Below are 56,172 nucleotides of genomic sequence, written 5' to 3' on the forward strand. Positions count from 1 at the left end.
CGGGCGGCGGTCGCCGGCGGCTTCGCCATCGAGTGCGACGTTCAGCTCAGCCAGGACGGCGAGGCGATGGTGTTCCACGACGCCGCCCTCGGCCGGCTGACCGGGGCGAGCGAGGCGGTGGCGGAGCGCTCGGCCGTCGATCTCGGGACCCTGGCGATCGGCGGGACCGCGGAGACGATCCCGACCCTGCCGGCCTTTCTGGCCGCGGTGGCCGGGGCGGTGCCGGTGGTGATCGAGGTCAAGTCCCGCTACGACGGCGACCTGCGGCTGGCCACCCGCGCGGCCGAGGTGGCCAAAGCCTATATGGGGCCGGTGGCGCTCAAATCCTTCGACCCGCAGGTGGTCGCGGCCTTGCGCAGCCTCTGCCCGGACATCCCGCGGGGGATCGTGGCCGAGACGACCCAGGACGATCCGATCTATGCGGCGCTGCCGCCGAGCATGCGCCGAGCGTTGTCCGATCTCCTCCACTTCGATGAGACCCGGCCTGACTTCCTGTCCTGGCGGGTGGACGATCTGCCCTGCGCGCCGACCTATCTCTGTCGGCTGCTCGGGCGGATCCCGGTGATGGCCTGGACGGTGCGGACCGAAGATCAGCGTGCCCGCGCGGGCACGCATGCGAACCAGATGGTGTTCGAAGGCTTCGTTCCGTGAGGCGCGCCGCCGCATGTCTCGCCGTGCTGCTCTGTGCGGGGGCGGGGGCGCCGGCGCGATCGGCCGATCCGTGCGCTGGCACGACACAGATGGACCTGAACGCCTGCGCCGGGGCCACCTATGAGCGTGCGGATGCGGCGATGAACGTCGCCTACGCCAAGCTCATGAAGCAGATCGGTCCGAAGACGAGGGACGGTCTGCGGGCAGCTCAGAAAGCGTGGCTACCGTTCCGGGATGCGAGCTGCGCCCTCGAAGCCATGGGCGTCGAGGGTGGCTCGATGCAGCCGCAGGTTCACGCCGATTGCCTCGCCCGTGTGACGGCCGCTCGGACCAAGGTACTGACCGGCTACCTCACCTGCGAGGAAGGGGACGTCACCTGCGTCGGCCGGTTCGGGGAGTGATCGGTCTCAGCCGTCTCTGGTGTGAGGGGACGCGCCAAGAGTTTCGTCAGAGGCGTCATTGAAAGGCCGCCCACCCCGCCGCGCGCATCCGCCCGCTTGCCCCCGCCCGGGCAGGGATTAGACTCAAGGCATGAAGCAAGCACCCGGGCCGACGCCGGAAACCCCCACGCTCACCGTGCGGGCGCTTCCCGGACTCAAGGAGATCGGCGCGGCGGATTGGGATGCCTGCGCGTTCTCGTCCGAGACGCTGGCGGCGGGTGACGAGACCTACAACCCGTTCGTCTCCCACGCCTTCCTATCGGCGCTGGAGGATTCCGGCTGTGTCTCGCGCCGGACCGGCTGGCTGCCGCTCCACGTCTCCGTCGAGCGCGACGGCGAACGGCTCGGCGTGGTGCCCTGCTACCTGAAATCGCACAGCCAGGGCGAGTACGTCTTCGACCACGGCTGGGCCGACGCCTACGAGCGGGCCGGTGGCTCCTACTACCCGAAGCTCCAGGTCAGCATCCCGTTCACGCCCGTGACCGGCCCGCGCTTCCTGATCGCGCCGGGGGCCGATCCGGATGAGGCCACGGCCGGGCTGGTCGCCGGTCTGCGGGCGCTGCGGGGCGAGACCAAGGCCTCCTCGATCCACGTCACCTTCATGCGCGAGGCCGAGTGGGACCGGGCCGGCGCCGCGGGCTTCCTGCAGCGCACCGACCAGCAGTTCCACTGGGAGAATGACGGCTACGCCACGTTCGACGATTTCCTCGCCGCCCTCGCCTCGCGCAAGCGCAAGAACATCCGGAAAGAGCGCCGCGACGCGCTCGAGCCCGGCATCACCGTCGAGCACCTGACCGGCGCCGACATCACCGAGGCCCATTGGGACGCGTTCTACGCCTTCTACATGGACACCGGCTCGCGGAAATGGGGCCGGCCTTACCTCAACCGGAAGTTCTTCTCGCTCCTGTCGGAGCGCATGGCCGACCGGGTGCTGCTGGTGATGGCCAAGCGGGCCGGCGACTATATCGCGGGCGCGATCAACCTCATCGGCGATACGGCCCTCTACGGCCGAAACTGGGGCTGCATCGAGGATCACCCGTTCCTGCATTTCGAGGTCTGCTACTATCAGGCGATCGACTTCGCGATTGCCCGGGGCCTGAAGCGGGTCGAGGCCGGCGCGCAGGGGGAGCACAAGCTCGCCCGCGGCTACCGGCCGGTGCTGATGCATTCGGCCCACGACATCGCCGACCCGGCGCTCCGCCGCGCCGTGGCCGATTACTTGCAGCGCGAGCGCGCCCACGTCGCCGAGGCGGTGGACGTCCTCGACACCCTGACGCCGTTCCGGCGCACGGACGGGGGCGATTCCTGCGACGGCGCGGAGCCCTCCACGACATCCCCGCCTGAGAGTTCCAAACCATGAGTCCGATCGACCACATCAAGGCCTATGCCGACGAGCTGACGGCTTTGCGCCGCGACCTCCACGCCCATCCCGAACTCGGCTTCGAGGAGGTTCGCACGTCCGGCATCGTCGCCGACATGCTGGAGAAGCTCGGCTGCGAGGTGCATCGCGGGATCGGCGGCACCGGCGTGGTGGGTCTGCTCAAGGGCCGCACCGACAACGGCCGCCGGATCGGCCTGCGCGCCGACATGGACGCCCTGCCGATCGAGGAGGAGACCAACCTCCCCTATCGCTCGACCTATGCGGGCAAGATGCACGCCTGCGGCCATGACGGTCACACCACGATGCTGCTCGGCGCCGCGCGCTACCTCGCGGAGACGCGCAATTTCGACGGCACGGCGGTCTTCGTGTTCCAGCCCGCCGAGGAGGGCCGCGGCGGCGCCCGGGCCATGCTGAAGGACGGGCTCTTCGAAAAGTTCCCCTGCGACGAGATCTACGGCCTGCACAACCAGCCGGGCGGCGGCGCCGGCACGATCAAGCTGCGGCCCGGCCCGATCATGGCGGCGGCCGACTTCTTCGACATCCATATCCGCGGCAAGGGCATCCATGCGGCCCAGCCGCATCGGGGGACCGACCCGATCATCATCGCCACCGGGCTCGCCCAGGCGCTGCAATCGATCGTCTCGCGCAACGCCGACCCGCTGAAGTCGATCGTGCTGTCGATCACCCGGATCGAGGCCGGCTCCGCCTACAACGTGATCCCGGAGACGGCGCACCTCGCCGGCACGATCCGCACCTTCGACAAGGAGATCCGGGCGCTCGCCGGCACCCGCATGCGCGAGCTGGCGGCGGGCTTCGCCACGGCCTACGGCGCCGAGGTGACGGTCGATCTGCAGGACGTGTTCTCCGTGCTGGAGAACGCTCCGGAGCAGGCCGCCGCCGCAACGGAAATCGCGACCGAACTGCTCGGGGCCGACATGGTCGAGACCAACGTCACGCCCAAGATGGGCAGCGAGGATTTCGCCGACATGACCATGGCGGTGCCCGGCGCCTATGTCTGGCTCGGCGCCAACCCCGGCCCCGGCCTGCACAATGCCGGGTACAACTTCGACGACTCGATCATCCCGGTCGGCAGCGCGTTCCTGGCCCGGATGGTCGAGCGCCGCACGGCCGCCTGAAGCCCTCAACCGGCCGCCATGGCGGTCCTGCTTCTCAGGGCTGCCATGGTGCGGGTGAACAAGGTGGGCTCCCCGAGGGCTCGCGACAGGACGATCGCACCCTGGATCTGCGCGACCGCTTCTTCGGCCAGCGCCGTGCCGGCGGCCGGATCGTGACCCGCCCGCCGCAGGGCGGACGCGAGCGCCGCGACCCAGCGGGCGAAGTAGTCCCGCACGGCGTCGGCAAACCGATCGCGACCGCTGCCGAGGGCCAGCACGCCGACGAGGCACACCCGTTGTCCCGACTGGAAATAGCGCTCCACGGCGTCGAACATCGCCGGGACCGCCTCCGGCCCGCCGTCCCGGAGCGGTGAAAAGATGTTGGTCTCGAACCAAGCATCGATCTCGGCGAGCACGCAGGCGGCCATCTCGGTCTTCCCGCCCGGGAACAGGTGGTACAGGCTGCCCTTCCCCAGGCCCGTCGCCCGGCTGATCAGCGCAAGGCTGGCGCCCTCGTAGCCGTACGCACGAAACACCTCCGCGAGCGCCGACAGCGTTTCGGCCCGTCCGGTCACTGCCGTCAGAGGCCGAGGTCGGTGAGCCCCGGATGATCGTCGGGGCGCTGACCCAGCGGCCAGTGGAACTTCCGGTCGGCGGGTGCGATCGCGAGGTCGTTGATGCTGGCGATCCGGCGGCGCATCAGGCCGTGGGCGTCGAACTCCCAGTTCTCGTTGCCGTAGGACCGGAACCACTGCCCGTCGGAATCGTGCCATTCATAGGCGAAGCGAACCGCGATCCGATCTCCGCCGAAGGTCCAGACTTCCTTGATCAGCCGGTACTCGAGTTCCTGCGCCCACTTGCGCTGGAGAAAGGCCACGATCGCCGCGCGCCCGGAGAGGAACTCGCTGCGGTTCCGCCAGACGCTGTCGACCGTGTAGGCGAGCGAGACGCGCTCGGGATCGCGGCCGTTCCACGCATTCTCGGCCATGCGGGCCTTCTGGGCGGCGGTGTCAGCTGTGAAGGGCGGAAGGGGCGGACGGTCTGACACGCGCGGATCCTCGAGGGGTTGTACCGATCGGTACAAACAGACCACGCGTTGGTTTCAGGGTCAACCGGCCCTGCGGCGATCGATATTGGCGGATATGACGGCTGGCGCTTTCGGGCCTTCATACGAAGGTTGAAACCGTCGTCGGCCTGCCGCCATTCCATCGACTCCAGTCGACAGACAGCCACAACGGTGCGTATTTCGACGCCTGGTGTTTCGCAGGCGAACGAAAACCGGGATCGGGAGGGGCCATGTCACCGGAACTGCGCGAATCGCGAACGGCCCTCATCCTGTTGGCCGCCGCGGTGGGGTCGGTCCTGATCTTCGGTGCGTTCACGCTGCTCACGCAACTCGGCTGACGCCGATCCCCGGACGCCGCGGCTCACTGCACGAGCACGGCTTGGTTGCAGAGCGTTCCATCGACGTCGACGTCGGCGTAGCCGAGGCGGATCCCCAGGCTGCGCAAGGTCGTGTCGAGCAGGAGATCGAGTCCGGGCGTGAGGGCGGCGAAGGTTGCCATCAGGGAGGTCTGGAGCAGCGGGCTCACGCCGATGCCGTTGATGTTCAGGGCGATCCCGCGCAGCAGGCTCCCGGTCAGCGATTGGGTCAGGGCGGTCGACGTGACCGTCTTGACCGTGCGGTTGGCGATGTCCGCATCCGAGAAGACGAGGGTCTGCGCGCCTGAACCGACCGTAGCCTGCGCCCGCCCGGAGACCGTCACCAGCGGAAGGGCGATCAGGGCCGCGGGCTGCGACAGGTCCGGCGCAGCGGTGCCGCTGTTGATCGCGGCGCGCGGGATCGCCGCGACCGCGAGGGTCGCGAGCCCGGTCTGGGCATCGATCGCGACTTGGCGGCCGCTGGCGCCGAAGCAGCTGAGGGCGCGCAGGGTCGCCTGGGCGGGCGCCACCTCGGCGTAGAGCGGCAGGGCGAGTGTGCCCAGGCCAAGCGGGGCCGCAACCGTGGTCTCGATCAGCAGGCGTGTCTGCGCGGTCCTGACGGTGGCGTTCGAACTCCCGGGACGGACCCAGCCGGAACTGCGCCGCCGTTCGCCGATCGCCACGGTCAGGCGGGCCGAGAGCAGGCCCGGCACGGTGGCGCCGAGATCGACGAACGCTTGGTTCTGGCCATTCGCCAGCGCCGCGGTGGCGCCCAGGATATTCAGCAGCTCGACGGACGGCCCGGCCAGGCCGCGCTGCGGCGCCAGCCCCGCCGCGTCACCCAGCGGATCAACCTGGCCGATGGAGATGAGGTTGCCGGCATTCGGCAGCGCGTTGAGGATGCTCGACAGGGCATTGACCGCGGCGCTGTTGCCCTGCGCGGCGACCCGCATGGCCATCAGCATCTGCCCGACGCTGGCATTGGCCTGCACGATATCGGTGTAGCTCGCCGCCCCCAGGTTCAGGCTCGTCGCCAGCGCATCGAGGACCCGCAGCCCGTCGACCCGAGTGTCGAGCAGGGCATTGTAGTCGCTCAGGCTGAGCGACAGCCGGGTGCCGAGCAGCGCGCCCAGCAGGCCGTTGGCGATGCCGTTGTCGAGCCGCAGGGTGCCCGCCCCGATGCTGAAGGCCGCAAACTGCGCGCTGGCGGCCGTCCCGGTCACCCGCAGCGGAACCGAGGCGGCAAGCCCGATCGCCCGCGCGAAGGTGATCGGCACCGAGGTCGAGAGACCGACCCGCACCGCGTTCGCCGGGCTTCCCCCCACGGTGAAGCGGCTGCCCGGCGCAGTCGCCGAGACGCTCGCATCGTAGGTCCCGGTATTCACCGTGGCGGACGCCGCGGCGTAGCCGTTGTCGCTCAGCGAACGGCGCGCCATCGTGTCGGCCTGCGTCGGGTCGATGGCCGCGACCATCGCGGCGATGTCGGCGGCGCCCTGCGCCTTGCGTCGCGCCTGGAACACCATGCCGAGATCGATCCCGACGGCGCCGGCGGCCATCAGGATTGTGCTGCCGAGGGCCACCAGGATCGTGATATTGCCGCTGCGCGCCGCCCCGAAGCGTCGGGCCCGACCCGCGATCCGCCGGATCACAAGCCGCCTTTCCGGACGCTGACGGTGCTGCGCAGCAGCGTCGGCAGCAGCGGAAGCAGGCGCGAGAAGGCGTTGATGCCGAGGGCCGAGGTGTCGGCCGTGACCGTCACCGTGTAGATCATCGCGTCGTTCGGATCGGCTCCGACCTGAACGGCCAGGCTGCCCGGGCGGAACATGGCCCCGGTGCTCAGGCTGCGAGCGACGGTGTTCTGCGCCAGGGTCGCCCGTTCGCTGTCGGTGATGCCGGCCACGGAGGCGCGGGCCGCCTCGGCGGCGATCTGGCGTAGGTTGTGGGCCGCTCCGAGGCAGATGCCAAACATCGCGATCCCGGCGAAGAGCAGCAGGAGCAAAGGTGCAACAAGGGCGAACTCGACCGCGGAGCTGCCGCGGCGGCAGGCCCATCCGGTCATTGCCAAGCGCGCGAGCGGGGATCGGATGCCCATCGAACTTGCCTCTCAGGGTTGTGTTTTGCGCTTCCCTTCAACCTATCGTGTCGCGCAAATCCTAACCAAGGGTTGTGTATTCATTATTAGACGCAGCTTAGGTGGGATTTGGGCGACCTCAGATCGCGACACAGGCGCGCATCTGCCCGATCCCGGCAGCATCGAAGGCGACGCTCTTGACGATGGCATGGACGGGTCGTCCGAGGTCGAGGTCGAGGTCGCGGACGGCAGCGGCGGTCACCCGCGCCACGATCTGTGCGCCGTTGCAGTCGATCTCCACGGCCATCTCGGAGCCCGACGGCACCATCCCGCAGATCCGTCCGGCTAGGACGTTGCGCGCGCTCAGCCCCTGCGGATGTATCGTGGCGATCAGCACGTCGCGGGCGGGGATCCGCACCCGCAGACGTGTGCCAACCGGGCGCGCGAGCCCCGGCACCAGCAGGCGACCCACAGCGCCGGATAGGCGCGTGAGGCCGCTCTCCGAATCCGTCGCCTCCACGACCATGTCCAGCAGTGCCCCGGCCTCGGCTGCGTGGATCGGCGCGAGATCCGTCCGGCGCAATACCGCCTCGGCCGGGCCGGCGGCGGCCACGCGACCGGACTCCAGCACGATCACCGTGTTGGCGAGCCGTGCCACCTCGGAGACCGCGTGGCTGACATAGACGATCGGCACGCCGGCCTCGTCGCGCAGGCGTTCGATCGCGGGCAGGATCTCGGCCTTGCGCGCCTCGTCCAGCGCCGCCAGGGGCTCATCCATCAACAGGAGGCGCGGCCGTGCCAGCAGCGCACGGCCGATCGCGACCCGCTGGCGCTCGCCCCCGGAGAGTCCGGCGGGGCGGCGGTCGAGCAGATGGCCGATGCCGAGCATCCCGGTCACCGCATCGACATGTGCGGGATCGGCCCGGTGCCGGGCGAAGACGCGGCCGTAGGCGAGGTTGGTCCGCACGCTGAGATGTGGGAACAGGCGCGCATCCTGGAACACCACGCCGACGCGCCGCCGATGGGGCTGGAGGAAGAGGCGGGCCTGCGTGTCGACCAGCGTGGTGCCGTCGGCGATGATTCGGCCCCGGTCCGGCCGGGCGAGACCGGCGATCAGGTCGATCAACGTGGTCTTCCCCGAACCCGAGCGCCCGAACAGGGCAGTGAGGCCGGGGCCGGCCGTGAAGGCCGCATCCAGGGTGAAGGCGCCCCGGCGGAGGGTGACGTCGACCTGGATGCTCACGAGCGGCAACTCGGATACCATGGGCGGCGGCGTCCGGCGCCGGCGGGGGCAGAGTCGCGATGATCGTGGTCCACCACCTTGAGAACAGCCGCTCGCAGCGCGTGCTCTGGCTCTTGGAGGAACTCGGTCTGGCCTACGCGGTGAAACGCTACGAACGCGATCCCCGGACGATGCGGGCGCCCCCGGAGCTGATGGCCATCCACCCGCTGGGCAAGTCCCCGGTCATCGCCGACGAAGGGGTCGTCGTCGCGGAGACCGGAGCGATCGTCGCCTATCTCACCGCCAAGGCCGGCGGTGCCCTGATGCCGGCTCCCGGGGCTGAGGCGCATGCACGCGCCATCTACTGGCTGCACTACGCCGAGGGATCCGCGATGCCGCCACTCCTGCTCAAGCTGATCTTCTCCCGGCTGGCCCCGGGCAGCCCGTGGCTCCTCCGCCCGCTGGTGCGCCGGATCGCCGACACCGTGCTGCGGGGCTTCGTCGATCCCGACCTGCGCCGGCATGCGGCCTTCTGGGAAGCGGAACTGACCGACAGACCGTATTTCTGCGGCGCGGATTTCACCGCCGCCGACATCATGATGAGCTTCCCCCTGGAAGCTTTCGCCGCACGCGGGACCGGGACAGGTCCGCAGGTCCGGGCATGGCTGGAACGCGTGCAGGCGCGCCCGGCCTATCGTCGGGCGCTGGAGGCGGGCGGTCCCTACGCATATGCCGGGGCCGCCTGACATCCCGGTTGCCGTCGCAGGGTGTGGAGCCGGTGCCAACATTCAACCCGCGCCCAGCCGTCGCCCGACCCGGTTGGCCAGGAACTCGGAGACGAGCAATGCCGTCACCGAGATGGCGATCGACACCAGGGTGAGGCGCAGGGCCGGCCCCTCCCCGCCTGGAACCTGGGTCAGCGTGTAGATCGCGGAGGGCAGCGTCTGGGTCTCACCGGGGATATTCGACACGAAGGTGATGGTGGCGCCGAACTCGCCCATCGCCTTCGCGAAGGCCAGGACGGCGCCGGCGATGCAGCCCGGCAAGCTGAGCGGAAGCGTGACGGTGAGGAACACCGCGAGCGGGCTCGCACCCAGCGTTCCGGCGGCCTGCTCCAGGCGGCGGTCCACCGCCTCGATCGACAGCCGCATCGCCCGCACCATCAGGGGGAACCCCATCACCGCGCAGGCGAGCGCCGCGCCGGTCCAGCGGAACGCCAGGACGATCCCGACCTCCGCGAGGAGACCCCCGACCGGTCCCCGCCGCCCGAGAGCCAGCAGCAGCAGGTAACCGGTCACCACGGGCGGCAGGATCAGAGGCAGGTGGACCAGCCCATCGAGCAGCGCCCGGCCGGGGAACCGGCGCCGCGCCAGGACCCAGGCGATCGCGAGGCCGGGGCCCAGGCTCGCCAGCGTGGCGACCGTGGCCACCTTGAGGCTCAGGGCGACGGCGGTCCATTCCGCCGGGCTCAGGTTCAGCACGGGCGCCGCGGCGCCGCTAGCGGCCGGCGCCGGGCGGATCGATGAGGGTGAAGCCCTGCCGCGCGAAGGCACTCCCGGCCGTCGGTCCGCGCAAAAAGCTCAGCAACGCGGCCGCATCCGGATGCTGAGACTCGGCGGTGATAGCCGCCGGGTAGACGATCGGCGGGTGGCTGTCGGGCGGGAAGGTTGCCAGCACGTGCACGCTGGCATCCGCGGCGGCATCGGTGGCGTAGACGATGCCGAGCGGCGCCTCGCCGCGGGCGACGAGCAGCAGCGCGGCGCGCACGTTCTCGGCCTGGGCCACCTGCGTCTTCACGGACTCCCAGGCCCCCAGCTTCTCCAGGGCCGCCTTGCCGTACTTGCCGGCCGGGACGGCGTCGATCGTCGCCATGGCGAGCTTGCCGCCGCCGAGAAGCTTTTTCAACGTCGTGCCGAGATCGGGGGCCAGGGCGACCTCGGGATCGGAGCCGGACTTCTTCGGCCCCGGCGCAACCAGCACCAGCGCGTTGCGCAGGAGATCGATCCGCGAGCCCGGCTTCAGCAGGCCGGCGCGTTCGACGGAATCCATCCAGGCCTGGTCCGCCGAGATGAACAGGTCGGCCGGTGCCCCCGCCTCGATCTGCTTGGCCAGGGCGTTGGAGCCCGCATAGGAGATCCGCGCGGTTTTGCCGGTTTCCTTCGTCCAGGCCGCCGTCGCGTCGTCGAGGGCGTTCTTCAGGCTGGCCGCGGCGAACACCACGACCGGACCCTCGGCCCGCGCCGGACGGGAGTTTGCGGAGTGCGCCAGCAGGCCGAGCGCAAGAGCGGCCAGGATCCGTCGGGTCGGGCGCATGGATCAGATTCCCTGTCGCGGCCCGTTATATCCAGCCGGGTACGACGGGAGCATAGACGCCGTGCCCGACCCGGCCAAGGTAGGCCGGGCCGCACCGATCCTTCACAATCAGACCCGCCGGTCGAGACGCCCCGTGCGCAGTCAGCTGCGTGAGGTGTCCCGGGAATCCTTCGGCGCGGCTTCCGCACGGTGCAGGCGGCTGAGCAGGACGAGGAGGTGCCCCGGGAGCGGCCCATCGGGCGTCGGGCCGCCGAACAGCCGCTCGCGCGGTAGAACCGGCCCCGATGCCTCGTTGACGACCACAGGCCCACGGGGGCCGGAACGCCTAAACTTGGTCACGCGGTACGCACCCTGCCTAATCGGGATTCACGTCGAAAGCCGGCGAAAACGTCGCTCCCTGCAGCAGGTTCCAGCCGTTCCGCAGAGGCCTGTGGTTAACCCGTGCGCACCCTGCCGCATCCCCGTGCGGTCGCGCGCGAATCGCAGATACGCCGCCCTCACCATGTCCGGATGTCGCGCCGCTCCGTCGAACCCGCGCCCGGGATCCTGTCCAATCCCCCCGCGATCAGGATCCCCCACAGCCACGCCGCGCCTGTCGTGGCACAGGCGAGGACGGCGCTGATGAAAAGGGGCGAGGTCATGGATCGCGACTGCCTGTCAAAACTGGCGCGCCGACCCACGAAAGAGCGGCGCGCCCGAGTTGATGGTCCCGGCTTGGGGAAGCCGAGACTGTCTAAGCACATGTTGATGGCCTGAAAACTGATTTGAGATGGGATTGAAATGTGTATTGCCGCTTGTGTCTCTTCGGCCACAAGCCGCCCTGCGGCGCCCGCGCGCGCCGCCCGCCTCGGGGGCGAGGACAATTTTTTCGCCGCGTCGGCCCTTGCCCCCTGTGATGTCGCGGGCCCGGGCGTTACAGCCCGACACCATGCTGGAAGGTCTGCCGCCTCACCGTCCGTCCCACGTCCTGTGCCTGCTGACCGACGAGCGGTCGGCAAGGGCCATGACCGACCTGCTGGGCGAGATGTTCGATCCCACCGAGACCGCCGTGGCGGCCTTCGAGGATGCGGACGGGCGCACGTGGCGGCTCGAAGCCTACTTCGCCGACGCGCCCGACGAGGATTATGTCCGCGCCCTCATCCGGCCGGTGATCGGCGACGCGGCCGACGCGGCTGAATTCCGCACCATCGACCAGCAGGATTGGGTGCGCGCCTCCCTGGAGGGGCTGAAGCCCGTCCGTGCGGGCCGCTTCCTGATTCACGGTTCGCACGACCGGGACGCGGTGCGCGCCAACGACCTGCCGATCGAGATCGAGGCGGCGCTGGCGTTCGGCACCGGGCATCACGGCACGACGTTGGGCTGCCTGCGGGCCCTGGTCCAGGTGCTGAAGCGGCGCCGGCCCGTCCATGTGCTGGATGTCGGGACGGGGACCGGGATCCTCGCCTTCGCGGCCGCCAAGGCTTTGCGGCAACCGGTCGTGGCCGGTGACCTCGACGCGGAGGCGGTTCATACCGCCCGGGAGAATGCCCGGGCCAACGGCCTCGGCCCCTATCTCAAGCTCTATCACGGCCCCGGCGTGCGCCACCGCCTCGCCGGTCGCACGCGCCACTTCGATCTGGTCTTCGCCAACATCCTGGCACGGCCGCTCCGGCTCCTGGCGCCCTCGCTGGCGGGGGTGGTCGCGCCGGGCGGCGTGCTGGTCCTGTCCGGCCTGATCGAGCGCGACGTTCCCGGTGTGCTCTCGGCCTACCGGCATCAGGGCTTCGCGCTCGTGCGCCGCGGGTTGATCGAGGGTTGGGTCGCCCTGGTGCTGATGCGCGGCGGTGCGGCCGCACGGCCCCGGCGCTGAACCGCGTAGGCACGTGCGCGTTGTTTGGCCATGAGCCAGACGTCGCTCCACACTTCACCCACGGATCCCATCCAGGAGGGCGCCCGCGCCCGGGCGCAGGGCCGTCCCAAGGATGCCTGTCCCTATCCGGCGAAGTCCGGGGCCCGGACCGCGTGGCTCGAAGGCTACGACGGTGTGCCGGCCGAGCATGCGGCCGACCGTTCTCATCCGCAAAGTTGATCCACGATCGCGGCCGGACTTGCGGAGCCGCGTCACGAGGGCGGTCGGGGCTTGGCGAACCGGAGGCGCTAGCGTCTCATGCGCAGGCCGCCCGGCAGACAGAGATAATCCGACCGGATCTCCGCCCGGTCTGGCCCCTTGTCCGATTCGGCCTGCGCCAGCGGCGCTCCGAGCGCCGCCATGAGGTCGCGCAGGCCCTCGATCCAATCCTCCACCTCGGCGAGCGACACGAATCCCTCGCGCCGGACCACGGTATCGGGTTCGATCGTCACCACGGCGTCGAAGCAGCCATCCGGTCTGTCGCTGATCCGGTAGTAAACACGGCGTGCCATCGGTCCGAGATAGGCTAAAATCAACGGCGTGATAAGGTTGTTCGCGATTTTTTCACGCCGAATTAGTCGTGTGCCACAGCCATTGCTGGATTGACGCGATTTGCGCCCGGCGGCTTGGGGGGCTCGGCGAGCGCCGTTCGGCATCTCGGGAGCGATCGGAGCCCGGACCGGTTGCCACCCCGGCCGCGCGCACTCTACGCTCGGCCCATGATCGAACCGCCTCCGTCCCAACCGCGCCAGCGCTTCCAGACCTTCGACGATCTGGGTCATCGCAAGGGACCCGAGCGGATCGAGGCCCTCCGCTCGGCCCTGCGCGAGGTGGGCATCGACGGCTTCGTCGTACCGCGGGCCGATGAGCACCAGTCGGAATACGTGCCCGCCGACGCGGAGCGCCTCGCGTGGCTCACCGGCTTCACCGGATCCGCCGGGACGGCCGTGATCCTCACCGAATCCGCCGCCCTCGTGGTGGATGGCCGCTACACCCTACAGGCCCCCGAACAGGTCGATACCGGCATCCTCACGATCGTACCGCTGGCCGAGACGACGGCCGAAGCCTGGATCGGTGCCAACCTCAAGCGCGATCAGGTTCTTGGCTACGACCCGTGGCTGCACACGCCCGACGGGCTCGCGCGTCTGGAGCGGGCCGCCGCCAAGGCGGGCGGCACCCTGCGGCCCGTGCCGAATCTCGTGGATGCCGTCTGGGCCGGCCGGCCGAAGCCGCCCGCGGGGCCGGTCGACCGCCATCCGGACGTGCTGGCGGGCGAACGGGTCGCGGACAAGCTCGCCCGGGTACGGGGGAACCTGGCGGAAGCCGGATGCGACGCCCTGGTGATCTCCGATCCCCACAACCTCGCCTGGGCCTTCAACCTGCGGGGAGCCGATATCGGGCACACGCCGCTGGCCCTCGGCTACGCGATCCTCCCCCGCGAGGGGGTGGCGCGCCTCTTCCTGGTCTCGCCCAAGGTCGATCCGGCCCTGCGGGCGGCCCTCGATCCTGCCGCCGAGATCCTCCCTCGGTCGGAGCTGGAGGACGGGCTCGCCTCCTTGAGCGGCGCCCGGGTCCGGCTCGATGCCGCGACGGGGGCGGTCGCCCTGCGGGAGCGGATCGAGGCGGCCGGCGGCGTCGTCGATGTCGGGAAGGATCCGATTACCGGGATGAAGGCGGTCAAGAATGCCGCCGAGATCGCCGGTGCCCGCGCCGCCCATCGGCGCGACGGGGCGAGTGTCGTGCGCTTCCTCGCCTGGCTCGACACCGCGGCCGCGTCCGGCGGTCTCACCGAGATCGCGGCCGTCGAGGCGTTGGAGGACTTCCGGGCCGCGGGTGGCGACCTGCGCGACGTCTCGTTCCCGACGATCTCGGGATCGGGGCCGAACGGGGCAATCGTCCACTATCGGGTCACCCGCGCCACCGACCGGGCGGTGCGGCCGGGCGAGCTGTTCCTGATCGATTCCGGGGCGCAATACCCGGACGGCACAACCGACATCACCCGCACCGTTGCGGTGGGCGAGCCGGGTGCGGCGATGCGCGACCGATTCACCCGGGTGCTGAAGGGCCACATCGCCATCGCCCGGGCGGTCTTCCCGAAGGGTACGACCGGCGCCCAGATCGACGCCTTCGCCCGGGCGCCCCTCTGGCAGGCGGGGCTCGATTTCGACCATGGCACCGGGCACGGCGTCGGCGCCTTCCTGTCGGTGCACGAGGGGCCGCAGCGGATCGCCAAGACGGGCACGGTGGCGCTGGAGCCCGGCATGATCCTGTCGAACGAGCCGGGCTACTATGCGGCGGGCGCCTACGGCATCCGGATCGAGAACCTGATCCTGGTCGAGGGCCGCCTTATCGACGACGGCGAGCGCCCGATGCTCGGTTTCGAGACGCTGACCCTCGCACCCTACGACCGACGCTTGATCCAAGTCGATCTCCTCGACCCGGGCGAACGGGCCTGGATCGACGCCTACCACGCCCGGGTCAGGGAGGCCCTGTCGCCGGACCTCGATCCGGTCGCGCGCGACTGGCTGACGCGCGCGACGGCGCCGCTGGCAGGCTGAGGGGGCGGCGCGCGACCGCCCTCGCGGTCCGTGGTAAGCGGTCCGTCATGGAAAAGCCCGCGCCGGGCATGAGAACGCCGCGCCTGAAACCGTGGCCGCCCGGCGCGCGAAGGGACAGCATGATCCGCCGCCTCGTCTTCCCGCTCCTGTTCCTCGCCGCGAGCGTATCGGCAGCCTTGGCGCAGGGCCTGCGCACGCCACCGGACCTCGTGCGCGCGAGCCTCGCCGCCGAGCCAGCCGCCGTGGCGGGGGCGCAGCCTTTCACCCTGGCCGTGCGGATGCAGGTCAAGCCCGGCTGGCATGTCTACTGGCGCAACCCGGGGGATTCTGGTCTGCCGCCCGAGGTGACCTGGACCCTCCCGGCCGGCTTCAATGCCGGGGCGCTCCGCTGGCCGGCGCCGGAGCGTATCCCGATCGCCACCTTGATGAACTACGGCTACGAGGGCGAGGTCACCCTGCTCGTCCCCGTGACGCCGCCGCCGAGCCTCGATCCGGCCAATCCGGTGGAGATCCAGGCCAAGCTCACCTACCTCGTCTGCGAGACGGAGTGCGTGCCCGGCTCCGCGGATCTCGCCCTGTCTCTGCCGGTGGGCGCACCGCAGCCCGACCCGAACAACGCCGCCCTGTTCGCCCGCGCCCGGGCCGCCCTCCCCGCCCCCGCCCTCTGGCCGCTCCAGCTGTCGAGTCAGGGCGACACCCTGCAGCTCGACTTCGCGGCCACCGGCCTCAAGCCCGAATCGATCCGGAACGCAGCCTACTTTCCCTATGCGGAGACCGCGATCGACAACGCCGCCGCACAGGTGATGACGGTCGACGGGTCCGGCCTGCATCTCACCCTCGCCCGCAGCAGCCCGACCGATCCGGCCCCTGCTGCCCTGCCCGGCGTGCTGACCCTGGACGAGGTGACCGGATCCGGCACCCAGCGCCTCGCCTTCGCGTATGGCGACGAGCCGCCCGCCCCACCCGTCACCGCTCCGGTAACGGCCGAGGCGCCGGTTACAAGCCGGGCGACCGCGCCCGACACGGATGCGCTGACGCTCGCGACCGCCGCCCTATTCGCCTTCCTCGGCGGCCTGATCCTCAACCTGATGCCGTGCGTCTTTCCCGTCCTGTCGATCAAGGTGCTGAGCCTCGTGCAGCATGCCGGCGCGGGACCGGCCCGCCTGCGCCGGCACGGCCTCGCCTACACGGCCGGCGTGCTGGGGAGTTTTTTGGGGTTGGCCGCGGTGCTGATCGCGCTGAAGGGCGGCGGGGCGGCGATCGGCTGGGGGTTCCAGCTGCAATCGCCCCTCGTGGTGGCGGGGCTCGCCTACCTGCTCTTCGCGATGGGCTTGAGCCTGTCCGGTGTGGTCCAGATCGGCGGCGGGCTCGTGGGTCTCGGCGACGGCCTCGCCCGGCGCGACGGGCTGACGGGGTCATTCTTTACGGGCGTGCTGGCCACGCTGGTGGCGACGCCCTGCACGGCGCCGTTCATGGGCTCGGCGGTGGGCTTCGCGCTGACGCAGAGCGCCTGGGTGGCGCTCACCGTCTTCGCGAGCCTCGGGCTGGGCCTCGCTCTGCCGTTCCTGGCGTTGACCGTCTGGCCGCCGGCCCTGCGGGCGCTGCCCCGGCCCGGGGCCTGGATGGAGGTTCTCAAGCAGGTGCTGGCCTTCCCGGTCTACGCCACGGTGGCTTGGCTGGTCTGGGTCCTGGCGCAGCAGGTCGATCCGCGGGGCCTGCTGACGGTTCTGATCGGCCTCGTTCTGGTTGGCTTTTCCGCCTGGGCCTGGGAGCGCGGCCGCGCCACCGCCCCCGGGGCCGCCCGGCTCGCGCAGCTCTGCGCGGTCCTGGCGCTGATCGCCGTCGCGGCCCTGGCGCTCACCCTCCCGCAGGATCGCGCCGGCCCGTCCGCGCAGGCCGCTTCCGGCGGTAGCGAGCCGTTCACGCAGGCCCGCCTCGACGCGCTGATCGGGGCGCACAAGCCGGCCTTCATCAACCTGACCGCCGCGTGGTGCATCACCTGCGCGGTCAACGAGACGACCTCGCTGTCCACCAAGGCCGTGCGGGCCGCCATGGCCCAGCGGGGCGTGACCTATCTGAAGGGCGATTGGACCAACCAGGACCCCGAGATCACGCGCCTTCTCGAGAAGCACGGCCGAAGCGGTGTGCCGCTCTACCTGCTCTATAGCGGTGCCGGCGAGCCCCAGGTGCTCCCGCAGATCCTCACCGAGGGAACGGTGCTGCAAGCCCTGGCCTCGGTGCCCGCTGCTGCCGACAGGAGCGCGGCTTTGACCCGCTGATCGGGGTTTCCAAAGGGCTTCAGCCCTCTGGCGGGGTTTCGGGCGGTGCCCCGACCAGGGCTCTGCCCTGGACCCGCACAAGGTCTCGACCTTTTGAAACCAGGCTTTGGTGTCTCAGGCTTCGAGCGAGAAGGTTTCGTCGAAGGCGTAGCCGGAGCCGCGCACCGTGCGGATCGGATCGGGCTGGCGCGGGCCGTTCAACGCCTTGCGCAGGCGCCCGACATGCACGTCTACGGTCCGCTCGTCGATATAGACGTCGTGGCCCCAGACCCCGTCGAGGAGCTGTTCCCGGGAGAAGACGCGGCCCGGGGCCAGCATCAGGAATTCCAGCAGCCGGAATTCGGTGGGGCCGAGATGCAGCTCCTCGCCCGCGCGGCGCACCCGGTGGCCGGTGCGGTCGAGTTCGAGGTCGCCCGCCGCCAGACGGTCCGAGACATGGGCGGGCTTGGCCCGGCGCAGGAGCGCACGGATCCGAGCCAGTAGTTCCGGGACCGAGAACGGCTTGACGATGTAGTCGTCCGCCCCCGTGCCGAGGCCACGGACCCGGTCGCCCTCCTCGCCCCGGGCGGTGAGCATGATCACCGGCAGCCGTTCCGTTTCCCGACGGGCGCGGATGCGGCGACAGAGCTCGATCCCGGAAAGGCCCGGCAGCATCCAGTCGAGCAGGACCAGATCGGGCATGCGCTCGGCCAGGAGAAGTTCCGCATCGTCACCGCGGGCGGCCGAATCCACCTGGAAGCCCTCGGCTTCCAGGTTGTAGCGCAGCAGCGTGGTCAGCGCCTCCTCGTCCTCGACGATCAGGACCTGCATGCTCACGTTCGATGACCTGTTCTAGCGCATCATCCCGGAAAGGCGGCTCCGGTTATCGGAACAGACGATGCAAAACCACGGATTGAAAGTATCGCTCCGGCCCTGGTCTCCGGGACGATGCGCGACAGGCGGATCCGCCGATGGTGCCCAAGGTCCGGCCCGGGCTCAACCGGAACTGAGCGTTTCTGCGGCAAGATCCGGGGATCGCGGGCGCGCCGCTACGGGGCCTGCGCGCCATCCACCGTCGCGTAGTTCGACGCGTCGTTCTTGGGCCGGTCGCCCAGGAGCGTCTCGCCGGTGACGAGGTAATGGATCGTCTCGGCGATGTTGGTCGTGTGGTCGCCGATGCGCTCGACGTTCTTGGCGCAGAACAACAGGTGCGTGCAGAACGAGATGTTGCGCGGATCCTCCATCATGTAGGTCAGGAGTTCGCGGAACAGGGAGTTGTAGAGGGCGTCGATCTCGCCGTCGCGCTCCCACACGTCGTGGGCGGCCTGGAGGTCACGGCTCGCATAGGCGTCCAGCACGTCCTTGAGCTGACCCTCCGCGAGGTCGCTCATGTGCCGCACGCCCAGCACGATCTTCTGCGCCGGCGCCTGATCGGAGATCGCCACAACGCGCTTGGCCACGTTCTTGGCGAGGTCGCCGATCCGCTCGAGGTCACCCGAGACGCGGATCGCCGATATGGTTTCGCGCAGGTCGATCGCCATGGGCTGGCGCCGGGCGATCAGCAGCACCGAGCGCTCCTCGATATCCTTCTGCAGGGCGTCGAGGCGCTTGTCGGCGAGGATCACCGCCTGGGCGAGCGTGTCGTCACGACGCACGAGGGCGTCGGTCGCCTCCGCGGTCATCTTCTCGGCTACGCCGCCCATCTCCGAGATCGAGCGACGCAGGTTCTCCAGGTCGGTGTCATAGGAGCTGACGATATGGCCGGGCATAGTGATTCCTTCGGTTTAGGCCCACGCACGGCAATACCGGGCGCCGGCGGGCCGGTTTGATTATCCGAACCGTCCGGTGATGTAGTCCTGGGTGCGCTGCTCGGCCGGGTTCATGAACATCCGGTTGGTCGGCCCGAACTCGATGAGCTGGCCGAGATACATGAAGGCCGTGAACTGCGAGATGCGCGCCGCCTGCTGCATGTTGTGCGTGACGATCACGATGGTGAACTCGTCGCGGAGCTGCTCGATCAGCTCTTCGATGCGGCCGGTGGAGATCGGATCGAGGGCCGAGGTCGGCTCGTCGAACAGGATCACCTCCGGCTTCTGCGCCACGGTGCGGGCGATGCACAGGCGCTGCTGCTGGCCGCCCGAGAGGCCGGTCCCCGCCTGCCGAAGCTTGTCCTTCACCTCGTCCCACAGGGCCGCCTTGCGCAGCGATTCCTCGACGCGGACGTCCAGCTCGGCTTTCGGCAGCTTCTCGTAGAGGCGCAGGCCGAAGGCGACGTTGTCGTAGATCGACATCGGGAAGGGCGTCGGCTTCTGGAAGACCATGCCGATCCGCGAGCGCAGCTCGTTCAGGTCGATCGACGGATCGAGGATGTTCTCGCCGTCGAGCAGGATCTCACCCTCGGCCCGTTGTTCCGGGTAGAGGCTGTAGATCCGATTGAAGCAGCGCAGCAGGGTGGACTTGCCGCAGCCCGAGGGCCCGATCAGCGCCGTGACCTGCCGGTCGTGGAAGTTGAGGTTGACGTCCTTCAACCCGTGGAAGCTGCCGTAGTAGAAGTTCAACCCCTTGACGGCGATGCGCACGGGACCGTCCTCGTCGGCACGGTTGCGGGTCAGCTCGACCGAGGGGAGCGCGGAGGCGGCGTTCATCGTCGTATCCTCGAGAAGGGTCTCAGTACGCACGGGCTCAGCGCGACGTATGCGGCTTGATGACGAGGCGCGCGATGATCGACAGGACAAGGATCGTCGCGGTGATCAGGAGGGCGCCCGCCCAGGCCAGGCCCTGCCAGTTCGGGTAGGGCGAGAGGGCGAACTGGTAGATCATCACCGGCAGGTTCGCCACGCCGCCCATCAGGTCGGGGGAGAACCAGGAATTGTTGTTGAGTGCCGTGAACAGGAGCGGCGCGGTCTCGCCGGCGATCCGGGCCAGCGCCAGGATGATCCCGGTCACGATGCCCGCCGAGGCGGCCCGCCAGGTGACGCTGACGATCACCGTCGAGGGCGGCGCCCCGAGGGCCGCCCCAGCCTCCCGCAGGGTGCTCGGCACGAGGCTCATCATGTCTTCCGTGGTGCGCACGATCACCGGCACCGCGATGATGGCCAGAGCGACGCCGCCGGCCCAGCCGGAATAGGTGCCCATCGGCCGGACCATCAGGGTGTAGACGAACAGGCCGATCAGGATCGACGGTGCCGAGAGCAGGATGTCGTTGAGGAAACGGATCAGCGCTGCCAGCTTCGAGCCCCGGCCGTACTCGGCCAGATAGGTGCCGGCCATGACGCCGACGGGCGTGGCGATCGTGATGCCGATCCCGGTGAGCACGAGGCTGCCCAGGATGGCGTTGGCGATGCCGCCGCCCTCGGAACCGGGCCCGGGGGTTGGGTGCGTGAACAGGGCCGGCGTGAAGCCCTGAATGCCCCGGATGATCAGCATGATCAGGATCGAGCCCAGCACGAGGCCGCCGACCGCCGTCGCGACGGTGCAGGAGACGCGCAGGAGCCGGTCGGCGACGCGGCGGCCCTGGCGGACCCGGCCCGGACGGTGCCGATCGGTCTGGGCGATCGTGGTGGGGGCGTTCATCGCGCTCTCCTCAGGCGGCCTTCACACGGCGCGTCAGCAGCCGGGCGATGATGAGCACCACGAAGGTGATCACGAACAGGATGCAGCCCAGAGCCATCAGCGCGTTGAGCTGGAGGCCGTCCGCCTCGTTGAACTCGTTGGCGATGCGCGAGGCGATGGTCGAACTCGGGTCGAAGATCGAGGCCGAGAGCCGGTTGGCGTTGCCGACCACGAAGGTCACCGCCATCGTCTCGCCGAGCGCCCGGCCGAGACCGAGCATGATCGCCCCGATGATCGAGACGGCCGCCTGCGGCACGAGCACGTGGCGCACCACCTCCCAGGTGGTGCAGCCGATGCCGTAGGCGCTCTCGCGCAGGACGGTGGGGATCTGGTCCAGCATGTCGCGGGCGATCGAGGCGATGAACGGCACGATCATGATCGCCAGGATGATGCCGGCCGTGAGGACGCCGACCCCCGAGGGAACGCGGGCGTAGAGGAGCGTCCCGACGATCGGCAGGCCCTCGACGACGTTCGAGACCGGGATCTCGATGAAGCGCGCGAAGAGCGGTGCGAACACGAACAGGCCCCACATGCCGTAGATGATGCTCGGTACGGCCGCGAGCAGCTCGATCGTCATCGCGACCGGCTTGCGCGCCCAGCCTGGGCAGAGCTGCGTCAGGAAAACCGCAATACCCAGGGAAACGGGGACGCCGATCAGGAGCGCCAGGAAAGCCGAGGCCACGGTGCCGATCACGGCGACGAGGGCGCCGTACTGCTCGGTGCCGACGTTCCAGGCGCTGGAGGTCAGGAACCCGAAGCCGAACTCCCGGAAGGCCGGCCAGCCGCCGTACAGGATCGAGCCGAGGATGCCGGCGAGGACGAGCAGCACCAGCAGAGCCGCACCGTAGGAGAATGTCCGGAACAGCGTATCGAGCGACCGGCTCGGCGCCTTCCGCACGGTCCGTGTGCGGGAGCGATCCAGGGCAATCGTTTCTGTCAAAGCGGACATCCGCGGTTCTCTGCGAAAGATGACGTGGTAGCGCGATGTGCTCCCGGAAGCGAGGGAGGAGGTCGAAACCTCCTCCCCGCCGTACTCACATATTGTAGACCGGCTTGCCGTCCTTGCCCTTCACGGTCTTCCACTCTTCGTGGATCAGGCCAACGACGTTGTCGGGCAGCGGAACATAGTCGAGATCGGACGCGAGCTTGTCCCCGTTCTTGTAGGCCCAGTCGAAGAACTTGAGGACATCGGCGGCCTTGGTCGGATCCGCCGGATCCTTGTGGATCAGGATGAAGGTCGCCGCCGTGATCGGCCACGCGTCGTCGCCCGGCTGGTTGGTGAGCGCGATGCCGAAGCCCGGGGCCGCCTTCCAGTCGGCGCTGGCGGCCGCCGCCTGGAACGCCTTGTCGTCCGGCTGCGGGAACTTGCCGGCCTTGTTCTGCAGCAGCGCGTAGGCGAGCTTGTTCTGCTTGGCGTAAGCCGACTCGACGTAGCCGATGCTGTTGGGCACCTGCTTCACCGTGGCGGTCACGCCCTCGTTGCCCTTGCCGCCCTGACCCACCGGCCAAGAGATCGTGGTGGCCGCGCCGTACTCCTTCTTCCAGGGCTCGGAGACCTGGGACAGGTAGGTCGTGAAGATGTTGGTCGTGCCGGAGGCGTCGGACCGGTAGACCGGAGTGATGTTGGTGTCGGGCAGCTTCAGCCCGTCATTGAGCTTCGCGATCCGCGGATCGGTCCACTTCGCGATCTTGCCGGCATAGATGTCGGCGAGCACGTCGCCCGTCAGCTTGAGCTTGCCCGGCTCGACGCCCGCGATGTTCACCACCGGAACGACGCCGCCCATGACGGTCGGGAACTGGACGAGGCCGTCCTTGGTAAGCTGTTCGCCCTTCAGCGGCGCGTCGGTGGCGCCGAAATCGACGGTCTTGGCCTGGATCTGCTTGATCCCACCGCCGGAGCCGATCGACTGGTAATTCAGGCCCGAGCCTGTCTCCTTGCGGTAAGCCTCGGCCCACTTCGAATAAACCGGGAAGGGGAACGTCGCCCCTGCCCCGGTGATGTCGCCGGCGAGCGCCGCGGACGCCAGCTGGACCGTCGCGAGGCCGACGGCGAGCGCGTAAGCGAAGGGTTTCATGGAATCTCCGTTGCCGTCGGGCGATGGCCTGCACTGCCCCGCCGGCACGCTCATGCCCGCGGCAGAGCCTTGCGGCCGGTCTTTGACAAGACCCAGCGCCGGCCGCCCGATGGGTGCGCGGTTACGACAGGTAGATGACACCGGCATGACATCGCGCCGCAGTCCCCGTGGCACGGTTCACCGGTCTCGTGCGTTCCTACCGGTAACGGCACGGAAAGGACGTTGGAACCGTGGAGGGCGAAGGGGCCGATTCAGCGATCGAGGCGGATCCGGGCTGGCTGGCGCTGCATGCCGAGCGGGAAGCCGTGGAGCGTGCCCTGGCCCTGGCTCAGGCGCGTCAGAAGTTCAGCAGCGATCCCGCGGCGAGCGCGGCGGCGCGGCGCGAAGAAGCCGAGCTGCTCGTCAATCTCGACCGGGTTCTGACCTTGATCCGGGCCGCGGAATATCGCCGGAGGCCGGGGGCGCGCCGCTGGTGAGTCGCCGCGCGGCCGTGTCGACTCAGTTGGCCCGGCGGAGCTCCCGCTCCTTCTGGCGCAGGCGCAGGAGCAGTTCCACGTGGATGTCGGTGATCGGCTGCGTATCGACGCTGCCCTCGTAGACCGTACGGAGGGAAAGGCCGAGCTGGCGCGTGTCGATCGCGCGCTTCAGCGGTTCGCCCGCACCCAAAAGCGCCTCGGACTCGACGTCTGACCGCTTCATGGCTCCCTCCCGCCCATCGACCGCCCTGAACCCGCTGCGGTGCCGGGATGTCGATACTCTCGCCAGGAATGGTTAATAAAACGTTACCGTCAACCCACGGTTAAGGTTACCTGTCACCTTACGCGAGCGCCTAGCTGTCGGCGCCCTGGAGTAGACGCGCCGCCGCCGCGCGGGCTTCATCGGTCACGGTGGCGCCAGCGAGCATCCGTGCGATCTCCTCCCGGCGCTCCGCCACGGGAAGGCTCGCGACGCGTGTCGCGACCCGGCCCGCCCCCTTCACCGGCGCCTTCGCGATGAGGAAATGGGTCTCGGCGCGGGCGGCGACCTGCGGTGCATGGGTGACGGCCACAACTTGTACGGTCGCGGCCAGCCGGGCCAGGCGCAGGCCGATGGCGTCGGCCACCGCGCCGCCGACACCCGTATCGATCTCGTCGAAGATCAGGGTCGGGGCGGAGCCCTTGTCGGCCAGCACCACCTTGAGCGCGAGCATGAACCGTGACAACTCGCCGCCGGAGGCGACCTTCATCATCGGGCCGGGTTTCGTGCCGGGATTGGTCTGCGCCCAGAACTCAACCCGGTCGGTGCCGGCCGGATCGCGCGACTCGGGGTCGGTGACGATCTCGGTGATGAACCGGGCGCGCTCCAGCTTCAGAGGCGGCAATTCAGCCTTCACGGCGGCATCGAGCTGCTTGGCGGCCCGGCGGCGGCCGGCACTGAGCTTCTCGGCCGCCTCGGCGTAATTGGCTTCCGCTGCGGCGAGGGCCTGTTCCAGGCCCGCCAGGGCTGCTTCGCCGGCATCGATCGCCGCCACGTCGCCGGCATAGCGCTCGGCGAGCGCGGCCAGTTCGTCGGCCGGGATGTCGTATTTGCGCGAGGCCGCCCGCAACGCGAAGAGCCGCTCCTCCACCCGCTCCAGGTCCCGCGGGTCGAACTCGGTCTCCGCCACCGCCGCGTCGAGGACGGCGCGGGCCTCCTCGAGGGCCACGATCGCGGCGTCGAGGGCGTTGACGCAGGGATCAACGAGGGCGGGGAGCTGCGACGCGCGACGCTCCAGCTTGCGCAGGGCGGCGGAGATATGGGGCATCCCGGAATGGGGGCCGCCCACCGCCTCCAGCGCCTCGTTGAGCTCGCGCGCCACCTTCTCCGACTGCTGCATGATGCTGCGGCGCTCGGCGAGCTGCGCTTCTTCGCCGGGCTGGGGGGCGAGCTGCGCCAACTCCTCAACGGCATGGCGCAGGAAGTCGGCCTCCTTGCGGGCCGCCTCCACGCGTGCGCGCCGCTCGGCCAGGTCGGAGCGCGCGGTGCGGACCGCGCGGGACGCCGCCGCGACCTTGGCGAGCTGGCCCTGAAGACCCCCGAAGGCATCGAGGATCGCCCGGTGCGAGGCCGGGTCGGCGAGCGCCCGGTCGTCGTGCTGTCCGTGAATCTCCACCAGGGCGGCGCCGATCGCCCGCAGGACCTGGACGCCCACCGGCTGGTCGTTGACGAAGGCGCGGGTCCGGCCATCCGCCATCTGGGTCCGCCGCAGGATCAGGTCGCCCTCGGTGTCGATCTCGGCTTCGGTGGCGATCCGGCGGGCCGGATGGTCCAGGGGCAGATCGAACACCGCCGTGACGACGCCCTGCGTCTCGCCATGCCGGACGAGGCGGCCGTCGCCGCGTCCACCCAGCGCCAGGGCGAAGGCGTCGAGCAGGATCGATTTGCCCGCGCCCGTCTCCCCGGTCAGGACGCTGAGCCCGGATCGGAAGTTCAGTTCGAGGCGGTCGATCAGAACGATGTCGCGGATCGCGAGCTGCGCCAGCATGCGGCGGGGGCATTCCTCAGGAAGGGACCGCAGACATAAGGCCGTCGCGGCGGCGATTCACCCCAAAAATGCGCCGCACAACGGGAAAGGCCCGGAGCGGGCGCTCCGGGCCTCAATGTGTCTGCGGCAGCCGACCGATCAAGTCAGGGTTTCGAAAGGGCAAGACCTTTCGCAGGTCGAGGGCAAAGCCCTCGTCAAGATCTCAGGGCTCTGCCCTGAGCACCCGCCCGAGGGCCGTAGCCCTTGGGAAACCCGGAATCGCAAGCCCGGCGCAAACTTACTCGGCCGAGGCGGTCTTGCCTGCGACCGTGCGGTAGATCTTCGACAGGAACGAGCTCTTCTCCTCGCGCGGCTCAAGGCCGTTCTGGGCGAGCAGCGCGTGCGCATCCTTGTACCAGGGGCTCTCCGGGAAGTTGTGGCCGAGCACCGCCGCGGAGTTCTGCGCCTCCTGGGTGATGCCGAGCGCCCAGTAGGCCTCCGTCAGGCGCTCCAGCGCCTCCTCGGCGTGGCGGGTGGTCTGATACTTGGAGACCACATCGCGGAAGCGGTTGATCGCGGCCGGGAAGTTCCGCCGTTCCAGGTAGAAGCGCCCGACCTCCATCTCCTTGCCGGCGAGCTGGTCGCGGGTGATCTGGATCTTCGCCTTGGCGTCGGCGGCATATTCCGAGGTCGGATACTTCTGGACCAGTTCCTGAAGGGCGACCAGCGCCTTCTCGGAGCGCTCCTGATCGCGGGTCACGTCCGGGATCTGCTTATAGTTCGACATCGCCATCAGGTACTGCGCGTAGGCCGCGTCCTTGCTGGCCGGGTGCCGCTGCAGGTAGCGCTTCGAGGCGCTGATCGCGTCGTCGTACTTCTGGCCCTCGTAATTGGCGTAGGCTGTCATCAGCAGCGCCTTCCGGGACCACTCGGAATATTGGTACTGCTTGTCGAGGCTGTCGAACTTCTTGACGGCGCCCTCGTAGTCGCTGTCCTCGAGCTTGGCCAAGCCATCGCTGTAGAGCTTGTCGGCCGGGATGTCCGGGACGACCTCGGGCTTGTACTTCTCGGCGAAGAGATTGGTCGGATCGAAGTCGCAGCCGCCGAGGCCCAGGCCGAGGACGGCCACGAGGGGTGCCGCGAAGGCGACCGCCCGGCGATGACGAATGGTGACAGGCATCTGGCGCTCTTTCCCGGAAGCGGCGCCATCCCGCGCCGTCATGCCATCGCGTGCGTGGATCCGGCCCGCCGGGCCGTGCCCGCCGTTCACGGACCGTTAAACCGTGACCTTTGATTCGGGCACGAAAGCGGCAAGGCTGCGGCGGCCGGGATCGGTTGACGAGTGTGGCTCGCAGACCACAGGTTGATCGTCAGAGGTCGCCCGCGAAGGCGGCGAGTCCCAACCCGACGCCGAGTTCCGAGAGGACGGTCTCGCGCCGCGAGCCCTGCGCTTCGACGACGGCGTAGTTGGACCGGTCGGCCAGGAGCGCGGAGAGGATGCCGACATTCATTCGATGGCCGCCGCAATAGGACCGGTAGGCCCCCTGGATCGGCAGGCCGGCCAGGGCGAGGTCGCCGATCGCGTCGAGGATCTTGTGGCGGACGAACTCGTCCGGGAAGCGCAGCCCCTCGGGATTGACCACCGCGCTTTCGCCAACCGCCACCGTGTTCTCCAGGGAGGCGCCGAGGGCGAAGCCCGCTTTCCAGTAGCGCTCCACGTCGCGCATCATCCCGAAGGTGCGGGCGCCGGCGATCTCGCGGCGATAAGCGGCGGGGGACAGGTCCATCGCCTTGCGCGAGCGGCCGATCACCGGGCTCTCGAAGTCGATCTCGACATCGAGACGGAAGCCCCGGTCGATCGGCCGGAGTTCCGCGAAGGCGCTGCCTGTCTCGATGCGGACGTGGCGCAGAACCTTCAGCCAGCGCCGGGGCGTATCGCAGGTGGCGATCCCGACCTGGTCGATCGCCTGTACGAAGGGGAGCGCGGAGCCGTCGAGGATGGGCATCTCGGGCCCGTCGATCTCGATCAGCGCGTTGTCGACGCCCAGGCCGAAGAGGGCGGACATCAGATGTTCGACGGTGGCCACCGCGCCGGTCTCGACATCCCCCAGGACGGTGCAGAGCTCGGTGGCGGAGACGAGGGCATGATGCGCCTTGATCAGGCGGTCGTTGCCGAGGGGAGTGCCGGTGCGGAGGAAAGCGATGCCGTGATTGGCGGGTGCGGGCCGGAGGGTGATCTCGGCAGGGTTCCCGGAATGGACTCCGATGCCCGAAAGAGTCGCCGGCCCTTTGAGGGTCGTCTGTTTCAGCGTTCGCATTCCTTAGCCCCCGGCCGCGATCAGGTTCCGCCATTCCGACCGGGAATGGCAAAAACTGACTGATCCGTCCGCTGCTTGATGCCCCTGCTCACGCGATCAGGTTGTATCCCGATGCATGTCTCGTCGGTCTCGGTGCTTCTATAGCTGCACCGCACAGGGCAGCCAAATCACGGATTCTTACGCTCTGTTACAGACACGCTTCTGGTCTGGCAGACGCAAAATGCTGTGTGATCAATGACTTAAAAAGTGGTTAACGCGCGACTAAGCGGCGGCTAATCTGTGTCGCAGATGCACCACGCATCCCCACTTCACACACCCAACGCAGGTGAGACAGCGACCGCGCCAGATTCGGGGTTGAACCTGAAGTTGCAAACAACGACGCGAAGGGCCGGCGGTCGCCCGCCGGCCCTGGCCCCCTTCACCGAGGTGCGCGGTTCTTCAGTTCGCCTGGCGACGGAGGAAAGCCGGGATTTCCAGCTGGTCGTCATCCATCATGCGTGGCTGGGGCGCCATCCGACCCTGGGGGTCGAGATGACCCTGCGCCGGGCGATATTGCGGGACCGCGGGGGCCGCCGGGGCGCGCGGGGCCGGGGGAATGTGCGACTGCGCCATCTGGGGCTGCGGCGCCGCGGACCTGACCGCGGGGGCAGCGCCCTCGACCTCGTCGCGACGACCGCCGAAGCCGACCGTGGCAAGCCGCCGCAGCAGCGAAGTCCGCTTGGATTCCGGAGCGGCCTCCTCGGCGGCGCGGTTCGCCAGGATCTGGTTCTGGGCGATCGGCGGCAGCTCGTGGATCTGCGGCATCCGCGGGGCCCGGGCGAGCGGCGTGCCGCCCGGGGCTGCCGGACGCGGCGGCACGAACGGGCCGGCCTGAAGCTGCGGCGCGGGCTCGGCCGGCAGCGGCGCGGGCGGCGGGACGAACGGGGCGGCAGCCCGGGGCTGGACCGGGGCGAGCACGACATCGTCGCGGCTCACCGGAGCGGCGGGCTCCCGGCTGACCGGCATCTCGGGGCGCATCTCGGGGGCCGGCTGCGGCGCGGCGGGGGCCGGAGCGGGCGCCGGGGCGACCGACTCGGTGCGGATGCTCGGCACCGGCGAGGCGGCGCGCGAGCGCGCCTCGGCGCGCAGGCGCTCGGCAACCTCGGCGATGCGCTGCTCGGTCTCGGCCATCGCCGGGTTGTTGGGCGAATTCGCCGCGATCAGGGCCGGCTCGATGCCGGTGGCGACCACAGACACGCGGATGATGCCGTCCAGGCTCTCGTCGAAGGTGGCGCCCAGGATGATGTTGGCGTCCTGATCGACCTCCTCGCGGATGCGAGTGGCGGCCTCGTCGAGCTCGTACAGGGTCAGGTCCGAGCCGCCGGTGATCGAGATCAGCAAGCCGCGGGCGCCCTTCATCGACACGTCGTCGAGGAGCGGGTTGGCGATGGCGGCTTCCGCGGCGCGGTTGGCGCGCTTCTCGCCCGAGGCCTCGCCGGTGCCCATCATGGCCTTGCCCATGCCGCGCATGATCGCCCGCACGTCGGCGAAGTCGAGGTTGATGAGACCCTCCTTCACCATCAGGTCGGTGATGCAGGCGACGCCCGAGTACAGCACCTGGTCGGCCATCGCGAAGGCATCCGCGAAGGTGGTCTTCTCGTTGGCGACCCGGAACAGGTTCTGGTTCGGGATCACGATCAGGGTGTCGACCGCGGCCTGCAACTCCTGGATGCCGGACTCGGCGGTGCGCATCCGGCGGACGCCCTCGAACTGGAACGGCTTGGTCACGACGCCGACCGTCAGGATGCCCATGTCGCGGGCCGCCCGGGCGATGACCGGCGCGGCGCCGGTGCCGGTGCCGCCGCCCATGCCGGCGGTGATGAAGCACATGTGGGCACCCGAGAGCTGGTCGCGGATCTCGTCGATCACCTCGTCGGCGGCGGCCGAGCCGACCTCCGGGTGCGAGCCGGCGCCGAGGCCCTGGGTGACGCCCAGGCCCATCTGGATCACCCGCTCGGCCTTCGAGGAGGTGAGCGCCTGCGCGTCGGTGTTGGCGACGACGAACTCGCAGCCCAGCAGGCCCGACTCGATCATGTTGTTGACGGCGTTGCCGCCGGCGCCGCCCACGCCGAAGACGGTGATGCGGGGCTTCAGTTCCCGGATGTCCGGCGCCTGGAGGGTGATGGCCATGGTGTCGAGCCTCTCGCTAACTGTGCTGTCCGTGCGACGCCGGGGCGCCGGATTCTCTTCAATCCGCCCGTGGGGCGGGGCGAAACCTAGAAGCTGTCCCGGAGCCAGCGGCCGACCCGGTTCAGGTAGTTGTCGGTTCCCGTAGCCGCGAAGGCGCCGTGCCCCCGCGGCTCGAAATGCTCGGCATGAGCCACCTGCGGGTAGACCAGCAGGCCGACCGCCGCCGAGAAGGCCGGACCCTTGGCGGCTTCCGGCAGGCCCCGGATCCCGAGGGGGCGGCCGATCCGCACCTGGCCCTGGAGGACGCGCCGGGCGACCTCCGGCAGGCCGACGAGCTGGCTGGCGCCGCCGGTGAGCACCACCCGCCGGCCGGCCTGCGCGGCGAAGCCCGCCTCGCGCAGCCGATCGCGCACCAGCTCGATCACCTCCTCGACCCGGGGCTTGATGATCCGCACGAGCTGCGAGCGCGGGATGTGGGCTGGGGCCTCGCCCTCGTCCTCGCCCACCCCATGGACCGCGATCATGTCCCGCTCGTCGGAGGGCGTGGACAGGGCCGAGCCGTAGAGGGTCTTCAGCCGTTCGGCCGCCGCCATGCGGGTGGAGAGGCCGCGGGCGATATCCATGGTGACGTGATGGCCGCCGACCGCGACCGCATCCACATGGACGAGGTGGCCGCCGGAGAACACGCCGACGCTCGTCGTGCCGCCGCCCATGTCGACGACGCAGACGCCCATCTCGGCCTCGTCATCGACGAGTGCGGACAGCCCTGCCGCGTAGGGCGTGGCGATCACCGCCTCGACCCCGAGGTGGCAATGCTCGACCGCCAGCATGACGTTGCGGGCGGCCGCCAGCTCGCTGGTGACCACGTGCAGATCGACGCTCAGCGCCTCGCCGATCATGCCCGACGGGTCGATGACGGCGCCCTGCCCGTCGAGGGCGTAACCGGTCGGCAGGGCGTGCAGCACGGCGCGGCCGGGGCTGACGCCGTGGGCGCTCGCGGTCTCCAGCACCCGCTCGACATCGCTGCCCGTGACGGTGCCGGAGCGGACGTTCACCCGCGCCTGGAAATGCTGTGAGGCGAGCCGGCCGCCCGACATGTTGACGATGACCGACTGGACCTCGACCTTCGCCATCCGCTCGGCGGCGTGGACCGCCTGACGGATCGCCCCCTCGGCGGCGGCGAGATCCACGATGGCGCCGCCCTTCAGCCCGAGGGAGCGCTGATGGCCGATGCCGATGATGCGCGCGAGGTGCGTGCGGCCCCGCAGCGTGGTCAGCGCCTCGGCGGGCTGCAGCTCTGCGATGAGGCAGACGACCTTGCTGGTGCCGATGTCGAGCACCGAGAGGGTGGTCGAGCGTCGGGCCGAGAGCGGCTTCAGGCGCGGCGTGAGGCCGTGGTGGCTGTGCATTGACGCTACCGGACGCGGAGAGCGGGACGGGCGGAGGTCTTGGTCGAGGTCATCAGCTGGCCGCGCCCTTCTTCTTCGCCTTCTGGGCCTCCGCACGGGCGGCGGCCGCCTCCTCGGTCAGGCGCACCACGAGGCGGTCCGGCATGCGCAGGTCCACCGCGATGATGTCCTTCTCCAGGAGGCCGGCCTCGCGCTCGAACCGGACGAGGCGGGCGAGCGCGGCGGCCGGATCGACCTCGGGCAGGCGCACGTCGACGCCGTCGAGCTTGAGGGTCCAGCGCCGGCCGGAAACGTAGGTGCCGGCCTTGATTCGGTCGGCCAGCGGGCCGGCGGCGGCGATCAGGGCGAGGTATTCGGGCAGCTTGGTGTTGGCGTCCTCGCCGACCACCAGGGGCAGGCTGGCGTAGCGGTCGTCCCGCATGGCGTCGATGACGGTGCCGTCGGCCGCGATGACGCTGAGCTCGCCGTTCTTCTGCCAGAGGGCGGCGGGCTCGCGCTCCACCTGGGTGATGGCGATCTCGTTCGGGTAGATCTTGCGCACCGAGGCCTGGGCGATCAGCGGCACGCGCAGCAGCTTCTCGCGCACGGCGTTAACGTCGAGGAACGGCACCGAGGAGCGCCAGTCGATGCCGGCGGCGGCCAGGACCTCGCGCTCATACATTCGGGAGATGCCCGAGATGGTCACGCGCTCGACGCCGAAGCCGAGAACCCGCGCGGCGATGTCGAGGGGGCGACCCTGCTCGGCCACGAAGGCGTCGTAACGCCCGCTCGCCACGAAGCCGGCCAGCGCAAAGGCGGCAAAGGTCATGGAGACGGCAACCGTTCCGGTGCCGCGGGACAAGCGTGCGCCCAGGCGCTGGCCGGAGCGCGTGCGGCGAACCGAGAGCGATCGGGACGGAAGCCGAGCCATCACGGCCCCGGCGAGACGCGCGGGACCGCTCCGGCCGGCGGCGTCGCCGCTCAGCGATTCAGGGAAGCGTCCTCCACCATCCATCGGACGAGCTCACCGAAACTCAGGCCCGCATGGGCCGCCATATCCGGCACAAGGCTCGTCTGGGTCATGCCGGGTTGCGTGTTGACCTCGAGGACCACGAGCCGCCCGGTTCCACCTGGCGTATCGTCGAATCGAAGGTCGGCACGGCTGACGCCCCGGCAGCCCAGTGCTTGATGCGCCGTTAACGCCAGTTCTTGGACACGCTGGTAAACATTTGGTTTAAGTTCGGCCGGCAGCACGTGCAGCGAGCCGCCGGGGGCGTACTTCGCGTCGTAGTCGTACCACTCGCCCGTCGTGGCCTTCACCTCGATGACCCCGAGGGCCTTGTCGCCCATCACGCCGCAGGTGAGTTCGCGGCCAGCTATGTAAGGTTCGACAAGGACTTGCTCGCCGTAGGCCCAGTCCTCCGTGCCGAGGATCTGGGGCGGGTGCGAGCGGCCGTCGCGCACGATGATCACCCCCATCGATGAGCCCTCCGCGTTGGGTTTCACCACGTAGGGTGGCGGCAGGGCGTGTGTCCTGGCGGCCTCACGACGGTTAACGATCCGGCCCTCCGGCACGTCGATGCCAGCGGCGCGCATCACCATCTTGGCCTTGTCCTTGTTCATCGCGAGCGCCGAGGCGAGGACGCCGGAATGGCTGTAGGGGATCTTCAGGATCTCCAGCAGGCCCTGAATCGTGCCGTCCTCTCCGTCCGGGCCATGGAGCGCATTGAAGGCCACGTCCGGTCGGAGCGCACTCAGCACGGAGGCGATGTCGGGCCCGACATCGACGCGGGTGACCCGGTAACCCTCCCCTTCCAGGGCGTCCGCGCAGGCCTTGCCCGAGTTGAGCGAGACCTCGCGCTCGGCGGAGGTGCCGCCCAGGAGGACGGCGATGTGCTTGGACATGGTGGACTCCGGGGCGGGACGGTGGCTGGACGATCGGCTCAGGCCGGGCCGATCAGGCTTTGGATCGTGGCGTAAACCTGCGCGGCCGTGTCGGTTGGCAGCGTCCCAATGCGGCGCAGGATCCGGGTTGGCTCAATGCAGGCGATCTTGAGCGGGCGGACGACGGAGGCGACACCGAGGCCGGCGGATCGGAAATCCTCGATCGGCACATCGCCCCCGACCCGCGCATTGCGGGCACTCGTGATCATCGCGATCCATACGTAGCCGACCGCGGCGACGGCCGCGCCCGACACCACGACAGCGGGTCTCCGCTTCTCGGCAAGACGGTCCGAATACGGGAAGGGCACGACCACGACCGCCCCGGCCGGCAGATCCGGCGGCTCAGAGGTCGGCATAGTCTTCATCGTCGATTGGGCCGGCCCATTCCGTGAAGGCCACGAACGGGTCCTCGCCCTCCGGCGGCGCCTTGTCGATCCGGATGCCGTCCGGCGTGATCCGGTAGCGAAGACGATCACCGGGCCGAATGGACAGGTGCTCGCGCACCTCCGGCGGCAGGACCGTCTGGCTTTTGACCGAGACTTTTGAATAGGCGGTCGTGGAAGCCCGATCTGGCATGCACCAGAGCCCTCTCGATTGGCTTACATCTTACTGGCTTACGGGCAGCGAGCCAACTCCGATCCTGCGGATCTCCCAACGCAGCTCGACGCCACTGGTCTCCCGCACTCGGCGGCGGACTTCCTCGCCGAGACCTTCGATATCGGCCGCGGTGGCGGTGCCGGTGTTGATCAGGAAGTTGCAGTGCATCGCGCTGACCTGCGCCCCGCCGCGCGTCAGCCCACGGCAGCCGGCGGCGTCGATGAGCTGCCACGCCTTGCCGCCCTCCGGGTTGGCGAAGGTCGATCCGCCGGTGCGCTCGCGGATCGGCTGGGCCGCCTCTCGGGCGGCGGTGACCCGCTCCATCTCGGCCTCGATGGCGGCACGATCGCCGGGCTTCCCGCGGAACAGGGCGCGGGTGAAGATCACATCCTCCGGCGCGCCCGAATGGCGGTAGGAGAAGCCCATCTCGGCGTGGCTGAAGGTGCGCCGCGCGCCCCGGCGATCGATGCCGCTTGCCTCGATCAGCACGTCGGTGGTCTCGCCGCCATGGGCACCCGCATTCATGCGCAGCGCGCCGCCGATGGATCCCGGGATGCCGCGGTAGAAGGCGAGCCCGTCGAGCCCGGCCTCGGCGGCGGCCTTGGCGAGGCGCATGTCGGGCACGGCGGTGCCGACCGCCAGGGTCTCACCATCGACCGCAATGCTGCCGAAAGCTTTTCCGCCCAGGCGGATCACAACGCCCGGCACGCCGCCGTCGCGGACGATCAGGTTGGAGCCAAGCCCGATCACCGTCACCGGCACGTCCGGTTCGAGGGCGGCGAGGAGGCGGGCGAGATCCTCGTCGTCGGCCGGGGTGAACAGCACCTCGGCTGGGCCGCCGACGCGGAACCACGTGAGGTCGGCGAGCGGCTGGTCGGCGAGCAGGCGCCCGCGGAGGTCTGGCGCCGCGGCGCGGATGCGGTCGTGGAGGGATGCGGTCATAGGTGTTTCTCCCCTCGCCCCGCTTGCGGGGAGAGGGCTCCGGCGACCTTGTCGTCGCCGGAGCGAGGCGGCAGCCGAGGGTGAGGGGGCGGCTCCGGATATGCCTCGACCGGAGCCGCCCCCTCACCTTCGCCCTTCGGGCTCGCCGCGCCGACGACAGGGTCGTCGCGGCCCTCTCCCCGCGTGCGGGGAGAGGGAGGAAGCACGGCCAGGATAGTGTCCATCACACCGACGATGTTGTCCGCGACCTCGGCGTTCCAGAAGCGCAGGATGCGATAGCCCTGCACGGCCAGCCACGCGTCGCGAACGCGATCGTGTTCGCTCTCGGCGTGCTGGCCGCCATCCAGCTCGATGATGAGGCGGCCCTCCCGGCAGCAGAAATCCGCGACGTAGCGGCCGATCGACTCCTGACGGACGAACTTGAACCCGGCCAGACGCCGGTCGCGCACACGATACCAGAGACGGCGTTCCGCTTCGGTCTGTGACTCGCGCAGGCCCCGCCGGAAACGACTCCGTTCCGTATCGGCCTCGCGCATCCCCTCACCGTCCCCGCGCGGCGAGCTCATCCGGCAGTGCGTAGGCCCATTGGGTGATCGTGCCGGCGCCGAGGCACACCACGTAATCCCCTGGCTTCGCCAGCTCCCCGATGATGCCGGCCAGCTCCTCCGGTCGCTCCAGCGCCCGGGCGTCCCGGTGGCCGCGGGAGCGCAGGCCCGCCACGAGGCTGTCGCGGTCGAACCCCTCGATCGGCTGCTCGCCGGCCGCGTAGACCGGGGCGACGATCACCGTGTCGGCGTCGTTGAAGCAGGTGCAGAAATCGTCGAACAGCGATTGCAGCCGCGTGTAGCGGTGCGGCTGCACCACCGCGATCACCCCGTGCTCGGTCGAAGCGCGGGCGGCCTTGAGCACCGCCTTGATCTCCACCGGATGGTGCCCGTAATCGTCGAAGATCGTCGCGCCGTTCCATTCGCCGGTGCGGGTGAAGCGCCGCTTCACGCCGCCGAAGCCCGCCAGCGCATTGCGGATCGCCTCCGGCTTCACGCCGAGTTCGTGCGCCACCGCCAGCGCCGCCGTGGCGTTGAGGGCGTTGTGCTTGCCCGGCATGGGCAGGACGAGATCCTCCATCTCCATCCGGTAGCCGGGGCGACGGTCGCGGATCATCACCCGGAAGCGGCTCTGGCCCCCGCGGAGATCCACGTCGATCAGGCGCACGTCGGCCTGCGGGTTCTCGCCGTAGGTGATGATCCGCCGGTCCTCGATATGGCCGACGAGGTCCTGCACGACCGGGTGATCGGTGCACATCACGGCAAACCCGTAGAACGGGATGTTGTCGATGAAGCGCCGGAACGCGTCCTTGACCGCCTCGAACGAGCCGAAATGGTCGAGATGCTCGGGATCGATATTGGTGACGATCGCTACGTCGGCGGGCAGCTTGAGGAAGGTGCCGTCGGACTCGTCGGCCTCCACCACCATCCAGTCGCCCTCGCCCATCCGGGCGTTTGTGCCGTAGGCATTGATGATGCCGCCGTTGATCACCGTCGGATCGAGGTTGCCGGCATCGAGGAGTGTGGCGACCAGGGAGGTGGTCGTGGTCTTGCCGTGCGTGCCCGCGATGGCGACGCAGGACTTGAACCGCATCAACTCGGCCAGCATCTCGGCCCGGCGGACCACGGGGAGGCGGCGCTCCCGGGCTGCCTGCAACTCGGGATTGTCGCGCCGGATCGCCGTGGAAACGACCACGAGGGCCGCCTCCGCGACGTTGTCGGCGTTGTGGCCCACGAAGGTGCGCATGCCCTTCTCGGCAAGCCGCCGGACGTTGGCGTTGTCGGAGGCGTCCGAGCCCTGCACCGTGTAGCCGAGATTGTGCATCACCTCGGCGATCCCGGACATGCCGATGCCGCCGATGCCGATGAAGTGGATGGGGCCGAGCTTGTCGGGCAGCTTCATGGGTCGAACCGTCTGGTGGCGGGATCGCCGGTTTCGGAATCCCTCAAGAATTCAGGTGCGGGCGGCCGTCTCGATGACGACATCGGCCAGCCTTTCGGCGGCGTCATGGATGCCCGCGCTTCTGGCTGCATCGGCCGCCGCGGTCAATTTTGCCGGCGTCGCGAAGCAGGCGGTAAGCTCCGCGGCGAGGCGATCCGGGGTGAAGTCCGATTGCTTGATCGCCAGAGCCGCGCCGATCGCGTCGAGGGTCGCGGCGTTGGCGGCCTGGTCCTGATCGAGGGAGCCCGGCAGCGGCACGAGGATCGCCGGTCGGCCGATCGCCGCCAGTTCCGAGACCGTCGAGGCGCCCGAGCGGCCGATCACGAGGTGGCTCGCGGCCATCCGAGCGGGCAGATCCTTGAAGAACGGCGCCGCCTCCAGCCCGGCAAGCCCCATCGCGAGGTAGCGGTTCTGTACCGCCGTCAGGTCCTCGGATCGGACCTGCTGGACGAGGTGCAGCCGGGCGCGCAGGGCATCGGGTAGGCGGGCGATCGCCTCCGGCACGACCTCGCCCATCACCCGGGCACCCTGGCTGCCGCCGAACACCAGCAGCCGCAGGGCATCACCGTCGCCGAAGGGCGGGAACGGGATCTTCGCCGCCTCGATGACGGCCGGGCGCAGCGGGTTGCCAGTATGGATGCGCGGGGCTTTTGCCTTGTCGGGCACGCCGCGCACCACCTTGAAGCCGGTGGCGATCGTGCGGGCGCCGCGGGCCAGGAAGGCGTTGGCCCGGCCCATCACGGCGTTCTGCTCGTGGAGGATCGTGGGCACGCGCAGGATCTGGCCGGCCAGGACCGGAGGCACGGTCGGGTAACCGCCGAAACCCACGATGGCGGCCGGGTTGATCCGCCGGATCTCCTTCGCGGCGACCCCGAAGCCGCGGCCCAGCGTCAGCACGGCGCCGGCCCGCTTCAACGGTGAGCGGCCCGACGGCGTCGCCGACGCGATGGTGATCACCTCGGAGGCCGGGAACTCGGAGGCGATCGCGTCGACGCGGGCGTCGGTGGCGAGCGCCACCCGGATACCCCGGGCCCGCAGCGCGTGGGCGAGGCTCTCGGCCGGGAACAGGTGGCCGCCGGTGCCGCCCGCGCTGAGCAGGATCGTGGGGGTGAAGACGGTCACTGCATCATCCCGGCGACAGTGGCGGGCGCGGTTCCGGGGGGCTTCTGGCTGAGCAGCACGCTGCGCGGTCGCTTGCGGGTCAGGGCGACGAGGAAGCCCGTGCCGAGCGCCAGCGAGATCATCGACGAACCGCCGAAGGAGATGAACGGCAGGGTCATGCCCTTGGCCGGCATGAGCTGGGTGTTCACCGCCATGTTGATGCAGGCCTGCAATCCGAAGAGCGTGGTCAGGCCGGTGATCGCCAGCCGCGAGAAGGTGTCGTCGGTGCGCCGGGCGAGCTTGAGTCCACGCAGCACGATGAAGGCGAACAGGGCCACGAGGCACAGGCACACGATGACGCCGAATTCCTCGCCGGTGACCGAGAAGATGAAGTCGGTATGTGCATCCGGCAGGTGGCGCTTGGCTACCCCCTCCCCCGGTCCGGTGCCGAACCAGCCCCCCGAGCGGAACGATTCCCGGGACCAGAAGTCCTGGAACCCGCCGCCGGAATCCCGGTCGAGGAATTTGTTGAAGCGCTCGCGGACGTGGTGGAAGAACAGGTAGGCCGCGAACACGCCGCCAAGCCCGAGCACGCCGAGCAGAGCCACCCAGATCAGGTGCAGGCCGGCGACGAAGAACAGCGCGCACCACACCATGGTGATCAGCATGGTCTGGCCGAAATCGGGCTGGAGCAGAAGCGGCACGATGGTGATCGGCAGCAGCAGCAGCGCCAGAATGCCGCCCGGCATGTCGCGGCGTTGCGCGCCCTCCGAGAAGGCCCAGGCGGCCACCACCACGAAGGCCGGCTTCACGAATTCGGAGGGCTGAAGGCCGATCGGTCCGAACTGGATCCAGCGATGCGCGCCCTTGATCTCCGGGCCGAACTTGCCGGCGAGGAGGCAGAGCGCGACGCCGCAGATCCAGGTGACCAGCGCCAGCCGCCGGACCCCGCGCAGGGACAGGAACGACACCGCGCAGATCAGCAGGATGGTCGGCGCGAGGTACATCGCCTGCCGGTTCAGGAAGTAGAAGGTCGGCAGGCCGATCCGCTCGGCGACCGGGGGGCCGCCGCCCATCAGGAAGACGAGGCCCGCGACCATCAACGCGAACAGGGCCGCGAGCAGGCCGCGGTCCACGGTCCACCACCAATCGGTCAGCGGGGTGCGTTCGGCGCGTGACATCATGCCGGGCAACGACTCCAGGCCGCGCGGATTCCGGTCCGCGCGGGTCGGGCCGGATCCTGTGCAGGAATGGTAAACGGAGGCTTATGGCGCCGGCCATCTGCTGCGGCCCGGCAGCTGACGGATATACGGTCATCAATCCTCCAATACTTATATGAGGATACGCTATGTTAATTTCAGTGTTGCAACCTCCGGATGCATCGATCCGGCGGCTCGACGCGCGACGCTGCCGATCCGTCAAGCGGAAGCCGACACGCCATGTTCGCCAGACAGAATAGCCGTGAAGCCCAGGCCAAGCTCGCAGCCCTCGACCGCGTCCAGGGTGTGATCGAGTTCGATCTTACCGGGCGGATCCTCTCGGCGAACCAGAATTTCCTCGATGTCGTCGGCTATACGCTGCCCGAGATCGTCGGCCAGCACCACAGCCTGTTCATGGATTCGGCGCAACGCGATTCGGAGCCGTATCGCGCATTCTGGGAGCGCCTGCGCACCGGCGCCTTCGAGTCCGGCCAGTTCCAGCGGGTGGGCCGCGGCGGCCGCCCGATCTGGATTCAGGCCTCCTACAACCCGATGCTCGATACCCGCGGACGGCCCTACAAGGTGGTGAAGTTCGCCACCGATATCACGCGGCAGCGGACCGAGGAGGCCGACCGCGCCGGCCAGATCGCCGCCATCGACAAGGTTCAGGCGGTGATCGCCTTCGACCTCGACGGCACGGTGCTTGAGGCGAACGACAACTTCCTTCTCGCGATGGGCTACGCCCGCGAGGAGATCGTCGGGCGGCATCACAGCCTGTTCGTCGAACCCGCCACCCGCGACAGCGAGGCCTATCGCGCGTTTTGGGCGGCCCTGCGCGGCGGCACATACCAAGCGGCGCAGTTCCGGCGGATCGGCAAGGGCGGCCGCGAGGTCTGGATCCAGGCCTCCTACAACCCGATCCTGGATGCCGGCGGGCGGCCCTACAAGGTGATTAAGTTCGCCACCGACATCAGCGATCAGGTCCATCTGCTCGCCAACCTGCGCACGCTCATCGACCAGAACTTCGGCGAGATCGAGCAGGCGGTGTCACACTCGACGAAGGCGGCCGCGCTGGCTTCCTCGGCGGCGGATTCGACCGCCGGCAACGTCCAGACCGTGGCAGCGGCCGCCGAGGAGCTGGCGGCGTCCGTGGCCGAGATGTCCCAGAGCATCGTGCGCTCCCAGGGCGCCACCGACACCGCCTATGCCTGCGTCCAGGATGCGGATGCCCACACCAAACGGCTCGCCGACACCGCGACCGCGATGACCAGCATCGTCGGCCTGATCCAGAACATCGCCGGCCAGATCAACCTCCTGGCACTCAACGCCACGATCGAGGCGGCGCGTGCCGGCGAGGCCGGCCGCGGCTTCGCGGTGGTGGCCTCCGAGGTGAAGGCGCTGGCCGATCAGGCGGCGCGCGCCACCGGGCAGATCAACGGCGAAATTGCCAGCGTCCAGCGGGTCTCGCAGGAAGTGGTGGAGGCGCTGGGCTTGATCGGCAGTTCGGTCTCGGTGATGCGCGAGACCGTCGTGGCGACGGCCGCAGCTATCGAGGAGCAGAGCGCGGTGACGCGCGATCTCGCCGAGAACATGCAGAGCGCCTCCGGAGCGGTCACGGCGATCACGGGGAATATCGGCGCGATCGTGCAATCGGTGGCGGGCGTCTCGCACGCGGTGGGGACCACCCGCGAGGCCGCCAAGGTCCTGGCGCGCTGAAGGCCCCTCGGGGCGATGATCTTGCCGTGCTCCCACCAGGGCACGAGCCGACGCTCGCGCCGCCGCAGGTGTGATGAGAACGCCAGGGCGCAGGCGGCGATGACATCGATCCCGAGGAAGACCACGTCTGTCGCCAGGAACTGGGCGGCGGACATGATCATGACGCCGCTGCCGCGGGTCGCCGCGATGACTACGGCGGCCATGAGCGTCGCCCAGCTGACGCTCATGGCGATGCGCAGCCCAGTCAGGATCTCCGGCAGGGCACCCGGCAGGACCACGGTGCGCGACACTTGGGGCGGGTTCCGCCGAGCGACAGGCCCGCGTCGATGCGCTCGGTCGGCAGCCCACGCAGGCCCGCCTGCGCCGACAGACTGATCGCCCAGGTTGGATGGCCTGGCCGGTACGGAACGACGCATTCTGCTTGGCAACGAGCGCCGCGAAGGTTCTGAGAAACCCCCGGGATTGGAGGCGCGAACCGGGTGGAGGCCAACAAGGCGTCGACGGTCGGCGCGGGGTCGCGCGGGGGTTCGCCCTCTGAAGTCCGATCAGAGGGAAGGTCGTTTCGGCCACGAACCGCCCATGGGTCGGCTGCGGCAACCGTTTCTCACGCGCGACCGGGGCAATCGCCCCCGCGAATCAGGTGGGGCGCGTTACCCTAGCGCCTGCACCAGCTCGCGGAACCGGTTGCCGCGCACCTCGAAGTTCGGGAACTGGTCGTAGGAGGCGCAGGCCGGCGAGAGCAGAACCACCGGCTCGGGGGCGCCCGAGGTGGCGGCGTTCTCGGCGGCCTTCGGGACCGCGACCTCCAGCGTCTCGCAGCGTGTGTAGGGCACCGCGCCTTCCAAGGTCGCCGCGAAGGCGTCCGAGGCCGCGCCGATCAGATAGGCGTGGGCGACGCGCTCGAAATACGGCACAAGCGGGAAGATGCCGCCGTCCTTGGCCTTGCCGCCCAGGATCCAGTGGATGTCCCGGAAGGCCAGAAGTGCCTTCTCGGTGGAATCCGCGTTGGTCGCCTTCGAATCGTTGACGAACAGCACGGGGCCGCGCCGCCCGACCTCCTCCATCCGGTGCGGCAGGCCGGGGAAGGAGCTCAGCCCCGCCTGGATCGCCTCGCCGGAGAGGCCAAGCGCCCGCGCCACTGCCACCGCCACCGCGGCGTTCTGCCAGTTATGGGCGCCCCTGAGCGAGCCGATCCCGTTCACGTCGGCGAGCGGCGTGCCGTCCGGCTCGCGGACGATCCCGTCCCGCACCGTCAGGGCATCGGTGGCCAGCACGTCGCCCTGGGGCACGTGCACACGCGCGATGTCGGTGCCGCGCCTGTCGGCGATGGCGCGGCTTGGCGCATCGTCGACGCCGACCACAGCGAGGGCCGCCCCGCGAATCAGCCGCTCCTTGATGGCGGCGTACTGCTCCATCGTGCCGTGGCGGTCGAGGTGGTCTGGGGTGATGTTCATCAGCACGCCGACGCTTGGGTCCAGGCTCGGCGTCAGATCGATCTGGAACGACGACATCTCGATCACGTGGACGCGCCCCTCTGCGGGCGGCTCCAGCGACAGGATCGCGGTGCCGATATTGCCGCCCATCTGAACGTCGCGGCCGCCTTGCGCGAGGACGTGGGCGATCAGCGCCGTGGTCGTCGACTTGCCGTTGGTCCCGGTGATCGCCACGAACGGCGCCCCGGGGGCCTGTGCCCGGCGTTCGCGGCAGAACAGCTCGATATCGCCGATGATTTCGACGCCGGCATCCCGGGCGCGGCGGACGCTCCAATGTGGCTCGGGGTGGGTCAGGGGCACGCCGGGACTCAGCACCAGGGCCGTGAAGTCCGACCAATCGGTCTCACGCAGGTCCTGAATCGTGATCCCCGCCTCCTGCGCGCGGACGCGGCTGTCGTCGCTATCGTCCCAGGCCCGCACGTCCGCCCCGCCCGCCTTCAGCGCCTGGGCCGTGGCGAGGCCGGAGCCGCCAAGCCCGAACAGGGCGACTTTACGATCGGCGAAGGTGGTGATCGGCGTCATGGGAAGCTCGGGAAGCGAAAGGGGCGGGCCGAGCCCACCCAATCCCCTCATCCCGAGATGCCCGCGTCGGCGGCCCGCGAAGGAGCCCTCCAGCCAGCGCACGATCCCTGGAGGGCTCCTTCGAGGCCGCTTCGGCGCGACGGCACCTCAGGATGAGGACCTGGGTGGGATCAACCACTTAAGACGGCTCTCTACCACACTTTCTCAGCGCAGCTTCAGCGTCGCCAGGCCGGCCATCGCCAGGATCACCGCGATGATCCAGAACCGGATCACCACCTGCGGCTCCTTCCAGCCCTTCTGCTCGAAATGGTGGTGGATCGGCGCCATTCGGAAGACGCGTTTGCCCGTCAACTTGAACGAGGCAACCTGGATGATGACCGACATCATCTCCAGCACGAACAGGCCGCCGACGATCGCCAGGACGATCTCGTGCTTGGCCGCCACCGCGATGGTGCCGAGCAGGCCGCCGAGGGCGAGCGAGCCGGTATCGCCCATGAAGATCTGGGCCGGGGGCGCATTGAACCACAGGAAGCCCAGGCCCGCCCCGATCACCGCGCCGCACACCACCGCGAGCTCGCCGGTGTCGCGGACGTAGTTCACCTGCAGGTAGCTCGCCGTGAAGGAGTTGCCCACGAGGTAGGCGATGAACCCGAAGGTGCCGCAGGCGATCATCACCGGCACGATGGCCAGCCCGTCGAGTCCGTCGGTCATGTTCACGGAATTGCCGGCGCCGACGATCACGAAGGCGCCGAACAGCGGGTAGAACCAGCCGAGGTTCAGCAGCGCGTCCTTGAACACCGGGAAGGCGAGCTGGTTCTGCAGCGCCGCGGGGGAATAGACCGCGATGGTCACGCAGGCCGCGAGGGCGATCGTCGCCTCCAGGGCCAGACGGAACTTGCCGGAAAAGCCCTTGTGCGACTGCTTCGTCACCTTGAGGTAGTCGTCGTAGAAGCCGATCGCCCCGAAGCCGAGGGTGACGGTCAGCGTGATCCAGACGTAGTGATTGCGGGGATTGGCCCAGAGCAGGATCGCCACCACGGCGCCGGCCAGGATCATCAACCCGCCCATGGTCGGCGTGCCGCGCTTGGTCAGCAGGTGGGTCTGCGGCCCGTCCTCGCGGATCGGCTGGCCCTTGCCCTGGCGGATGCGCAGGAGCGAGATGATCCAGGGTCCGAACCAGAACACGAACAGGCCCGCCGTGAACAGCGCGCCGCCGGTGCGGAAGGTGATGTAGCGGAACACGTTCAGCGGCGTGAAGCTGCCGCTCAGTTCCGAGAGAAGATACAGCATCCGGGCGCTCGGCCCCTTCGTTCAGGCGGGGGTTTCAGGGGGCGGCATCGAACGTCCGGGACGCTCGGCCGCGTCGATCATCTCAGGCGCGGGATCAGGGACCCGTCGCGAGGGCGCGCCGCGCCGGGTCGTTCGCGTAGCGGGCTTTCAGCGCCTCGACAATCCGGCCCATGCGGCTGCCGTTCGATCCCTTGATCATCACGGCGTCGCCGGGGCGCAGGATCCGGGCAAGCGGCTCGATCAGGTCGGCGGCGGTGTCGGCGACGCCGCCCCGGCGGCTCACCGGCAGCGCCTCGAACAGGTGGCGCGTCAGGGGGCCTGCCGTGAAGACGAGGTCGATACGCGCCGCCTCGATCGCTTCGGCAAGGCCGCGGTGGAGATCGGGAGCGGCGGCGCCGAGTTCCAGCATGTCGCCGAGCACTGCGATGCGGCGCCCGCGCGGGCCGGTCTCGATGCCGGCCAGCGTCGCGAGCGCGGCGCGGACGGCGGTCGGGTTCGCGTTGTAGCTCTCGTCGATAAGGTAGGCGGTGCCGCCGTCGATCTCGAGAGCGGTGCGTGCCCCGCGCCCGACCGGCGGGGACAGCGTGCCGAGCGCCAGGGCGGCCCGGGCGAGGTCGGCGCCGAGCGCGTGGATCACCGCCATGACGCCGAGCGAGTTCAGCGCCGTGTGCCGCCCGGCGGTGCCGAGCTTGTAGGTGACGGGCTCACCCATCACCACCGCGTCCACCACCGAGAGATCGGGGCGCAGCACGATCCGCTGGGCGCGGACGTCGGCCTCGGGGTGCTCGCCGAAGCTGACGATCCGTCCGGCGCGAGAGGCCTGCGCGTGGGCGACGAGCCGGTCGAAATGCGGAACGTCCCGGTTGATGATCGCCACGCCGCCGGGCTGAAGGCCGGAGAAGATCTCGCCCTTGGCGTCCGCAATGGCGGCGAGCGAGGCGAAATGCTCGATATGGGCGGGCGCGATCGTCGTGATCAGCGCGATATCGGGCCGGACCTGGGCGGTGAGCGGCACGATCTCGGCGCCGTGGTTCATGCCGATCTCGAAGATGCCGTAGCGCGTCGCAGCCGGCATCCGGGCGAGCGTCAGCGGCACGCCCCAGTGGTTGTTGTAGGAGGCCGCCGAGGCGTGGGTCTCGCCCTGTTCCGACAGGACGTGGCGCAAGGCCTCCTTGGTGCCGGTCTTGCCGACCGAGCCCGTCACCGCCACCACCTGGGCCTTCGTCCGCGCACGGGCGGCCGCGCCGAGGCGGATCATCGCCGTGAGCACCGGATCCTCGCCGGCCTCCGGCACCGCCAGCAGGGGGCCATGCGCGGCCAGCGCCTCGGCCCGATCCTCGCGCACCACCGCGGCGCCGGCCCCACGCCCGAGGGCGTCGGCGACGAAGTCGTGGCCGTCGCGCGCCTCGCCCCGGATGGCGAAGAACAGGTCGCCCGGCGCGAGGGTGCGCGTGTCGATCGAGGCGCCGCCGATCTCGCGGTCCGCGCCGGTCAGGCGCCCGCCGGTAGCGGCCTCAAGCTCCTCGCGGGTCCAGAGTGCGGTCATCATCTCCCCCGTCGCCGTCAGGCGCCCGCCCCCGCGATGGCGGCGCGCAAGACCGCGTGATCCGAGAACGGCAGGGTTCGATCCCCCACGATCTGGCCGGTTTCATGACCCTTGCCGGCTACGACCAGCACATCGCCCGGCCCGAGCCGGTGCACGGCGGTACGGATCGCCGCCTCCCGGTCGCCAATCTCCTCGGCGCCCGGGGCCGCCGCCAGGATTGCCCGGCGGATCGAGGCCGGCTCCTCGGTCCGGGGGTTGTCGTCGGTGACGATGACCGTGTCGGCGAGGCGCCGCGCGATGGCGCCCATCAGCGGGCGCTTGCCCCGGTCGCGGTCACCGCCGCAGCCGAACACCACGACCAGCCGGCCGGTCGCGAAGGGCCGGAGCGCGGTCAGCACGCTTTCCAGCGCCTCGGGCTTGTGCGCGTAATCGACGAGGCAGAGCCCGCCCCGGGCCTCGCCGATCCGCTCCATGCGGCCCGGCACGCCTGTGAGATGGTCGAGGGCCGCGAAGACGCCGTCGGGATCGGCCGCGCCCGCTGGGGTGGCCAGCGCGAGGCCGGCCGCCACCAGGGCGTTCTCGACCTGGAACTCCCCGACCAGCGGCAGGCGCAATGTGCGGACGCGTCTTCCCTCGACGAGCCGGACCGCCTGGGCGAACCCCTCCATCCGGACGGACTCGACCCGAAGGTCCCGACCGGCACGCCCGACCGTGCGAACGGGCCGCCCGGCACCCTCTGCGGCGGCGATCACCCGGTCGGCATAGGCCCCGTCGGCGTTGACGACGGCCGGGCCGCCCGGCGGCAGTAGATCGGTGAACAGCCGAAGCTTGGCCGCGAGATAGTCTTCGATGCTCGCGTGATAATCGAGATGGTCCCGGCCGAGATTGGTGAAGCCCGCCGCAACGAGCCGCACGCCGTCGAGGCGGCGCTGCTCGATCCCGTGCGAGGACGCCTCCATGGCCAGCTCGGTTACGCCCTCCTGGGCGAGCCGCGCCAGGGTCTCGTGCAGCGTCACCGGATCCGGTGTGGTCAGCGAGCCGTACTGCGCACCACGGTTCGTGACGATCCCGACCGTGCCCAGGCTCGCCGCGTCGCGGCCGAGGCGCGACAGGATCTGGCGCACGAAATCGGCCACTGAACTCTTGCCCGCGGTGCCGGTCACCGCCACCACGGTCTCCGGCTGCGATCCGGCGAAGCGCGCGGCGGCGAGCGCCAGGGCCCGTCTGCCATCCGCCACCGGGATCCAGGCCACCGCCGCCGGCAGATCGGCGGGCCGCGTCCCCTCCCCGGCCACCGCCACGGCGCCGCGATTGGCGGCTTGCGCGGCGAAGCGGCGCCCGTCGGCCTTGGTGCCCGGCACGGCGACGAACACCGTGCCGGTGGCGACCTGCCGGCTGTCGGCGGTCAGGCCGGTCACCGTCAGATCGGCGGCCGGGCCGGAGGCTTCGGGGAAGAGTTCGGCGAGCCGGGTGGTCATGATACCCCCCTCACGGGCCGCCGAGTTGGTTGACGTGGTAGGCGTTGAGCTTGACCATCTGCGGGAACGGACGCACCGGCGGCTCGAATTGCGGCGGCAGGCCGAGGATCGGCGCCACCCGCTCGATCACCTTGCCGGTGACGACGCCCGAGTTCCAGGCCGCGGTGGCGTAGCCGCCGGATTCCGGCAGGCCCTGCGGCTCGTCCATGATGGTGACGAACAGGTACTTCGGGTCGTTCATCGGCGCCGCCGCCATGAAGGTCGTGAACAGGCGGTTGTGGATGTAGCGGCCGCCGATCACCTTCTCGGCGGTGCCAGTCTTGCCGCCCACGAAGTAGTACGGGATCGCGGCCTTCTTGGCCGAGCCCTCGGTGGCGTTCAGCCGCATAATGTAGCGCATCGCCTCGGAGGTCTGGGCCGAGAGCACGTGCGCTGCCTTGGCCTTCGCGTCATCTTGGGTGGTCTTGAGGAAGGTCGGGGTGATGAGGTCGCCGCCGTTGACGATGGCGCCCACCGCCATCGCGGCCTGAATTGGCGCCACCGCGATGCCGTGGCCGAACGCGATGGTGATCGTGTTGATCTCGCTCCAGCGGGAGGGAACGATCGGCGCCGCGCTCTCGGGCAGCTCCGTGCGCAGCCGGTCGAGCAGGCCCATCTTCCGCAGAAAGGCCTTGTGGCCGGGCACGCCGACGCCGAGCGCCATCTTGGCCGAGCCGATGTTGGAGGAGTGCGTGAACACCTCCGGCATGGTGATGACGCGGTTGGTGCCGTGATATTCGTGGATCTTCTGGCGCCCCCAGTTCAGCACGCCGCCGCGGGTGTCGAAGGTCGAGTTGACGTTGTACTTGCCGGATTCGAGCGCCATGGCGAGGGTCATCGCCTTGAAGGTCGAGCCCATCTCGTAGACGCCGACATTCATGCGGTTGATCCGGTCGGGCGAGAGCGCGTCCTTCGGGTCGTTCGGGTCGAAATCCGGCATCGACACCAGCGCGATGACCTCGCCGGTCTTCACGTCGAGGATCATCGAGGCGCCGGCCTTGGCCTTGAAGTGGTCGATGCCCCAGGCCAGCTCGTCGCGCACGGCGAACTGGGCGCGCAGGTCGATCGAGAGCTGCACCGGCTTCAGGTCGGCCTGCTTGTTGATCAGGCCGAAGCTGTTGAGCGCCTGAATGCCGGTGGAGTCGATGTACTTCTCGATGCCCGCGATGCCGATGCCGTCGAGGTTCGTGGCGCCCAGGATGTGGGCCGCCGCGACGCCGTTCGGATAGACGCGCTTGTGGTCGGGCAGGAAGCCGATGCCAGGGATGCCGAGCCGGTGGACCTCGGCCTGCTGCTTCGGGGTCAGCTCGCGCTTTACCCAGACGAAGCCCGCGCCGCTGCGGCCCTTGCGCGAGGACAGCTTGGCGCGCAGCTCCGAGGCGTTGAGTTCCGGCAGCACCGCGGTGAGCAGTTCGACCGCCTCGTCCTTGTCGTAGATGTTGCCCGGTTCGGCGAAGACCGAGACCGTGCGGATGTCGGTCGCCAGGATCTCGCCGTTGCGGTCGACGATGTCGGGCCGGAAGGCCGTCGAGGAGGCCGCCGCGACCCGGTGCTCCTGGCTCGGCGGGTCGCCGAAGATCGCCATCGCCAGGAGCTTCGCCGAGATCGTCCCGAACACCCCGACGAAGACCAGCCCGACCAGGGCCACGCGCATGTGCGACCGCTCGATAGCCAGCCGGAACATGCTGCGCAGGAATGCCTTGGCGCGGTCGGCCCGCGGCTCCGGCGGCAGTGCCTCCTCGGGGATCGGGCGCGGCGCCATCGCGGCATGGGCCAGGGCGGCGGCTTCGAGCAGCGCGGCCTCGTGTTCCGGGACCTCGGTCTCGGTCGCCGGCGCCGCATCAAGCATCTGATCGGTGTCTTCGGACACGGGTGACTACCTCGAAGCCGTCGTCGGGGTGCGGGTCGTGGTGACGGTGCGGGTGATCGCGCCGGTGGTGCGCGGCTCGGGTCCGCCCTTGTCCTTGGGGGTCGCCGTCGCAGCGAGCAGGCGGCCGATCTCGTCGCCGCGCTCCTGCCGGGCGGGCAGGTCCGACAGGCGCGCCAGGTGGCTGGTGCCGATCGGCTCCAGAGCGAGGTGCTTGTCGACCGCCGCCTGCAACCGGTCCGGCCGGGTCAGGAGCTGCCACTCGGCGCGCAGAACCGCGATCGCCTGCCGCTCGCTGTGCAGGGACGTCTGGAGCTTGGAGACCTGGGCGCCCTGGTAGAGCGTGTCGTACTTGATCGAGTAGGCGTAGATCGCCGAGGCCACGAGGCCGGCCACCGCCAGCAGGTTCAGGAGGCGGATCATCGGCGATGGCCCCCACGGGCGGCTTCGGGAAGGCTTGCCAGGTCGGTGAGCGCCGTCAGCGGCTCCGGCACGGCGGACTCCGTGCGCTGCGCGGCGCGGAGCTTGGCCGAGCGGGCGCGCGGGTTGCGCGCGGTCTCGGCCTCGCCCGGCAGGACCGGGCCCTTGGTCACAGGGCTGAAGCTGCGGACGGTCTCGACGGGCGTGCCCGGCAGGTGGCGCGAGCCCTGGCCCGAGCGGCCGCTGCGGGCTGCGAAGAACTGCTTGACGATCCGGTCCTCCAAGGAATGGAACGTCACGACGGCAAGCCGTCCGCCGGGCCGGAGTACCCGCTCGGCCGCGTGCAGCGCGCGCACCAGCTCCCCGAGTTCGTCGTTGACCGCGATCCTTAGGCCCTGGAAGGTCCGCGTCGCCGGGTGGATGTGGCTTCCCGGCTCGACGCGGACGACGCCGGCCACCAGCTCGGCGAGCTGCGCGGTCGTCTCGATCCGGCCGCGGCGGCGGGCCTCGTGGATCGCCCGGGCCACGGCACGGGAGCGCCGCTCCTCGCCATAATGGTAGATGATGTCGGCCAGCACCGTCTCGTCGGCCTCGTTCACGAGGTCGGCGGCGCTCGGGCCATCGTTGCCCATGCGCATGTCGAGGGGGCCGTCGTTGCGGAACGAGAAGCCGCGCTCCGGCGCGTCGAGCTGCATCGACGAGACGCCGATATCGAGCACGACATGGTCCGCCGGGCCCTCGCCCGTATCGGCCAGGAGGGCGTCGAGATCGCCGAACCGGCCGGACACGAGCCGGAGGCGTCCCCCGGAGGCCGCGACCATGGGCTGCCCGGCCGCGATCGCGGTCGGGTCGCGGTCGATGGCGACGACCCGCAGGGCCGGATCCCGATCCATCAGCGCACGCGTGTAGCCGCCGGCCCCGAAGGTCCCGTCGACCGCGAGCCCGCCCTCGGTCTTCAGGGCGTCCGACACCTCGTCGAGCAAAACCGGGATGTGCGGCGCGGCCGCATCCTCCCGGTTCGTGCGCGTGGGATCCGGCATCCCGGGCGTGGCACGGCGCCGGTTCATGCGGGCCTCGGCACGGTGGCGCGGCCGGTGGAGGGATGGCGGCGCATTCCGGGAATCCGGTCGCCGATGCGGCTCAAGCGTCTCATGGTGCCCTGGGCCGGGCCGCACAGGGGCGGCACACGTGACGGGAACGGCACCGGATGCGGAGTGCGCAAAACGCCGCGCACGGACGAGACCTGCACCGAGGCAGGTTGCGCCCGGCGATCCGATACACGCCGTTGACGGGAGGATGCCGGGTATCATGGGCCTCGGAGGATCGTCAACGGACAGGCTTGGCGCTGCCGCGCGGATCGATCTGAACCCGGCAAGGTTAACCGGAAGTTTTTAGCACGCAGGAAAGTGCGCGCTCGCCTGGTCCGGCGCCGGCGCCTTCACGAGAACGTCCCCGCCGCGGTGGAGACCGGCTCGGTGCAGGAGCGCGCCAACGAAGACTGGGCACGCCTGCGTTGTTCGGCGGCGGTGGATCAGCCGGCCTATAAGCCGGGTTCTGTAGGGCCGGAGCGCTCGCGCGCGCCGACGTGGCGGCCATTCCTCTGGGACGGTCGTCGCCGACCGCCTCAAGCAACCAACCCGGGCGACTGGCCTGGAGAGAAGGCCTGCCCCTCTCGCGAAGGGCGCGCCGCCCCTATTCGGTCTTGCTCCCGGTGGGGTTTGCCATGCCGTCCGCGTTGCCGCGTCCGCGGTGCGCTCTTACCGCACCCTTTCACCCTGACCCCGGACGCGTCCGGGGCGGTCTGCTTTCTGTGGCACTGTCCCTGGGGTCGCCCCCGCCGGATGTTATCCGGCACCGTCTCTCCATGGAGCCCGGACTTTCCTCCCCGGACGCGAAAAGCGTCCGGAGCGGCCGCCCGGCCGGCTGATCCGGAGGGCAGATGCGCCTGCGGATCAGTCCGGGTCAAGGACGGATCACCAAGTCCCGGTGTTCTCCATGGAGGTCCAGGGCTCCTGCGGCTCCTTGGCGCCGCCCTTCTGGAGGATCTCGATCGAGATGCCGTCCGGCGATTTCACGAAGGCCATGTAGCCGTCGCGGGGCGGCCGGTTGATGGTCACGCCCTTGTCCTTCAGCCGGGCGCAGAAGGCGTAGATGTCGTCGACCTGATAGGCGAGGTGACCGAAGTTCCGCCCGCCCGTATAAGTCTCGGGATCCCAGTTGTAGGTCAGTTCCACCAGCGGCGACCGAGTCTCCCGGGCCCGCTCGACATCGCCGGGGGCGGCCAGGAAGACCAGGGTGAAGCGACCCTTCTCGTTCTCGACGCGGCGGACCTCCTGCAATCCGAACGTGTCGACGTAGAAGGCGAGCGCGCGGTCGAGATCGGCCACGCGGACCATGGTGTGAAGATATTCCATATCGGCCCTATCCCATCGTTATCGCCAGGCTTCCGGCTTGCTGGCAGGCTATGGACGCGCTCGTTTCCCGGCTGGCAAATCGGGGGCTGGATGAGCGCTGATTGCACGCGCGTGCCCCCGAGCGCGGTGCAACGGCTCGGCGGGCGAAGTGTTGCAGCGTCGCGTCGGATATTGATGCCTTCACCCCGGTCTGTCGATCGCCGTCGAGCCCACCCAAAGCGCGGTGTTCTACGCGGACACCGGTCCGCGACCGGCCAAGCGCTTCGTTGACCACGCGCGTCGCCGCGCGACGACCGGGCTATGGGCAAGCCGACGAGGCGCGATCCGGCAGGACGGTTCCGCCCGTCACCGCACCCGTGTCGAGCCGCGCGCCACGAGGCTGCCGCTGAGAACCACCTTCCGGACCGGCTGATCCGGCCGCTCGATCCGCTCGAACAGCAGCCGGATCGCCTGCGCGCCGATTTCGGCGACGGGCTGCTCGATCACGGTCAGGCCCGGCTCGGCGAGTTCGGTCCAGGGCTCGTTGTCGAACCCGGCAAGGGCGAGGTCACGCGGGAGCGCTAGGTTGAGCGCCCGCGCGGCCCGCACCGCCCCCATAAGGATCAGGCCGTTCGAGACGACGAGGGCCTCCGGCCGGTCGGGCTCCCGAAGCCAGAGCGCAGCCTCTTCCATCGCCGCTGCCGCATTCGGGGCGACGCTGCGGATCTGCGGCGCCAAACCGTGCCGCCGCATGCCCTCCTCATACCCGGCCCTGCGCTCGAGAGCGGTCGAACTCGTCGAACCGAACAGGCCGCCGATCCGCGCATAGCCCTGCGCCGCGAGGTGATCGACGAGGGTCGCACAGGCCGCCCCGTTGTCGAGCACGACGCTGTCATAGGCGCCCGGCGGCCCGGTCCGGTCGATCAGCACCACCGGGAAATCGAACGCGCGCGCGGCGAGGCCCTTCGTGGTGGTCACGGTCGGCGCGAAGATCACGCCTGTGACCCGCTCCTCCTCCATCAGGCGCAGGTACATCGCCTCCCGGGCGGGATCCTCGTCGGTGTTGCACAGGATGACCCGCATGTCGGCGCTGAAGGCGGCGTCTTCCACGGCCCGGCTCACCGCCGTGAAGAACGGGTTGCGGATGTCGGCGACGATCAGGCCGATCGTCCGGGCCGATTGCGAGCGCAGCCGCCGGGCGGAGAGGTTGGGCCGGTAGCCAGTGGCGCGCACCGCCGCCTCGACCTGCTCGCGCAGGGCCTCGCTCACCGGGCCCTGGCCGAGGGCTCGCGACACGGTCGCGGTCGAGACGCCCGCCGCCCGGGCGACATCGCGGATTCCCACCTTCATCGCCGAGCCATCCGGAAAACGTTTCCAGCCGCGTTACACCATCATTGGCATTCTCTACCCATCAGCACAACCAGAGCGATCGGGTTCGTCTCGGCCGAGCGTTGACACACCTTGTGAAAACGTTTTCAACGGCTACAACGAACAGGCGAACTCGGAATCGCCGCTCGCGACGGGAGGAGGGCACGCCATGCTCGCACCGACACCGACATTTGCGCCGCGCATCCTCGTGCGCACCGGGGCCACGCCCGCCGACAAGAACGCGGCGATCCGCGAGGCCGCCCAGCTCCTGACCGCCGCCGGCTGCATCGATGCCGGTTACGGCGACAGCATGCTGCGCCGGGAGGGGGTGGCGAACACCTATCTCGGCCACGGCGTCGTCATCCCGCACGGCATGGTCGACGACCGGCACCTCGTCCGCCACAGCGGTCTCGCCGTGCTGCAGGTGCCGGCGGGCATCCCCTGGCACGACGGGCAGATGGCCCATCTGGTGGTGGCGATCGCGGCCCTGTCCGACACCCACATCACGGTGCTTCGCCGGCTGACCCGCCTGATCCAGGACGAGGCGCGGCTGGAGCATCTGCGCACCACGACACGCGAGGGCGACATCATCGAGGCCCTGTCGCAGGACGCGGCTCCCGCTGCGGCGGGCCAAGGAGGCTCGGGCCCGGCCACGGACCTGCGTCAGCGCTTCGACTGGACGGTGGATTACCCCACCGGCCTGCACGCGCGGCCCGCCGCCCATTGGGTCGAGGTGGCGAAATCCTGCCCGGCGCGCATCCAGGTCCGGCACGGCACCCAGGTCGCCGACGCCAAGAGCTTGATCGGCCTGCTCCAGCTCGGCCTGCATTGCGGCGATGAGATCACGATCTCGACCGAGGGCGACGACGAGGCGGGCGCCCTCGCGAAGATCTGCGCGGCGGTGACGGGCCTCAGCGCCGGCGAGAAGGCGGCAGCGCAGCGGGCCGCGGAGGCCGCCGCCAAAGCCGCCGGTCCCGTCGCCGGCTGGAACCCCGCGGACGCGCCGCGGATCCTGGCGGGCATCGGCGCGAGCCCTGGGATCAGCATCGGGCCGATCCACGTGCTGGCCAGCGCGGAGATCACGGTCCCCGACGAGCCCGAGCCCCTCACCACCGGCGCCGACCGCCTCCACCACGCGCTGGCCGCGACGGCCGATCAGCTCAAGGCGCTCGCCGACGACACCGAGCGGCGCCTCGGCAAGGCCGATGCCGGGATCTTCCGGGCCCAGGCCGAGCTGATCGCCGACACCGACCTGATTACGCTCGCCTGCCAGCTCATGGTCGAGGGGCACGGGGTCGCCTACGCGTGGCACCAGGCGGTGGACCGCATCGCCGGCCAACTCGCCGCCCTCGGCAACCCGGTGCTGGCCGGTCGCGCCGCGGATCTGCGCGATGTCGGCCGCCGGGTGCTGGCGCAGATCGATCCAAGCCTCAAGAGCGGCCACGACCTGCCGGACCGGCCCTGCATCCTGATCGCCCCCGACCTCGCGCCCTCCGACACGGCCAACCTGGAGCCGGCCCGCGTGCTCGGCCTCGCCACAGCCCAGGGCGGCCCGACCTCGCACACGGCGATCTTGGCCCGGACGCTCGGCATCCCCGCTCTGGTGGCCGGCGGCTCCGGGCTGCTGGCGCTCGCCGACGGCACGACGGCGATCCTCGACGGCAGCACCGGCCGCCTCTACTGCGATCCGAGCCCGGCCGACATCGCCTCGGCCGAGGCGTGGCGCGAGCGGCAGCGCCAGCAGGCCGAGATCGAGGCGCAGGAGCGCGCGCTGCCCGCCCGGACCCGGGACGGCCACGCGGTCGCGATCGGCGCCAACGTCAACAACCCTGAGCAGGTCCCGTTCGCGCTCGACCAGGGTGCGGAAGGCGTCGGCCTGATGCGCACCGAGTTCCTGTTCCTGGAGCGCGGCGACACGCCTTCGGAGGACGACCAGTACGCCACCTATGCGGGGATGCTGAAGGCGCTCGACGGCCGCCCGCTGATCGTGCGCACCCTCGATATCGGCGGCGACAAGCAGGTCTCGCACCTGCAATTGCCGAAGGAGGAGAACCCGTTCCTGGGCGTGCGCGGCGCGCGGCTGCTGCTGCGCCGGCCGGATCTGCTGGAGCCGCAGCTCCGTGCCCTCTACCGGGCGGCCCGGGACCATGTCGGGGCCGCGGCCCCGACCGGCCAGCACGCCCCGCTCTCGATCATGATGCCGATGATCACCTCGGTGCCGGAGGTGCTGCGGCTGCGCGAAATCGCTGACGCCATCCGCGCCGAGATCGGCGCCCCCTACGTGCCGCTCGGCATCATGATCGAGGTGCCGGCCGCCGCGATCCAGGCCGATGCGCTCGCCCGCCACTGCGACTTCTTCTCGATCGGCACCAACGACCTCACGCAATACGCGCTCGCCATCGACCGCCAGAACACGGAGCTCGCCCCCGAGGCGGATTCCCTGCACCCGGCGGTGCTGCGGTTGATCCACATGACCTGCGAGGGCGCCGCGCGCCACAAGCGCTTCGTCGGCGTCTGCGGCGGGATCGCGGGCGATCCGTTCGGCGCCTGCCTGCTGGCGGGGCTCGGGGTCCACGAGCTGTCGATGACCCCGCGGGACGTGCCGGGCGTGAAGGCGCGGCTGCGCGGCGCCGACATGGGCGCGCTCCGGGCGCTGGCGAGCCAGGCCTACGAACAGGAGGACGCCGCCGCGGTCCGCGCCCTCGAATCTGCGCTCGTCGCCGGCGCGGACGGCGCCCCGGGAGTCGCCGCGTGAGCCCGATCGTCACCCTGACCCTGAACCCGGCGATCGACCAGACCATCGTGCTCGACGCGCTGGAGCCCGGCACCGTCCATCGGGCGCGGGAGGTCCGGAGCCATGCCGGCGGCAAGGGCGTCAACGTCGCCTGCTGCCTCGCCGATTGGGGCC

The 56,172-nt window shown here is 69.9% G+C and carries 51 protein-coding genes, 1 other RNA gene and 1 pseudogene (2 of these 53 only partly in view); 13 read left to right on the forward strand and 40 right to left on the reverse strand.

The window, feature by feature from the left end; genetic code table 11:
• From BLQ49_RS21625 to BLQ49_RS21640, 4 genes are all read left to right on the forward strand, one after another.
• Nucleotides 1-651: the 3' portion of a glycerophosphodiester phosphodiesterase family protein gene (locus BLQ49_RS21625; protein ID WP_091719513.1), read on the forward strand. 96 nt of this gene lie to the left of the window's left edge; the window shows 651 of its 747 coding nt (coding positions 97-747); its start codon lies off the left edge, out of view; its stop codon occupies nt 649-651.
• 89 nt (nt 652-740) lie between these two features.
• Complete coding sequence (locus tag BLQ49_RS21630; RefSeq protein WP_091719515.1) at nt 741-1,052, forward strand: lysozyme inhibitor LprI family protein; 312 nt, start codon at nt 741-743, stop codon at nt 1,050-1,052.
• Between the two features lie 130 nt (nt 1,053-1,182).
• Nucleotides 1,183-2,451 (forward strand): GNAT family N-acetyltransferase, encoded by a 1,269-nt coding sequence (locus tag BLQ49_RS21635; RefSeq protein ID WP_091719517.1) that lies wholly within the window; start codon nt 1,183-1,185, stop codon nt 2,449-2,451.
• Nucleotides 2,448-3,608 (forward strand): M20 aminoacylase family protein, encoded by a 1,161-nt coding sequence (locus BLQ49_RS21640; RefSeq protein ID WP_091719519.1) that lies wholly within the window; start codon nt 2,448-2,450, stop codon nt 3,606-3,608. Before BLQ49_RS21635 ends, BLQ49_RS21640 begins: the two co-directional genes overlap by 4 nt.
• A 5-nt stretch (nt 3,609-3,613) precedes the next feature.
• Here the strand turns inward: BLQ49_RS21640 and BLQ49_RS21645 are convergent, their stop codons facing one another.
• The 5 genes from BLQ49_RS21645 to modC all read right to left on the reverse strand — a co-directional run bounded on the left by BLQ49_RS21645 (nt 3,614) and on the right by modC (nt 8,323).
• On the reverse strand, nt 3,614-4,162 hold the full coding sequence (locus tag BLQ49_RS21645) for a TetR/AcrR family transcriptional regulator (protein WP_091719521.1): 549 nt from the start codon (nt 4,160-4,162) through the stop codon (nt 3,614-3,616).
• Nucleotides 4,163-4,167: 5 nt separating this feature from the next.
• Nucleotides 4,168-4,635: a nuclear transport factor 2 family protein gene (locus BLQ49_RS21650; RefSeq protein ID WP_091719523.1), complete on the reverse strand. Its 468-nt coding sequence runs from the start codon at nt 4,633-4,635 to the stop codon at nt 4,168-4,170.
• A 379-nt stretch (nt 4,636-5,014) separates the two neighbouring features.
• Nucleotides 5,015-6,658 carry a TadG family pilus assembly protein gene (locus tag BLQ49_RS21655; protein WP_091719525.1) on the reverse strand — a complete coding sequence of 548 codons (1,644 nt, stop codon included), beginning with the start codon at nt 6,656-6,658 and terminating at the stop codon, nt 5,015-5,017.
• Nucleotides 6,655-7,101 (reverse strand): TadE/TadG family type IV pilus assembly protein, encoded by a 447-nt coding sequence (locus BLQ49_RS21660; protein WP_091719528.1) that lies wholly within the window; start codon nt 7,099-7,101, stop codon nt 6,655-6,657. Before BLQ49_RS21660 ends, BLQ49_RS21655 begins: the two co-directional genes overlap by 4 nt.
• A 118-nt stretch (nt 7,102-7,219) precedes the next feature.
• Nucleotides 7,220-8,323 carry a molybdenum ABC transporter ATP-binding protein gene (gene modC, locus BLQ49_RS21665; protein ID WP_091719724.1) on the reverse strand — a complete coding sequence of 368 codons (1,104 nt, stop codon included), beginning with the start codon at nt 8,321-8,323 and terminating at the stop codon, nt 7,220-7,222.
• Nucleotides 8,324-8,382: 59 nt separating this feature from the next.
• On the opposite strand from modC, the gene BLQ49_RS21670 reads away from it, so the two are divergent.
• On the forward strand, nt 8,383-9,048 hold the full coding sequence (locus BLQ49_RS21670; protein WP_091719530.1) for a glutathione S-transferase: 666 nt from the start codon (nt 8,383-8,385) through the stop codon (nt 9,046-9,048).
• A gap of 42 nt (nt 9,049-9,090) precedes the next feature.
• On the opposite strand, the gene modB is transcribed toward BLQ49_RS21670, so the two are convergent.
• Nucleotides 9,091-9,783 (reverse strand): molybdate ABC transporter permease subunit, encoded by a 693-nt coding sequence (modB, locus tag BLQ49_RS21675; RefSeq protein WP_091719532.1) that lies wholly within the window; start codon nt 9,781-9,783, stop codon nt 9,091-9,093.
• 16 nt (nt 9,784-9,799) lie between these two features.
• The gene (gene modA, locus BLQ49_RS21680) at nt 9,800-10,615 is read right to left on the reverse strand and encodes a molybdate ABC transporter substrate-binding protein (RefSeq protein WP_091719535.1); all 816 of its coding nucleotides are present in this window, start codon (nt 10,613-10,615) and stop codon (nt 9,800-9,802) included.
• A gap of 928 nt (nt 10,616-11,543) precedes the next feature.
• On the opposite strand from modA, the gene BLQ49_RS21690 reads away from it, so the two are divergent.
• Together BLQ49_RS21690 and BLQ49_RS21695 are read left to right on the forward strand one after the other, a co-directional pair.
• The gene (locus BLQ49_RS21690) at nt 11,544-12,464 is read left to right on the forward strand and encodes a 50S ribosomal protein L11 methyltransferase (protein ID WP_091719726.1); all 921 of its coding nucleotides are present in this window, start codon (nt 11,544-11,546) and stop codon (nt 12,462-12,464) included.
• A 30-nt stretch (nt 12,465-12,494) separates the two neighbouring features.
• Nucleotides 12,495-12,683 (forward strand): ribosome modulation factor, encoded by a 189-nt coding sequence (locus tag BLQ49_RS21695; protein WP_091719539.1) that lies wholly within the window; start codon nt 12,495-12,497, stop codon nt 12,681-12,683.
• A gap of 68 nt (nt 12,684-12,751) precedes the next feature.
• On the opposite strand, the gene BLQ49_RS21700 is transcribed toward BLQ49_RS21695, so the two are convergent.
• Nucleotides 12,752-13,015, reverse strand: coding sequence for a hypothetical protein (locus BLQ49_RS21700; RefSeq protein ID WP_244507710.1), 264 nt, complete (start codon nt 13,013-13,015; stop codon nt 12,752-12,754).
• Nucleotides 13,016-13,222: 207 nt separating this feature from the next.
• Here BLQ49_RS21700 and BLQ49_RS21705 point away from each other — a divergent pair, with 207 nt between their 5' ends.
• Both BLQ49_RS21705 and BLQ49_RS21710 read left to right on the forward strand, forming a co-directional pair.
• Nucleotides 13,223-15,061: an aminopeptidase P family protein gene (locus BLQ49_RS21705; RefSeq protein WP_091719541.1), complete on the forward strand. Its 1,839-nt coding sequence runs from the start codon at nt 13,223-13,225 to the stop codon at nt 15,059-15,061.
• Between the two features lie 119 nt (nt 15,062-15,180).
• On the forward strand, nt 15,181-17,340 hold the full coding sequence (locus tag BLQ49_RS21710; protein ID WP_091719543.1) for a protein-disulfide reductase DsbD family protein: 2,160 nt from the start codon (nt 15,181-15,183) through the stop codon (nt 17,338-17,340).
• A gap of 114 nt (nt 17,341-17,454) precedes the next feature.
• On the opposite strand, the gene phoB is transcribed toward BLQ49_RS21710, so the two are convergent.
• The 6 genes from phoB to pstS form a co-directional block, all read right to left on the reverse strand.
• A complete protein-coding gene (gene phoB, locus BLQ49_RS21715) occupies nt 17,455-18,150 on the reverse strand; it encodes a phosphate regulon transcriptional regulator PhoB (RefSeq protein WP_091719545.1) in 696 nt (231 codons plus the stop codon).
• Between the two features lie 218 nt (nt 18,151-18,368).
• The gene (gene phoU, locus BLQ49_RS21720; protein WP_091719547.1) at nt 18,369-19,088 is read right to left on the reverse strand and encodes a phosphate signaling complex protein PhoU; all 720 of its coding nucleotides are present in this window, start codon (nt 19,086-19,088) and stop codon (nt 18,369-18,371) included.
• Between the two features lie 60 nt (nt 19,089-19,148).
• On the reverse strand, nt 19,149-19,964 hold the full coding sequence (gene pstB, locus BLQ49_RS21725) for a phosphate ABC transporter ATP-binding protein PstB (RefSeq protein ID WP_091719549.1): 816 nt from the start codon (nt 19,962-19,964) through the stop codon (nt 19,149-19,151).
• 37 nt (nt 19,965-20,001) lie between these two features.
• A complete protein-coding gene (pstA, locus tag BLQ49_RS21730) occupies nt 20,002-20,892 on the reverse strand; it encodes a phosphate ABC transporter permease PstA (protein WP_091719551.1) in 891 nt (296 codons plus the stop codon).
• Nucleotides 20,893-20,902: 10 nt separating this feature from the next.
• Entirely contained in the window at nt 20,903-21,880 is a 978-nt protein-coding gene (gene pstC, locus BLQ49_RS21735; protein WP_091719554.1) for a phosphate ABC transporter permease subunit PstC, read from the reverse strand.
• A gap of 85 nt (nt 21,881-21,965) precedes the next feature.
• Nucleotides 21,966-23,006, reverse strand: a complete 1,041-nt coding sequence (gene pstS, locus BLQ49_RS21740) for a phosphate ABC transporter substrate-binding protein PstS (protein WP_091719556.1) — start codon at nt 23,004-23,006, stop codon at nt 21,966-21,968.
• Between the two features lie 230 nt (nt 23,007-23,236).
• On the opposite strand from pstS, the gene BLQ49_RS21745 reads away from it, so the two are divergent.
• Complete coding sequence (locus BLQ49_RS21745) at nt 23,237-23,482, forward strand: hypothetical protein (protein ID WP_091719558.1); 246 nt, start codon at nt 23,237-23,239, stop codon at nt 23,480-23,482.
• A gap of 22 nt (nt 23,483-23,504) precedes the next feature.
• Here BLQ49_RS21745 and BLQ49_RS21750 read toward each other — a convergent pair whose 3' ends face one another.
• The 15 genes from BLQ49_RS21750 to BLQ49_RS21820 all read right to left on the reverse strand — a co-directional run bounded on the left by BLQ49_RS21750 (nt 23,505) and on the right by BLQ49_RS21820 (nt 39,117).
• A complete protein-coding gene (locus BLQ49_RS21750; protein ID WP_091719560.1) occupies nt 23,505-23,705 on the reverse strand; it encodes a hypothetical protein in 201 nt (66 codons plus the stop codon).
• Nucleotides 23,706-23,835: 130 nt separating this feature from the next.
• The gene (gene recN / locus BLQ49_RS21755; protein WP_091719562.1) at nt 23,836-25,509 is read right to left on the reverse strand and encodes a DNA repair protein RecN; all 1,674 of its coding nucleotides are present in this window, start codon (nt 25,507-25,509) and stop codon (nt 23,836-23,838) included.
• A gap of 277 nt (nt 25,510-25,786) precedes the next feature.
• Nucleotides 25,787-26,668, reverse strand: a complete 882-nt coding sequence (locus BLQ49_RS21760; RefSeq protein WP_091719728.1) for an outer membrane protein assembly factor BamD — start codon at nt 26,666-26,668, stop codon at nt 25,787-25,789.
• Between the two features lie 190 nt (nt 26,669-26,858).
• Nucleotides 26,859-27,806, reverse strand: coding sequence for a UDP-3-O-acyl-N-acetylglucosamine deacetylase (lpxC, locus tag BLQ49_RS21765; protein WP_091719564.1), 948 nt, complete (start codon nt 27,804-27,806; stop codon nt 26,859-26,861).
• 438 nt (nt 27,807-28,244) lie between these two features.
• Nucleotides 28,245-29,975 (reverse strand): cell division protein FtsZ, encoded by a 1,731-nt coding sequence (gene ftsZ / locus BLQ49_RS21770; RefSeq protein WP_091719567.1) that lies wholly within the window; start codon nt 29,973-29,975, stop codon nt 28,245-28,247.
• 86 nt (nt 29,976-30,061) lie between these two features.
• Nucleotides 30,062-31,384, reverse strand: a complete 1,323-nt coding sequence (gene ftsA / locus BLQ49_RS21775) for a cell division protein FtsA (protein ID WP_091719569.1) — start codon at nt 31,382-31,384, stop codon at nt 30,062-30,064.
• 52 nt (nt 31,385-31,436) lie between these two features.
• On the reverse strand, nt 31,437-32,378 hold the full coding sequence (locus BLQ49_RS21780) for a cell division protein FtsQ/DivIB (RefSeq protein WP_091719571.1): 942 nt from the start codon (nt 32,376-32,378) through the stop codon (nt 31,437-31,439).
• A complete protein-coding gene (locus BLQ49_RS21785; protein WP_091719573.1) occupies nt 32,345-33,268 on the reverse strand; it encodes a D-alanine--D-alanine ligase in 924 nt (307 codons plus the stop codon). Before BLQ49_RS21785 ends, BLQ49_RS21780 begins: the two co-directional genes overlap by 34 nt.
• Nucleotides 33,269-33,306: 38 nt before the next feature.
• On the reverse strand, nt 33,307-33,663 hold the full coding sequence (locus tag BLQ49_RS21790) for a type II toxin-antitoxin system PemK/MazF family toxin (RefSeq protein WP_091719575.1): 357 nt from the start codon (nt 33,661-33,663) through the stop codon (nt 33,307-33,309).
• Nucleotides 33,650-33,883 (reverse strand): AbrB/MazE/SpoVT family DNA-binding domain-containing protein, encoded by a 234-nt coding sequence (locus BLQ49_RS21795; RefSeq protein WP_091719577.1) that lies wholly within the window; start codon nt 33,881-33,883, stop codon nt 33,650-33,652. The genes BLQ49_RS21790 and BLQ49_RS21795 overlap by 14 nt, the downstream gene beginning before the upstream one ends.
• Before the next feature lie 30 nt (nt 33,884-33,913).
• Nucleotides 33,914-34,846, reverse strand: a complete 933-nt coding sequence (gene murB, locus BLQ49_RS21800) for a UDP-N-acetylmuramate dehydrogenase (RefSeq protein WP_091719579.1) — start codon at nt 34,844-34,846, stop codon at nt 33,914-33,916.
• Complete coding sequence (locus tag BLQ49_RS21805) at nt 34,843-35,382, reverse strand: endonuclease domain-containing protein (protein WP_091719732.1); 540 nt, start codon at nt 35,380-35,382, stop codon at nt 34,843-34,845. Before BLQ49_RS21805 ends, murB begins: the two co-directional genes overlap by 4 nt.
• 4 nt (nt 35,383-35,386) lie before the next feature.
• A complete protein-coding gene (gene murC / locus BLQ49_RS21810; RefSeq protein ID WP_091719581.1) occupies nt 35,387-36,793 on the reverse strand; it encodes a UDP-N-acetylmuramate--L-alanine ligase in 1,407 nt (468 codons plus the stop codon).
• A 51-nt stretch (nt 36,794-36,844) separates the two neighbouring features.
• Complete coding sequence (murG, locus tag BLQ49_RS21815; RefSeq protein WP_091719583.1) at nt 36,845-37,954, reverse strand: undecaprenyldiphospho-muramoylpentapeptide beta-N-acetylglucosaminyltransferase; 1,110 nt, start codon at nt 37,952-37,954, stop codon at nt 36,845-36,847.
• Nucleotides 37,951-39,117, reverse strand: a complete 1,167-nt coding sequence (locus BLQ49_RS21820; RefSeq protein ID WP_091719585.1) for an FtsW/RodA/SpoVE family cell cycle protein — start codon at nt 39,115-39,117, stop codon at nt 37,951-37,953. Before BLQ49_RS21820 ends, murG begins: the two co-directional genes overlap by 4 nt.
• A gap of 255 nt (nt 39,118-39,372) precedes the next feature.
• On the opposite strand from BLQ49_RS21820, the gene BLQ49_RS21825 reads away from it, so the two are divergent.
• Nucleotides 39,373-40,848, forward strand: a complete 1,476-nt coding sequence (locus BLQ49_RS21825; RefSeq protein WP_091719587.1) for a methyl-accepting chemotaxis protein — start codon at nt 39,373-39,375, stop codon at nt 40,846-40,848.
• A gap of 35 nt (nt 40,849-40,883) precedes the next feature.
• On the opposite strand, the pseudogene BLQ49_RS29140 reads toward BLQ49_RS21825, so the two are convergent.
• The 11 genes and pseudogenes from BLQ49_RS29140 to BLQ49_RS21880 all read right to left on the reverse strand — a co-directional run.
• Nucleotides 40,884-41,224, reverse strand: a pseudogene (locus BLQ49_RS29140) (ABC transporter permease subunit); the annotation flags it as partial.
• Between the two features lie 274 nt (nt 41,225-41,498).
• Nucleotides 41,499-42,863: a UDP-N-acetylmuramoyl-L-alanine--D-glutamate ligase gene (gene murD, locus BLQ49_RS21835; protein WP_091719591.1), complete on the reverse strand. Its 1,365-nt coding sequence runs from the start codon at nt 42,861-42,863 to the stop codon at nt 41,499-41,501.
• 204 nt (nt 42,864-43,067) lie between these two features.
• Nucleotides 43,068-44,153: a phospho-N-acetylmuramoyl-pentapeptide-transferase gene (mraY, locus tag BLQ49_RS21840; RefSeq protein ID WP_091719594.1), complete on the reverse strand. Its 1,086-nt coding sequence runs from the start codon at nt 44,151-44,153 to the stop codon at nt 43,068-43,070.
• A 94-nt stretch (nt 44,154-44,247) separates the two neighbouring features.
• Nucleotides 44,248-45,699, reverse strand: a complete 1,452-nt coding sequence (locus tag BLQ49_RS21845; protein ID WP_425284022.1) for a UDP-N-acetylmuramoylalanyl-D-glutamyl-2,6-diaminopimelate--D-alanyl-D-alanine ligase — start codon at nt 45,697-45,699, stop codon at nt 44,248-44,250.
• Nucleotides 45,700-45,716: 17 nt separating this feature from the next.
• Nucleotides 45,717-47,177 (reverse strand): UDP-N-acetylmuramoyl-L-alanyl-D-glutamate--2,6-diaminopimelate ligase, encoded by a 1,461-nt coding sequence (locus BLQ49_RS21850; RefSeq protein ID WP_091719598.1) that lies wholly within the window; start codon nt 47,175-47,177, stop codon nt 45,717-45,719.
• Nucleotides 47,178-47,187: 10 nt separating this feature from the next.
• On the reverse strand, nt 47,188-49,065 hold the full coding sequence (locus BLQ49_RS21855) for a peptidoglycan D,D-transpeptidase FtsI family protein (protein ID WP_425284025.1): 1,878 nt from the start codon (nt 49,063-49,065) through the stop codon (nt 47,188-47,190).
• 27 nt (nt 49,066-49,092) lie between these two features.
• Nucleotides 49,093-49,506: a cell division protein FtsL gene (gene ftsL, locus BLQ49_RS21860; RefSeq protein ID WP_091719602.1), complete on the reverse strand. Its 414-nt coding sequence runs from the start codon at nt 49,504-49,506 to the stop codon at nt 49,093-49,095.
• Nucleotides 49,503-50,543 carry a 16S rRNA (cytosine(1402)-N(4))-methyltransferase RsmH gene (rsmH, locus tag BLQ49_RS21865; protein WP_167627758.1) on the reverse strand — a complete coding sequence of 347 codons (1,041 nt, stop codon included), beginning with the start codon at nt 50,541-50,543 and terminating at the stop codon, nt 49,503-49,505. The genes ftsL and rsmH overlap by 4 nt, the downstream gene beginning before the upstream one ends.
• Nucleotides 50,544-51,030: 487 nt before the next feature.
• Nucleotides 51,031-51,430, reverse strand: an RNA gene (gene rnpB, locus BLQ49_RS21870) — RNase P RNA component class A.
• A gap of 46 nt (nt 51,431-51,476) precedes the next feature.
• A complete protein-coding gene (locus BLQ49_RS21875; RefSeq protein ID WP_091719606.1) occupies nt 51,477-51,917 on the reverse strand; it encodes a VOC family protein in 441 nt (146 codons plus the stop codon).
• A 345-nt stretch (nt 51,918-52,262) separates the two neighbouring features.
• On the reverse strand, nt 52,263-53,246 hold the full coding sequence (locus tag BLQ49_RS21880; protein ID WP_091719608.1) for a LacI family DNA-binding transcriptional regulator: 984 nt from the start codon (nt 53,244-53,246) through the stop codon (nt 52,263-52,265).
• A gap of 187 nt (nt 53,247-53,433) precedes the next feature.
• Here BLQ49_RS21880 and ptsP point away from each other — a divergent pair, with 187 nt between their 5' ends.
• Entirely contained in the window at nt 53,434-56,019 is a 2,586-nt protein-coding gene (gene ptsP, locus BLQ49_RS21885; protein WP_091719611.1) for a phosphoenolpyruvate--protein phosphotransferase, read from the forward strand.
• Nucleotides 56,016-56,172: the beginning of a 1-phosphofructokinase gene (pfkB, locus tag BLQ49_RS21890; protein ID WP_091719613.1), read on the forward strand. 791 nt of this gene lie beyond the right edge of the window; the window shows 157 of its 948 coding nt (coding positions 1-157); the start codon lies at nt 56,016-56,018; its stop codon lies off the right edge, out of view. Before ptsP ends, pfkB begins: the two co-directional genes overlap by 4 nt.

The sequence above is a fragment of the Methylobacterium phyllostachyos genome, from assembly GCF_900103445.1.
Taxonomy (GTDB): domain Bacteria; phylum Pseudomonadota; class Alphaproteobacteria; order Rhizobiales; family Beijerinckiaceae; genus Methylobacterium; species Methylobacterium phyllostachyos.

Bases quoted from the DNA above. Each gene is read 5' to 3' on its own strand.
- pstA (WP_091719551.1), bottom strand. From the start codon at position 20,892: ATGAACGCCCCCACCACGATCGCCCAGACCGATCGGCACCGTCCGGGC.
- BLQ49_RS21705 (WP_091719541.1), top strand. From the start codon at position 13,223: ATGATCGAACCGCCTCCGTCCCAACCGCGCCAGCGCTTCCAGACCTTC.
- rsmH (WP_167627758.1), bottom strand. From the start codon at position 50,543: ATGCCGGATCCCACGCGCACGAACCGGGAGGATGCGGCCGCGCCGCAC.
- BLQ49_RS21640 (WP_091719519.1), top strand. From the start codon at position 2,448: ATGAGTCCGATCGACCACATCAAGGCCTATGCCGACGAGCTGACGGCT.
- BLQ49_RS21760 (WP_091719728.1), bottom strand. From the start codon at position 26,668: ATGCCTGTCACCATTCGTCATCGCCGGGCGGTCGCCTTCGCGGCACCC.
- BLQ49_RS21660 (WP_091719528.1), bottom strand. From the start codon at position 7,101: ATGGGCATCCGATCCCCGCTCGCGCGCTTGGCAATGACCGGATGGGCC.
- BLQ49_RS21880 (WP_091719608.1), bottom strand. From the start codon at position 53,246: ATGAAGGTGGGAATCCGCGATGTCGCCCGGGCGGCGGGCGTCTCGACC.
- BLQ49_RS21795 (WP_091719577.1), bottom strand. From the start codon at position 33,883: ATGCCAGATCGGGCTTCCACGACCGCCTATTCAAAAGTCTCGGTCAAA.
- pstB (WP_091719549.1), bottom strand. From the start codon at position 19,964: ATGAACGCCGCCTCCGCGCTCCCCTCGGTCGAGCTGACCCGCAACCGT.
- BLQ49_RS21790 (WP_091719575.1), bottom strand. From the start codon at position 33,663: ATGCCGACCTCTGAGCCGCCGGATCTGCCGGCCGGGGCGGTCGTGGTC.
- BLQ49_RS21670 (WP_091719530.1), top strand. From the start codon at position 8,383: ATGATCGTGGTCCACCACCTTGAGAACAGCCGCTCGCAGCGCGTGCTC.
- BLQ49_RS21845 (WP_425284022.1), bottom strand. From the start codon at position 45,699: ATGACCGCACTCTGGACCCGCGAGGAGCTTGAGGCCGCTACCGGCGGG.
- BLQ49_RS21805 (WP_091719732.1), bottom strand. From the start codon at position 35,382: ATGCGCGAGGCCGATACGGAACGGAGTCGTTTCCGGCGGGGCCTGCGC.
- BLQ49_RS21820 (WP_091719585.1), bottom strand. From the start codon at position 39,117: ATGATGTCACGCGCCGAACGCACCCCGCTGACCGATTGGTGGTGGACC.
- ftsA (WP_091719569.1), bottom strand. From the start codon at position 31,384: ATGCACAGCCACCACGGCCTCACGCCGCGCCTGAAGCCGCTCTCGGCC.
- phoB (WP_091719545.1), bottom strand. From the start codon at position 18,150: ATGCAGGTCCTGATCGTCGAGGACGAGGAGGCGCTGACCACGCTGCTG.
- recN (WP_091719562.1), bottom strand. From the start codon at position 25,509: ATGCTGGCGCAGCTCGCGATCCGCGACATCGTTCTGATCGACCGCCTC.
- BLQ49_RS21785 (WP_091719573.1), bottom strand. From the start codon at position 33,268: ATGTCCAAGCACATCGCCGTCCTCCTGGGCGGCACCTCCGCCGAGCGC.
- phoU (WP_091719547.1), bottom strand. From the start codon at position 19,088: ATGCCCGGCCATATCGTCAGCTCCTATGACACCGACCTGGAGAACCTG.
- BLQ49_RS21825 (WP_091719587.1), top strand. From the start codon at position 39,373: ATGTTCGCCAGACAGAATAGCCGTGAAGCCCAGGCCAAGCTCGCAGCC.
- lpxC (WP_091719564.1), bottom strand. From the start codon at position 27,806: ATGCGAACGCTGAAACAGACGACCCTCAAAGGGCCGGCGACTCTTTCG.
- BLQ49_RS21850 (WP_091719598.1), bottom strand. From the start codon at position 47,177: ATGACCACCCGGCTCGCCGAACTCTTCCCCGAAGCCTCCGGCCCGGCC.
- BLQ49_RS21690 (WP_091719726.1), top strand. From the start codon at position 11,544: ATGCTGGAAGGTCTGCCGCCTCACCGTCCGTCCCACGTCCTGTGCCTG.
- modA (WP_091719535.1), bottom strand. From the start codon at position 10,615: ATGCGCCCGACCCGACGGATCCTGGCCGCTCTTGCGCTCGGCCTGCTG.
- BLQ49_RS21855 (WP_425284025.1), bottom strand. From the start codon at position 49,065: ATGCTTGATGCGGCGCCGGCGACCGAGACCGAGGTCCCGGAACACGAG.
- BLQ49_RS21710 (WP_091719543.1), top strand. From the start codon at position 15,181: ATGATCCGCCGCCTCGTCTTCCCGCTCCTGTTCCTCGCCGCGAGCGTA.
- pstC (WP_091719554.1), bottom strand. From the start codon at position 21,880: ATGTCCGCTTTGACAGAAACGATTGCCCTGGATCGCTCCCGCACACGG.
- BLQ49_RS21875 (WP_091719606.1), bottom strand. From the start codon at position 51,917: ATGGAATATCTTCACACCATGGTCCGCGTGGCCGATCTCGACCGCGCG.
- mraY (WP_091719594.1), bottom strand. From the start codon at position 44,153: ATGCTGTATCTTCTCTCGGAACTGAGCGGCAGCTTCACGCCGCTGAAC.
- BLQ49_RS21750 (WP_091719560.1), bottom strand. From the start codon at position 23,705: ATGAAGCGGTCAGACGTCGAGTCCGAGGCGCTTTTGGGTGCGGGCGAA.
- BLQ49_RS21695 (WP_091719539.1), top strand. From the start codon at position 12,495: ATGAGCCAGACGTCGCTCCACACTTCACCCACGGATCCCATCCAGGAG.
- ptsP (WP_091719611.1), top strand. From the start codon at position 53,434: ATGCTCGCACCGACACCGACATTTGCGCCGCGCATCCTCGTGCGCACC.
- ftsL (WP_091719602.1), bottom strand. From the start codon at position 49,506: ATGATCCGCCTCCTGAACCTGCTGGCGGTGGCCGGCCTCGTGGCCTCG.
- murD (WP_091719591.1), bottom strand. From the start codon at position 42,863: ATGACGCCGATCACCACCTTCGCCGATCGTAAAGTCGCCCTGTTCGGG.
- BLQ49_RS21630 (WP_091719515.1), top strand. From the start codon at position 741: ATGGACCTGAACGCCTGCGCCGGGGCCACCTATGAGCGTGCGGATGCG.
- ftsZ (WP_091719567.1), bottom strand. From the start codon at position 29,975: ATGGCCATCACCCTCCAGGCGCCGGACATCCGGGAACTGAAGCCCCGC.
- BLQ49_RS21700 (WP_244507710.1), bottom strand. From the start codon at position 13,015: ATGGCACGCCGTGTTTACTACCGGATCAGCGACAGACCGGATGGCTGC.
- murB (WP_091719579.1), bottom strand. From the start codon at position 34,846: ATGACCGCATCCCTCCACGACCGCATCCGCGCCGCGGCGCCAGACCTC.
- murC (WP_091719581.1), bottom strand. From the start codon at position 36,793: ATGAAGCTGCCCGACAAGCTCGGCCCCATCCACTTCATCGGCATCGGC.
- pstS (WP_091719556.1), bottom strand. From the start codon at position 23,006: ATGAAACCCTTCGCTTACGCGCTCGCCGTCGGCCTCGCGACGGTCCAG.
- BLQ49_RS21780 (WP_091719571.1), bottom strand. From the start codon at position 32,378: ATGGATGGTGGAGGACGCTTCCCTGAATCGCTGAGCGGCGACGCCGCC.
- BLQ49_RS21635 (WP_091719517.1), top strand. From the start codon at position 1,183: ATGAAGCAAGCACCCGGGCCGACGCCGGAAACCCCCACGCTCACCGTG.